Below are 57,671 nucleotides of genomic sequence, written 5' to 3' on the forward strand. Positions count from 1 at the left end.
GTCGGCGCATTCGATGCATGGGCGGCGACGTTCGGCGAGCTGGTCACGCAGATGGAGATCTCGCCGACCGGCAGCACGTTCCGCATGAAGACCCGCTTCGCCCGCTTCCAGAACGGGCAGGAGCTGCTGCGGATGTGGTCGGTGTTTGCCGACGTGAAGACCGCCGAAGACCTCGACCTGCCCGTGCCCTCACTCGTACAGCGCGACGACGGCAGCCGCGCGCCCTCCACCGTCCCGGTGCAGCCAACCGTCGAGCTGGAGCAGTACGTCGCCTCCCTCGCCGAACGCGCCGAGAAGGTCGCCAGCCGCCAGGTGCGGCCCGACGAGGACAACATGCTCCTGATCGCCACCGACGGGCGCAAGGCCGCGCTCGACATCCGCATGGTCATCTCCCGCGACCCGTCCGGGCCGAGCAAGGTCGATGTCGCCGCCGACGCGATCCACCGCATCTGGGAGCGCACCCGCGGCAATGAGTACCTCGACACCGTGACGGGGCAACCCTCCGCGGTGCGCGGGGCGCTCCAGCTCGTGTTCAGCGACATCGGCACCCCGAACCTGGGCAGGTGGAACGCCTACGACGAGCTGCGGCAGCAGCTTGTGCAGCGCGGCGTCCCCGCCGAGCAGGTCCGGTACATGCACGAGGCGAAGACCGACGTGGAGAAGGCGCGCCTGTTCGCCGCCGCCCGCGCAGGCCACGTCGCGGTGCTCATCGGCTCGACGGAGAAGATGGGCGTCGGCACCAACGTCCAGGCGCGCGCCATCGCCCTGCACCACCTGGACTGCCCGTGGCGGCCCTCCGACATCGCCCAGCGCGACGGGCGCATCATGCGGCAGGGCAACCAGAACGAGGAAGTGGCGATCGTCCGCTACGTCACCGAGCGATCCTTCGACTCCTACATGTGGCAGACCGTCGAGCGGAAGGCCGCGTCGTTCGCGCAGCTCCTGCGCGGCAAGATCAACGCCCGAGAGATCGAGGAGATCGACACCTCCGCGCTGTCCGCAGCAGAGGCCAAGGCAATCGCCTCCGGCAATCCGCTCCTGCTGGAGCACTCCGTCATCCTGAACGAGGTGAACCGGCTGCGCCGCCTCCAGCGCGCGCACGAGCGCAACGAGGACATGCTCGTCCACACCGGAAACCGCGCCCGGTCAGCCGCCGAGCGCGCCGCCGCGGACATTCGCGGGCTGGAAGCCGCTGCCCCACGGATGATCGACACGAGCGGCGACAGGTTCCGCATCACACTCGGCACGCGCGACTACGACTCCCGCTCCGAAGCCGCCCACGCCCTCGCCGCATGGATGGGCGACTCCGGGCTGAAGTGGCTGCCGCGGTACGGGCACAAGGACTTCGGGATCATCGGCCGCATCTCAGGCTTCGACATCCACGTCGAGGCCCGCTCCGGGCTCGCCGCCCTCGATGTGACCCTCTCCCTGCCCGAGGTGCCCCGCTCGGGATTCACGATGTCGAAGGAGTCGTTCCTGGAGGCCGGGCTCGGGCTCGTGCAGCGCATCGAGAACCGTGTCAGCGGCATCCCCTCCCTTCTCGACCAGGCCCGCGAAGACCTGGAAGAAGCCGAGCAGACCGTCGCCGACACCCAGCAGCGCCTCGGCCAGCCCTTCCGCCACGCACAGACCCTCGCCGACGCCGAGGAAGACCTCGCCCGCGTCGAGTCCCAGCTCGCCGCGATGCAGGACGAACCGGCACCCGAGCCCGCCGCGCCAGAGTCCGAGCGCGTCGAGCTGACCATCGAAGCAGTGCGCGCCTACGAACCGAACCTCGGGTCGCGGGAGGGTGCGGGTCGTGAGCCCGCGACCCCGTTCGTCCCCGTGACGCCTCCGGCCGCGCCGCCGGGCAACGCCCAGCGGCTGTAGCTCAGCGGCACTCCCGGCCGAGCCCGTCGACGATCGTGGCCGGGTCGGTGATGATCTGCTCGCAGCGCAGGCAGCGCGTGCCGCGGAAGATCACCTCCGGCTCGCCGTGGATGCCGTGTTCGGGTTCGACCTCGTAGAGGTCCGCGTGTGCGGCGAACAGGCGCGGGTGGTTCTTGGCGATGGCGGCGTGGAATTGCGCGGGCGTGGTCGGCGGATTGAGCTGACGCTCGACGAACAGGTCGATCACCGTCGAGTACGCATCACGGGTGAGCCGCGTGGCGAGGAACACGTCAGGATTCACTGCCGAGATGCCGACGCTGGCGAGGTCGCCCAGCCCGTAGTCGTCCACATCCTCGGTGACCAGGAAGCGTGCGCCCGCGGCCGCAGCATCGGCAAGGATCTGCCGATCCGCGCCCTTCGTGCCTCCGAAATGTTCCGCACCCGTGCCGGTCGGCCCGAGCAAGACGTCGAATCGCTCCCGGACACTCGACGGCGGCAACGCCCTCGGGCGCATGTGCACCTGGGCCTCCCGCTCGGCAGCCCGGCTCCAGAAGGCGCGGAAGCCGCTCGGCACCCCGCCGACGACCAGCAGAGTCCGAGTGACGGGCTTAGCGATGATGTTCGCGTCCAGGAGAACGCGCGTCAGCTCACTGATCGCCGAAGAGGTCGTCGCGGAGTTCATCGCGCGTCAGCTCCACGAGGTCGCCCATCGTCTTGCGCCAGTACCGCGCGAACTCCTCGTAGGGGATGCGATTGCGATTGCCGACCTTGACCGCGCGAATCTCCCCCGCCTTGATCTTCCGCGAGATGGTGGGACGAGACACGCCCATCGCGTCGGCGACCTGCTCGGGGGTCATCATGCGGCGCTTCGCCGTCAGCGTCACCGTCTCCCCATCGGCTGCCGCCTGCTGCACATATGCGGCGACCTGCTCCAGCCAAGCCGGGCGCGCCCCGGCGCTGGAGCGCACATCCTCCGGGTTGATCGTCAAGCTCGTCATGGTCATGACCCCATCCTACCTCCATCTGCACACTCTGGACAATACAAGTGTTCATACGGCATCCCCTTCTTGAGCCTTACAGTTCATGCGTCGATGCCCGCGAACGCCTCGTCGAGCGCGTCAGCCGCGACCTCGACGATGAGGTCGGGACGCTTCGCGTAGTGCCCTTCCGTGATGTCGGTACTGCTGTGCCCGAGCAGGTCGCGTGCGACCTCGACGCCAGCCGTGTCCGATACCGCGGCCGCGACCGCCTTGCGGAGACTGCGGAAGGTGAGATGCTCGGCGTCGACCCCGATAGCCAGCAGTTCCGGCTCGAACTCGCGGCGGAACATCCGGAGCAACTCGCCGACGGCGCTGGGGTCGCGCGGACGGCCGCGCTCGGTCGTGAACAGCACGTCGTCTGGATTCCGTTCGGGGTCGGGAACGTGGCTCGCCACGAGTTCGCTCAGTACCTTCGCTGCGAACTTCGGCACGCGAACCCAACGCTTCTGCCGCTCCGCTTTGGGCGAGTCCTGGCGAAACAGGCCGCGGGACTTGGTGCGAACCATCGTCCCGCCGACCCAGACGAGCGCCTCCATCGTGAGGCTTCCATCCGGTTGTTCCACCGCCTCGAACCGCACGTCCTGGAACCGGATCGCAATCGGTTCTGCCGTCCTCTCGGAGGTGCCGAGCGTGATGAGGATGTAGTCGGCGAGCAGCTTGTAGTTGGGCCGTCGGCCCACCGGATACCGCTTCCGGTGCCGCTCGGGCCACACCTCGCGGATGAGGTGGAGGATGTACTTGACCTGCACCGCGTCGAGTTCGAAGTACACCGTGTCCGGCTCGTCCGCTCGCCTGGTCGCACGGATCGGGTTCGCCATGACGACCGCTCCGTACCGTGTGTTCTGGATCGACCCGGCAGCCGAGAAGTGCCCCTGCTGGATCGCCCAGTCGAACATGAGCGACATCACGTTCCGAACCTTGTTCGCGGTCGTTACCGACTTCTCCCGTGCTACGTCCATGAGCAGCCCATCAGCACGGTCGGCGGTGATGTCGGCAATGGGGATGGCACCGGCGCGCGGGACGACATGCGCGCGAACAACCGATGCGTAGCCATCGACGGTCTGCTCGCGGCGCTGGCGCAGCACCCGCGGATCATCGTCGTGATACGCCGTCTTCAGCCACGCCTTCGCCAGCTCAGCGACAGTCATGACCTGTGCTCGTCGCGCCAGCACTCGACCGACAGCGACATCAGCAGCTTCCTGCAACGCCGTCAGCGCCTCAGCCTCGGTCGCTCCGCTGCCGCTGGGACGACGCTCCTGCCCCTGGCCGTCATAGACCCGCGCTCGCGCGATGACCAGTCCGCTCGGCTCGACCGTGTAGGTCACCTTGCCGAGTTCGCCGAGTGCGCGCTTCGGCCGCGCCATCAGTCGCCCGCCCTATCCGTCGGGGCCACGATCCGCCCAGCGATGAACGCCTCGACATCCTCATCGCGGTAGCGAACGTTGTGCGACGAGAGTGCGACGAACGGCAACCCGAGACCTCGGCTGCGCGCACGCTCTGTGCGCCAGTCAGCGAGCGTCCTGATCGGGATGCCCGTGTACTCCGCAAGCTCCTGCGGAGTCCAGAGGCGGGGGCGGTCGTCGCTCATACCAATGAGGTAGGCGGCACCACCCGCAGACCTCCAGCGAACCCCGTAGGACGGCCAAGAATCGAGTAAACGGACGGGTTCTCGGACAGCCGCAGTAGCGACCAACTCCATGCTCAACATCGCACTTCCCTGTATTTGCAGGGGAGTATGATCCTGTGGAACACCCTCCGGTTCTCAGATCCTCAAGCCGAGCTGTACTTCGGGGTCTGAGACCCGGTACGACGAAAGCCCCGCATCCGATCGGATGCGGGGCTTTCGCGTGAGCTCATATCGCCGGCGACTCAGCCGTAGAAGTACTTCTCGAACACCCGCCTGGCACGCCGGGTCGCACCCAAGTAGTCCTCTTCGACCTGGGATGCCGAGTGGGGCGGATACTCAAGCAGACGCGCGAGGCCATCGAGCTTCTGTCGATCGCTGGGCAGCACATCGCTGGTCTGCGCTGAAAGCAGCGTGTTCGCCGAACGCAGCCGACTCGCGAGCACCCAGGCGTGTCGTAGGCGATCTGCAGCGCTCACGGGAAGGAGACCATGCCTCACGAGGGCGTCCAGTGCGCGCAGCGTCGATGTCGTGCGGAGATCGGGCACCGCGTACGCGTGCTGAAGCTGGAGCAGCTGCACGAGCCACTCGACGTCGCTGAGGGAACCAGGACCGAGCTTGAGATGGCGAGCCGGATCGATCCCCTGCGGGAGCCGTTCGTTCTCGACGCGCGCCTTGATGCGCTTGATCTCCCGTAACCCGTTCTCGTCGGCGCGCTCGGGATAGCGGACTGTATCGGCGAGCTCCGTGAAGGCACCGATGAGTTTCACACTCCCCGCCACACCCCGCGCGCGAAGGAGCGCCTGCGCCTCCCAGGACAGTGACCACCGCTGGTAGTAAGCCGCGTAAGAATCCAGCGACCGGACCATGGGGCCCGACCTCCCCTCGGGTCGAAGGTCGGCATCCAGATCGAGCGGGAGCCTCAGGTCTTCAGAGTGCTGACGAAGACCTGCAACGAGCGCGTTGGACAACTGCGCGGCACGCCCCTCGTCCACGCCGTTGGCGCGGTAGACGTAGAGCACGTCGGCGTCCGAGCCGAAGCCCAGTTCCGAACCGCCGAAGCGCCCCATCGCGATGACCGAGAAGTCAAGGGCGTCGTCCTCGGGAGGCACGACGTCCCGGCGCACTGCCCGAAGGGTTGCCTGGATCGTCACTTCGGTGATCGTGGTCAACGCCTCTGCGATCTCGTCGATCGACAGGATACCGAGTACACCGCCCATTGCGGTGCGCAGCACCTCCCGCCGACGCAACGCCCGCACCGCCCGCGCTGCATCCTCGATGGAGCTGTGTCGGGTCTGAATGGCCCGCGCTTCTTCTTGCAGTGCGACGCCTGATCGCGGTCTCAGCTGGTCTTCGCCGTCCAGCCAGGCTGCCGATTCGGGTATCCATTCGACGAGCTCTCCGACATACCGCGAACCGGAGAGCACACGCGTCAGGCGTTCAGCCGCGCCCGTGGAGTCCCGCAGCATCCGAAGGAACCAGGGAGTATCGCCGAGACGCTCGCTCAGGCGTCTGAACGAGATCAGGCCGTAGTCGGGATCCACGCCGTCGGCGAACCACCGGATCATCACAGGCATGAGGTGACGCTGGATTGTCGCTTTGCGACTGAGTCCTGTCGTGAGCGCACGGATGTGGCGAAGAGCGCCAGGCGGATCGCGGAAACCGATCGCCGCAAGCCGATCATGAGCCTGGTCCTCGGACAGGGCACGTTCTTCGGCGGGTAGTGCTGCCACGGCCGACAGCAACGGCCGGTAGAACAGTCGAACGTGAATATCGCGGACTTCCCGCTTGATCGATTCCCACTGCGAGACGAGATCTGCGCCGGTATCAGCGAGGCCGGACGAACGCGCCAAGACCCGCAACTCGTCGGGATCGGTCGGCATGAGGTGGGTGCGTGAGAGCCGACGCAACTGCAGACGGTGCTCGAGCAGTCGCAACAGGCGGTAGTCGCGCGCGAATGCCGCAGCATCCGTGCGCCCGATGTAGCCCTCGGTCACCAGCGCGTCGATCGCAGCGAGCGTGCCCCGTTGCCTGATCGCCTCATCACTGACGCCATGCACCAGCTGCAGCAACTGCACCGTGAACTCCACGTCGCGGATGCCGCCCGGACCAAGCTTGATCTGCTGGGACACCTCGTCGGGCGGGATGTGGTCTGTGACGCGCTCGCGCATCCGTTGCACACTGTCCACGAAGTTCTCGCGCGTCGCGCTTGCCCACACCCCCGGCCGGACTGCGTCGATATACGCGTCTCCGAGCGTTCTATTGCCCGCGATGGGCCGAGCCTTCAGAAGTGCCTGGAACTCCCAGCTCTTCGCCCAGCGCTCGTAATAGGCCACGTGCGATTCGAGCGTGCGCACGAGAGCTCCCTGTTTGCCCTCAGGTCGCAGGTTCGGATCGACCTCCCACAGTGGAGGCTCGATCTCGACACCAGAGATGCCCCGCATGGTCTGTACGGCCAGGCGCGTGCCGATGTCAACGGCACGCGCCTCGGAGACGAGAGTCTCGTCATCCGTTCCCGCGACGAAGATGACGTCGACGTCAGAGACATAGTTCAGTTCGCGAGCCCCGCACTTGCCCATCCCGATGATCGCGAACTGCGTCGCATCGACCTGCTCCCGAGAGAACTGGCCCGCGGGTCCCCCCGTCGAGATGCGGGTCCTTGCGACGCACAGGGATGCTTCGAGAGCCGCTCCCGCCGCATCAGCGAGTGCAGCCGACACCGCGTCCAGGACTGCCTCCGGAGCGACGTGCGAGAGGTCGAACAGCGCGATACGGGCCAGTTGCGTCCGGTACGCAATCCGCAGGCGCACCCAGGCAGCCTCGGACCCGTCGTCGGCAAACCCTCCCTCTACCCCGACTGCGCTCAGGAGAGCTTCGCGAAGCTCGGCTTCGGTCGGCAGATTGTCTGCCCCGCCCTCGAGCTGCACGATCTCTCGTGGATGCCTGCCGTAGAACTCCCCGAAACCGCGCGAAGCACCGAGGAGCAGCCACAGGTGGGCCCAGCGGCGGTCGTCGAGCGCCGCTACCCGGAGAGCGTCGGAGTCGCGGCGAACCACCCGGAGCAGAGCCTGCAGCGCCCCATCGGGGTCGGCGGCGCTTGCCGCCGGCGCCGCGACCTGAGCGCGGTCGATTCCGAGAGCCTCCGCTAGTTCGGTGAGCCCGGCATCGGCCTGAGCGAGTTCGCTGAAGCCCACGCGCGCAAGGTCGGTCAGACCCGTGGTCCGTTCGGTGGATGCCATCGACGGTACCGTGCGCGTCAGAGCATCTCGAGGTTGCTCTTCAGCTCGTACGGAGTGACCTGCGCACGGTACTGCTGCCAGTCCCGGCGCTTGTTCAGCAGGACGTAGTTGAAGACCTGCTCACCCAGGGTCTCCGCCACGAGCTCGGAGTCTTCCATGTACTCCAGCGCGTGGTCGAGGCTGGCCGGAAGCGGCGCGTAGCCCAGCGCTCGGCGCTCAGAGTCGGTGAGCGACCACACGTTGTCCTCAGCCTCGGCGGGAAGCTCGTATCCCTCTTCAATGCCCTTGAGACCGGCAGCCAGGAGCAGCGCGTACGCGAGGTACGGGTTGGCTGCCGAATCCAGAGCACGATACTCGACTCGCGAGGACTGACCCTTGTTGGGCTTGTACATCGGAACACGCACGAGCGCTGAGCGGTTGTTGTGGCCCCAGCAGATGAAGCTCGGCGCCTCGTCACCGCCCCAGAGACGCTTGTACGAGTTCACGAACTGGTTCGTCACAGCACTGATCTCATTTGCGTGGCGCAGGAGCCCCGCAATGAACTGCCGTCCAACCTTCGACAGCTGGTACTGGGCGCCCTCTTCGTAGAACGCGTTCACATCGCCCTCGAACAGAGACATGTGCGTGTGCATGCCGCTGCCAGGCTGACCGCTGAGGGGCTTGGGCATGAACGTTGCGTAGACGCCCTGCTCGATCGCGACCTCTTTGATGACCGTGCGGAAGGTCATGATGTTGTCCGCCGTCGCCAATGCGTCTGCGTAACGCAGGTCGATCTCGTTCTGCCCGGGACCGCCCTCGTGGTGGCTGTACTCGACCGAGATCCCCAGGTCTTCCAGCATCCTCACCGACCGACGACGGAAGTCGTGCGCCGTGCCGCCGGGAACGTTGTCGAAGTATCCTGCGGAATCGACCGGCTCTGGGCCGTCGGCTCCGTACGTCGATGACTTGAGGAGGTAGAACTCGATTTCGGGATGCGTGTAGAACGTGAATCCCGCGTCCGCAGCCTTGGCCAGGGTCCGCTTGAGCACATGACGCGGGTCGGCGACGGCGGGCTGACCATCCGGAGTCGTGATGTCACAGAACATGCGCGCGGTCGGGTCGATCTCACCGCGCCACGGCAGGATCTGGAACGTCGTCGGGTCCGGGTGCGCCAGAAGGTCGGACTCGTAGGAGCGGGTAAGCCCTTCGATCGCGGATCCGTCGAAACCCAGGCCTTCCGTGAACGCGCCCTCAACCTCGGCTGGCGCGACGGCCACCGACTTGAGCGTGCCGATTACGTCGGTAAACCACAGGCGCACGAACTTGACGCCGCGCTCCTCGATCGTGCGAAGAACAAAGTCCCGCTGCTTGTCCATGGAGGTCCTCTCGGTACGAACGTCAGTGGGCGGCGCTGCCGCCGGAACCCCAGGAGTCTTCACGGGCTTCGTCGTCAGCCCATGCGCGCGAGCGCTCCTTCATGATCTCGGGCGCTCGAGCCGCCTCTTCTGCGGTTTCGAACGGGCCGGCACGGTCGACCGCGGGCGACTCAAAGCCCTTCTCCACCTGACCAGTGGTCAGGTTGTACCAGTACTTCTCGGCGTCAGCGGACACGTCTGCTCCCTCGGTGGGTTCCGTTGACTCGATCCTACTGATCACAGGCGCGCGGATGGGTAGGCTGATCGCATGGCATCTGACCTGACCCGAGCAGTGGGCATCGACATCGGCGGCACGGGAATCAAGGGAGGTGTTGTTGACCTCGAAGCGGGTGAGCTCGTCACCGATCGCATCAAGGTGCCGACTCCCCCGGGAGCGGAGCCGCCCGCAGTTCTGGATGCGGTAAAGCAGGTTCTCGAAACGCTCGAGGTCGCGGACACCGATATCCCGCTCGGGGTTGCATTCCCCGCGATCGTCAAAAATGGAAAGACCCTGTCGGCCGCAAACGTCTCGGACAAGTGGATCGGCTTCGAGGCTGAGAAATTCTTCGAGGACGGCCTGGGCCGCGACATCCATTTCGCCAACGATGCGGATGTCGCCGGCGTCGCCGAGGTCCGCTACGGCGCCGCGAAGGGCGTCCAAGGCCTCGTTCTGCTCACAACCCTCGGCACCGGCATCGGCTCGGCCATGATCTACAACGGTGTGCTCATTCCCAACTCCGAACTCGGCCACCTCGCCCGGCCCGGCAAGGACAAGGATGCCGAGTACTACGCCGCGTACTCAGCGATGGAGCGCGAGGAACTGTCCTGGGAGAAGTGGGCCAAGCGGCTCCAGTGGTACTACAGCCACCTGGAGTTCCTCTTCTCCCCCGACCTGTTCGTCGTTGGCGGCGGGGTCTCGAAGCACCCGGAAGAGTTCCTGCCCCTGTTGAAGCTGAACACCCCGATCGTGCCGGCGGTGCACCGCAACAACTCGGGGATCATCGGCGCAGCAGCGCTCTCGCTGGGCGCGATGCCTCAGTTGGCCCAGACCACCGCAGCGGACTGAGCCGCTCGGCTCAGCAACGCGTCCGCGGGGCCGGCGATCAGATCGTTGACAGCGAAAGGCAAACATCTCAGATGATATCTGTTCGCCTGATCGTCGCCGCTGTGACATTTTCGGCGGCGACATTGCTCGCGGGTTGTGTCGCAACAAGCGTTGAGGTCGACAGCCCATCAACCGAATCATCGGCGGCAACAGATCCACACGGCCGGCACACCATCACCAGCCGCGACCGCAACGAATCCTGACGAAGGTGATGCACCGCTCGACCGGATCTCGTTGGGCCAGCAATGTGCCGAGATCATCTCTGCACAAGAGTGGTCGCAGCTATCGGACTTCCAGCCGGATCTTGCCACTGCGGCCTCCCGCCCCGATGGGCTGATTTTCGTCACACTGCCCGCGGCCGCGCCTGCGCTCTCGGGTGGCGAAGAGATCTCTGTCGAGACGGATGCCTACTGCTACCTGGAACCCGACACCTTCGATGCGTACGTGTCTCGCCTCGGCTATGTCGCAGTTGGCAGCAACATGAACATCCGCGTTGATGAGTACGACCTTCTCTTCAACGCAGACGAACCAATAGACAGCCTGCTCGATTAGCGGTGTGAGCTAATACGTGGAGTGGCCGACAGGGCGAATGGGCCGGCCTGTACGCCGGGTTCTGTTCGGGAGCGTGAACTCCGTCGACGGTCATCTCTCTCGGCGACGCGTTACCGCGCCGCTCTAGCGGCCTACCCGGGGACTCGGCGAGCCGCGTCGTCATCCCCTGTCTGGCCTTGCTCCGGACGAGGTTTACCGTGCGAGTCGTGTCACCACGACTCCGGTGGTCTCTTACACCACCCTTTCACCCTTACCGGAACGAGCCCGGCGGTCTGCTTTCTGTGGCACTGTCTCGCGGATTGCTCCGGGTGGGTGTTACCCACCGCCCTGCCCTGTGGAGCCCGGACGTTCCTCGGCGCGGCACTGCCGCGACGCGACCGTCCGGCCGACCCATTCGCACGGCCGAGTCTACGCGGCGTCGCTCGTGGTCGACCCGCCACTGAAGCGACCGGGTGGACTACAGACCTGACTCTTCCGTGCGGACGAGGATGCAGCCGCACTCAGGACAGGTCACGACGGCCTCCGGCGCGGCGGCGCGCAGGGCACTGAGGTCGCTGCCGGCGAGAACCATGTGGCAGCCCCCACAGGTCTGTCGAGTCAGCAGGGCCGCGCCGGCACTGCGCTGGGAGAGCTTGTCGTACAGGCCGAGAAGATCGGCGGCGACCGTGGATGCAACGGCCTCGCGGTCCCGGGTCGCAGCTGCCTCGTCGGCCTGGGCTGCGGACACCGCAGCCTTCGCCGCCGCGCTGAGCGTCGCGCCCTCATCGTTGATCTCGCGCAGTCTCGTTTCCAGCCCGGCAACGATCTCTTCGGCAGCCTCCGCGCGCTCCATGGCGTCGAGATCAGCGTCTTCGAGATCACTCTTTCGCCGGGCCAGCGCTTCAAGCTCGTGCTCGAGGTTCTGCGCTTCCTTGGCATTGGCTGAGTCGGCCAGCCGCGCCGCGTCGCGGGCGATGCGTGCCTCGACGACCTTCAGGTCGTCATCGAGTCGACGCTGCTCGGCACGGACGTCGTCAACATCACCGCGGGCACGAACGAGCTCCTGATTGAGCTCAGCCCGCGCCTGCATCAGCTCTGAGATCCGAGCTGCCTGCTCAGGTGAGCGCGCGGCGGCAGCAGCAGCGCGGATGCGGGCGTCGAGGGCAGCGACCTCGAGAAGACGGCGCTGATCGTCGGGACTCGCATTCATGTGGGCCCTGCCGGGATCGAACCGACGACATCCACGGTGTAAACGTGGCGCTCTACCAGCTGAGCTAAAGGCCCTCGAGGCGAGTCTACGGGGCGGATGCGGCATCCACCGTTTCTGCTGAGACAGCTGTGGCTCATCGACCGCTCCCACCGGATGCGGGAATCGCTAGGCTGGGTCGTGGTCTGCCATACAGATACGCGCACGACCAGACCCTGCGGTGCTTACCCTGCAGCGCTCGGCCGCCCGTTCGTGGCACACCCTGCCCGTCGAAGAAAGGTTTCACGTGACCGTCAACGATCAGGATCCGTACTCGCAGGGGCCGCTGGACAGCGACCCCGACGAGACCACGGAGTGGCAGGAGTCCCTGCAGCAACTCGTCTCGGCCAAGGGCCAGGGGCGAGGCAGAGAGATCATGCTCAGCCTGTTGCAGACCTCGCACGAGCTTCAGCTCAACGTGCCGCAGGTGCCGACCACGGATTACATCAACACCATCTCGCCGGATGCTGAACCCGATTTCCCCGGCGACGAGGAGTTGGAGCGCCGCTACCGACGCTGGATTCGCTGGAATGCGGCGATCACGGTCCACCGCGCCCAGCGCCCCGGCATCAGCGTCGGTGGTCACATCTCGACCTACGCTTCCTCTGCATCGCTCTACGAGGTGGGCTTCAACCACTTCTTCCGCGGCCCGGACCACCCCTCCGGCGGCGACCAGATCTTCATCCAGGGGCACGCCTCCCCCGGAACCTACGCTCGTTCGTTCCTGGAAGGACGCCTGACCGAGGCCCAGCTCGACGGCTTCCGGCAGGAGAAGTCGGCGGCGCCCAACGGCCTCCCGTCGTACCCACACCCACGTCTGATGCCTGACTACTGGCAGTTCCCGACCGTCTCGATGGGGCTCGGCCCGATTAACGCGATCTACCAGGCGATGACCAACAAGTACCTGACAAACCGTGGCATCAAGGATGTCGGCGACAGCCACGTCTGGGCATTCCTCGGTGACGGCGAGATGGACGAGGTCGAAAGCCGCGGCCAGCTTCAGGTCGCCGCGAACGAGGGCCTGGACAACCTCACGTTTGTCGTCAACGCGAACCTCCAGCGTCTCGACGGGCCGGTGCGCGGCAACGGGAAGATCATCCAGGAGCTGGAGAGCTTCTTCCGGGGTGCGGGCTGGAACGTCATCAAGGTCGTGTGGGGAACCGGCTGGGACGAGCTGCTCGCCAAAGACACCGACGGCGCACTCGTGCACCTCATGAACACCACCCCGGACGGTGACTTCCAGACCTACCGTGCTGAAGATGGGGCGTTCATCCGTGAGCACTTCTTCGGCCGCGACGAACGCACCGCAGCCCTCGTGAAGGACTGGAGCGACGAGGAGATCTGGGGCAAGCTGCGCCGCGGTGGTCTCGACTACCGCAAGGTCTACGCCGCCTACAAGGCAGCAGTCGAGCACAAGGGCCAGCCCACCGTGATCATCGCCAAGACGATCAAGGGCTACGGTCTCGGCCATCACTTCGAGGGACGCAACGCGACCCACCAGATGAAGAAGATGACGCTCGAAGACCTCAAGCACTTCCGCGACTCGATGCGTATCCCGATCTCGGATGCCCAGCTCGAGGAGAACCCGTACCTGCCGCCGTACTACAACCCCGGCCCGCAGGACGAGACGATCCAGTACATGATGGAGCGACGCCGCGCGCTCGGCGGCTTCCTTCCCCAGCGACGGACCTCGCACACCTCGATCACGCTGCCGGGCGACGATGTCTACGCGCTTCCGAAGAAGGGCTCGGGAACGCAGGAAGTCGCCACGACGATGGCGTTCGTGAGGCTCCTGAAGGATCTGCTGCGCGCCAAGGGCTTCGGCAACCGCATCGTGCCGATCATTCCGGACGAGGCACGGACGTTCGGTATCGACGCGTTCTTCCCGACCCAGAAGATCTACAACCCGCACGGCCAGAACTACACGTCGGTCGACCGCGATCTGCTTCTTGCCTACAAGGAGAGCCCGCAGGGTCAGATCATGCACGTCGGCATCAACGAGGCCGGCGCGCTGGCGGCGTTCACCGCCACGGGGACGTCCTACGCAACGCACGGCGAGCCGCTGATTCCCGTCTACGTCTTCTACTCGATGTTCGGGTTCCAGCGCACTGGCGACGCGCAGTGGGCTGCCGGTGACCAGATGACACGGGGTTTCGTGATCGGTGCGACTGCGGGACGGACCACCCTGACGGGTGAAGGTCTGCAGCACGCCGACGGCCACTCCCACCTTCTGGCCTCAACGAACCCGGCAACGGTGTCGTACGATCCGGCGTACGGGTACGAGATCGCGCACATCGTGCAGTCGGGCCTGGAGCGGATGTACGGCGGGCACCACCCCGATCCCGACGTCATGTACTACCTCACGGTCTACAACGAGCCACTCGTGCAGCCCGCGGAGCCCGAGGGCGTGGATGTCGAAGGCATCGTGCGCGGCATCCATCGCATCTCCACCGCCGAGGGCGACGGCCCGCGTGCGCAGCTGCTCGCCTCGGGGGTCGGTGTGCCGTGGGCACTCGAAGCCCAGCAGTTGCTGCGCGACGATTGGGGCGTTCAGGCCGACGTGTGGTCGGTGACGTCGTGGACGGAGCTGCGCCGCGACGGCCTTGCCGCCGACGAGCACAACTTCTTGCACCCCGAGAATGAGCCTCGCCGCGCCTACATCAGCGAGAAGCTGCAGGATGCCGAGGGCCCCGTGGTCGCCGTCAGTGACTTCATGCACGCCGTACAGGATCAGATCCGTCCGTGGGTTCCGGGGCGCTTCGCAACGCTCGGCGCCGATGGCTTCGGGTTCTCGGACACGCGTCCGGCAGCACGACGCTTCTTCAAGATCGACGGCCCCTCGATCGTGGTTCGCACGCTGCAGGCACTGGCTGAAGACGGCGTCGTCGACCGGGCCCTTGCCGGCCAGGCGATCCGCAAGTACGACCTGCACAACGTCAAGGCTGGCACCAGCGGAAACGCAGGCGGGGAGAGCTGACGACCCGGCCATGACAGCGCATCCCACCGACAAGGCCGAGACTCTGGCGTGGCTACGCCGCATCTCGGGGGATCTCGCCACCGCGACGATCCAGCGGCTCGAGCAGAGCCTGCCCTGGTACTCCGAGATGCCGCCTGCGCGTCGGTCCGCGGTGGGCCTGGTGGCCCAGGCCGGTATCACGTCATTTATCCAGTGGTACGACGATCCGCAGTCGACGCCGTGGATCGCCGCAGACATCTTCGCCGCTGCGCCCCGAGAACTCTTGCGCAGTGTGAGCCTGCAGCAGACGCTTCAGCTCATCCGTGTGTCAGTGACGGTGACCGAAGAGCGGATCGCGAGCAAGAGCGAGAGCCTGCGTGAGGCGATCCTCCTCTACTCGAGGGAGGTCGCCTTCGCGGCGGCCGACGTGTATGCCCGAGCCGCCGAGGCGCGCGGGCTGTGGGATGCACGGCTGGAAGCTCTCGTCGTGGATTCGATCCTCACGGGCGAAACCGACGAGGAGCTGCCGAGCCGGATTGCGGCGCTCGGATGGCACGGCCACGGAGAAGTCGCTGTTCTGGTGGGCACGACACCGCCACAGTTCGACGTCGACCAGCTGCGCCGAACCGCGCGCAAGCTCGGCGTGGATGTGCTCATCGGGGTGCAGGGATCCCGATTGGTTCTGGTGATCGGGAGGTCAGAGCCGTCACCGCGCTCAGAAGACGCCGAGCAGGACTTGCCCTTCCCCGAGATCGCTCGGCGCCTCGAGCCCGGCTTCGGGCCGGGATACCTCGTGCTCGGCCCCGCGGTGCCGGCGCTGGTCGATGCCAGCATGAGCGCCCGCGCAGCACTGGCGGGATTTGCCGTTGCCCGCGCATGGCGGCATGCGCCGCGGCCGGTCGAGGCCGATGACCTGCTTCCGGAGCGCGCGCTGGCCGGTGATCCGTTGGCCAAGCAGACGTTGATCGAACGCATCTACCGTCCCCTGCACGCGCATTCGACGGATCTTGTCACGACCCTGTGGAGCTACCTCGACAACGGTCGGTCGCTCGAGGCCACCGCGCGCGAACTCTTCGTGCACCCGAACACGGTTCGGTATCGCCTCAAGCGCGTCTCGGAAGTCATCGGCTGGGATGCCACGGGTCCCCGCGAGGCCCTCATCCTCCAGACCGCGCTTATTCTGGGGTCGATGGGCACCGAGTCCGTGCGGCGCCGACCTACCGCGCTGCACCGCCGCGTATCAGCGTGATCGTGTAGACGCGCGACAAACGAATGCGCGGTTTCTCGATCAGAATCTCCAGAATGACCTCTCGACACGCTGGCAGGATGGGATGGTGATGATCGCCGTCTTCCCCGGTCAAGGCTCCCAAACACCAGGATTCCTCCGACCCTGGCTCGAACTCGATGGAGTCCGTGCGCGGCTCGAGCAGTTCTCTCAGTGGGCAGAGGTCGACCTCATCGGAGCGGGAACCGAGGCGGATGCCGACACCATCCGCGACACGCGCATCGCACAGCCGCTCATTGTTGCGGCCTCGGTGTTGTCGTGGGAGCTCTTCACACAGCGCGTCTCTACGCCTGTCGACGGGGTCGCCGGGCATTCCGTGGGCGAGTTCGCCGCCCTTGCAGCGGCGGGCGTCATTGATGCGGAGACTGCCCTACGACTTGTCGGGATCCGCGGCCGGGCGATGGCCGATGCCGCATCGCTCGCAGACACCGGAATGAGCGCCGTCATCGGCGGCGACCAGGCAATCGTCGAGGGGAGCCTCGCCGAGCTCGAGCTCACACCGGCGAACTTCAACGGGGGCGGACAGATCGTGGCGGCAGGTGCGGCAGCGGCGCTCGCCGCGCTGAGCGCCGAGCCGCCGGCGGGGACCCGTGTGATTCCGCTCTCGGTTGCGGGCGCCTTCCACACGCACTACATGGCGCCGGCGGTCGAGACACTGCGGTCAGCTGTAGCAGCCGTGACCCCGTCCGATCCGGGCCTGCAGCTGTGGACGAATCGAGACGGTTCGCTAGTAAGCAGCGGCGCGGAGGCGCTCTCGCTCGTCGTCGATCAGGTTGCCTCCCCGGTTCGGTGGGACGCGTGTATGCAGTCTTTCGCAGCCGCGGGCGTCACGGGACTCATCGAGTTCGCTCCCGGCGGCACGCTTGTCGGCCTCGCGAAGCGTGCTCTGCGCGGAGTACCCTCAGTCGCGGTCAAGACTCCCGAAGACCTCACATCAGCGGCCGAGCTTCTGGCCACCGCATCCGCTCAAGGAGAAGCCGAATGACCGCGTCCCTTCGTCAGCCCCAGGGCGCTGCGCACACACGGATCTATGCCTATGGCGCCGCCCGGGGCGAACGAGTCGTTCCGAACGATGATCTCGTCGGTCCGATCGACTCAAGCGACGAGTGGATCCGCCAGCGGACGGGAATCGTGACCCGCGTGCGTGCGGTGGAAACGACCACCGCGATCGACCTCGCCGCGGATGCCGCCGCCGAAGCCGTCTCGAAGTCAGGCGTCTCTCCGGACAAGATCGACGCCGTGATCGTGGCGACGATCTCCAACCCCCGGCAGACCCCGTCAGTTTCGGCGATCGTTGCGGAGCGCATCGGAGCAAAGGATGCCGCAGCGTACGACCTCAACGCCGCGTGTGCGGGGTTCGCGTACGGCGTGGGGCAAGCCGATGCTCTCATCCGCGGGGGCGGCGCACACTACGCCGTCGTGATCGGAGCTGAGAAGCTCAGTGACATCGTCGACCCGACCGACCGCTCGATCTCTTTCCTCCTCGGCGACGGTGCTGGTGCTGCCGTTGTCGGCCCCTCGGAGACACCGGGGATCGGCCCGACGGTGTGGGGCTCGGATGGCTCGAAGGCCGACGCCGTCGGGATGAACCACACGCTGACGGAGTTCCGCGACGGTAAAGCACCGTGGCCTACGCTGCGCCAGGAAGGCCCGACGGTCTTCCGCTGGGCGGTATGGGAGATGGTCAAGGTCGCCCGTGAGGCCCTCGCGGCTGCCGGAGTCGAGGCATCCGACCTCGCTGCCTTCGTTCCGCACCAGGCGAACATGCGGATCATCGACGAGTTCGCCAAGCAGCTCGGGCTTCCCGAGTCCGTCGTGATAGGACGCGACATCGAGACGACCGGAAACACCTCCGCCGCCTCCATCCCGCTCGCGACGCACCGGCTTCTCGAGGAACACCCCGAATTGAGCGGCGGCCTGGCCCTGCAGATCGGTTTCGGAGCGGGCCTGGTCTACGGCGCGCAGGTCGTCGTCCTTCCGTGAGTCACGAACCTCGAACTCTAGACTTGCAGGACGGTCTCACCTGAGGCCCACACCGACCACAACCCATCCATATCAACCCAGAGGGAGATACCCATGGCACTCACAAACGACGACGTCCTCGCAGGACTCGCCGAGCTCATCACCGACGAGACCGGCATCTCTGCCGACGAGGTCGCCATGGAGAAGTCGTTCACCGACGACCTCGACATCGACTCGATCTCGATGATGACAATCGTCGTCAACGCCGAGGAGAAGTTCGGCGTGACCATTCCCGACGACGAGGTCAAGAACCTCAAGACCGTCGGCGACGCCGTTACCTACATCACGTCGAACCAGGCGTGACCCGATCTCCGGTGGGGGCGCCGCCCCCACCGGACCATCCCTGAGGACTACATGAGCAGTTCACGTATCGTCGTCACCGGTATCGGCGCCACGACCCCCATCGGGGGAACGGCGCCCGAGTCCTGGTCGGCACTGCTGGCCGGTGAATCTGGCGCCCGCTCCCTCGAGCACGACTGGGTTGCGAAGTACGAGCTTCCCGTGACGTTCGCGGCCTCGGCACGCGTCCCGGCAGACACCGTGCTCGCCCGGCCCGAATCCAAGCGCCTCGACCCGTCGTCTCAGTACGCACTGGTCGCTGCCCGCGAAGCGTGGGCCGACGCCGGCAGCCCGGACGTCGACCCCGAGCGCCTCGGCGTCGACTTCGCCACCGGAATCGGCGGACTGTGGACTCTCCTCGACGGGTGGGACACCCTTCGCGAGAAGGGCCCCCGTCGAGTCATGCCGATGTCGGTTCCCATGCTCATGCCCAATGCTCCTGCCGCGGCTATCTCGATGCATCTGGAAGCGCGGGCATACGCACGCACCGTGGCCTCGGCCTGTGCATCCAGCACCGAGTCGATCGTCAATGCGGTCGAGCACATCCGCCTCGGCCTCGCAGATGTCGTGATCGCGGGCGGCACCGAGTCGGTCATCCACCCGATCACCCTCGCTGCCTTCTCCTCGATGCAGGCCCTGTCACGCCGCAACGACGACCCGGCTCACGCGTCACGCCCCTACAGCATCGACCGTGACGGTTTCGTCATGGGTGAGGGCGCCGCCGCCCTGGTGCTCGAGACCGAAGAACACGCGCGTGCCCGCGGTGCCCGGATTTACGCCGTCGTGGCCGGCGGCTCCGTCACGGCTGACTCGTACCACATCACGGCGCCCGAGCCCGAGGGCCTCGGCGCTTCCCGCGCAGTTCTGCAGGCTCTCGCGCAGGCGGACGCATCTGTCGATGACGTGACGCACATCAACGCACACGCCACTTCGACACCGACCGGAGACATCGCCGAATACAAGGCGCTGCTGTCGGTCTTCGGTGACCGCGTTCACGAGATCCCCGTGTCGGCAACCAAGGGCTCCACGGGACACCTGCTCGGCGGCACCGGCGCTCTGGAGGCCGTCTTCACTGTCTTGGCGCTGCACAACCGCATCGCTCCCCCGACGATCAACATCACGGAGCAGGATCCCGAGATCCCGCTGCGGGTGGGCGCAGCCGTCGAACTCGGTGAGGGCGATCACGTCGCAATCAGCAACTCGTTCGGATTCGGCGGACACAACGCCGTCGCCGCGTTCCGCAACATCTAAGCAACCCTGCCGGGCTGGCCCCGTGTGGGAGACTCGACCCGTGGGTTCTGTTCGCGCGATGGTGCTGGCTCCGGTCATGGCGCTGACCCTCCTTGGGCTGAGCGCCTGCACTTTCGGACCTCCGACGGCTGCGCCTGAGGCCGCTGCATCCCCCTCAGCCTCGCCCTCTGCAACCATCCAGGGGCGTGTGGCGACCCCAACCCCCGCCACCACGGCAACCACACGTCCGACGCCGTCGCCTTCCACACCAACAGGTCCCGGAAGCGGCGGTGGTGGTGGTTCCCATCGCCCGACGCCGCAGCCGACACCGAATCCCGCGCCGACGCCCACCCCGACCCCGACAATTCCGCCGGCGTGCCCCACCAGCGACACTCCCCCGACGGATCCCGTCCTCGCGTTCGGCTCGATCGCCAAGTACTCCCCCGTGCCGCTCGCACAGGGGCGCGACTGCACCGGATTTCGGGCCTACCTGTCCACAGGGCTCCCCCAGTACGACTCGCAGTCCTATGAGTTTTTCGGACACCTTGTCGGCAGTGACGGCAGCATCAACGCGATCGCCTTGATGTCACAGGGAAACTCGGTCATCCCGGGCCTCCAGGTACCCCTCCTCACCATCGAAGAGTCAGGGCTCATCTTCAACCGCCTCGACCAGAACACCGGTCCCGCGTTCGGCGGAATCGATGGCCTTGCCGACATCACGGTTCCCACGAGCATCAGCTACCAGCCCTGGCAGATCCACGTCGAACAGCAGAACAACGGCCAATCACCGCAGACGGTCGACATGAGAGTTGTTACCGGGGCCATCGGCGCCGTCGGCGCGGTCTACGAGCTCACCGTCTCGGTCGACACCGGGATCTACCAGTCCGGCGTCAGCGAACCGACCACACTGACCATCCGGGCACGCGATACAACAGGCATCATTCAGTGGGGATACGGACCCAACGGGTTCTTCCCGCTGTGGATGTTCGACGGGACGCCACTACCGGCATCCAGTGGCCCCATCGCTACAACCGATCAGCGCACGGCCATCATGAACACCTATGGCGGAGACATCGGAAGCTACCTCGCCGAAACCAACGACCCGATGACCGGGCAGGGCTCGCACTACTACTCGATGCCGCTCGTCGAGGTCGAGTCGTGGTCGATACAGATCGGATCGACATACGCCGGCGGCGGCACGGGCGGCGTGCTGTTCTTCGACAATCTCACCGAAACGTACAACGATTCCGCGAAGTACATCGTGAGCAATGGGTATGCCTGGACCGAGTTCTCGGTCCAACTGCCCGATACCGAACAGGGCATGCTGATCGCGGTGACAGGCCAGCAGGACGTCGGAAATCTCTACTACGCCATGCTCGGCGGTGCCGGATCTTCCCAATCAGCCAATGGAACCCTCAACCCGACCGCCAACTGGCCGCAGGGCGCGATCCACATCACGCCCGACCCAGCAAGCGCATGGACCTCGCCGCACAGCTGCTATGTCTATGAGCTCTCGTATGCCGTGACGTTGGATGCCTCAGCATCGCGCCCCGGCGCCGACCTCGTGTTCCGCGCTACCGCGCAGGATCAGGAACTGAACGCTCTCGGACGCGCGGTCTACGAGGGTCTCTTCTCCTACTCCGGCACACTCGACGGAAAGGCGGTCAGCGGGTACGCCTGGGGCGAGATCCAAGGCCGCCCGCCGGCCGGAAGTCCGACACCGCCGAACTGCTGAAGCCAGAGGCAGAACGGGTTCCTCTGCACCATCGCTCAGAGGAACCCGTTCTCATCGTCACGTGCTGCCACGCTCTCCCAGCGCCGGGAATCGTCACATCCGACATCCGGTACGCACGCGCGCGGCACGCGAAGTCTCTACCCCACCTTGTGAAGCCACACGACGGCGGCGTCGTCACTGGCGTGGCGGAACGGCTCGAGTTCGTCATCCCATGCCGAACCGAGCGCGACCTGCAGTTCGCGTTGCATGTCATGGACATCGCGCGCCGCGAGCTCCATCGCATAGCGAATCCGGTCTTCCCCCACGACGACGTTACCTGCGGCATCCGTCTGCGCATGATGGATGCCGAGGTCCGGCGTGTGCATCCACCGAGCGCCGTCTGAGGCAGCCGACGGGTCCTCGGTGACCTCGAAACGCAGGTGTTCCCAACCGTGCATGGCGGAGGTGATCGCGGCCCCCGTGCCGATGGGTCCCGACCAGAAGTACTCAGCACGCCGCGCGCCGGGCAACACGGGTTGGTCCATCCAGTCGAAGTTCACCGCACGACCGAGCGCGCGGCCCACCGCCCACTCCAAGTGGGGGCACAACGCCCGCGGCGCGGAGTGAATCATCACCACACCGCGCGTCATTGATGTAGCCATATCGATCTCCGTTCTGAGGTGCGTCTTCCCCAACGTCCTCAGGAGATCTGTGGCTGTTCTGTTATGGGGCCCATTATCGCCCGGGTCGAGCCGAATCACAAGCCTGTCATTCTGCGGTGACCGTGGCGCGAACTGGGGCTTTGCCGAGGACCGCCCGTCTGAAAGGCTGGGTCAGGGGGGCCACACGCGACTCTCGCAGCGCGCCTCATCTGGCGCGCTGCCCAAACCTAAGGAGACGTCCATGGAGGCAGCCGGACTTGTCGGTATTCTGATCATCATCGGGGTCGCTGTGGTCGCAGCGATCATCGTCGCGCTCATCGGCCTCCTGCTGGCGAGGGCCTGGATCAAGGTCGCCCGCGCCGACGAAGCTCTCGTGATTTCGGGCCGCAAGCAGCGCGTCCAGACCACAGTGATGGATGCCGACGGCACGAGCCGATCGGAGATGACCGAGTCCCCGGTCACCGTGATCGTCAACGGCAAGTCGCTCGTGAATCCCCTCACGCAGCGCCACGAGATCATTTCGCTGCGCTCTCGCCAGGTGTCGCTGAGTGCCGAGGCCCAGTCGCTCGACAACGTCACGCTCAACGTCGATGGTGTCGCGATCGTCAAGATCGGATCCGACCCGCTGTTCGTTCGCCGCGCCGCCGAGCGTTTCGCGTCACAGGACAAGGCGATCGAGCAGTTCACCACGGAGCAGCTCGAGGGAGCGCTCCGTGGCATCGTTGCGACGCTGTCGGTCGTCGAACTCATGCGGGAACGCAAGAAATTCTCGGATCAGATCGCCGTCGATGTCTCCCATGAACTGGCCGAACAAGGTCTCATCCTCGACTCGTTCCAGATCAAGGGAATCACTGACGCGATGGGGTACATCCAGTCCCTCGGAGCGCCGGAGATCCAGGCCAAGCGCCAGGCCGCCGAGATCGCGCAAACCAACGCCGACCGCGCGATCAATCAAAAGAACATCGCGAACCAGGAAGCGAATCTGATCGAGCAGACGGCACTGGACACCAATACCGCCAATGCGAACGCCGGTATCGGTCGCGCTCGTGCTGAGGCCGAACAGGCTGAGCAGCTCGCGAGAGCTCAGGCTGAACAGGCGGTCTTGCAGCAGCAGGCCGAGAACCGGCAGGCCCAACTGGATGCCGACGTCAAGCGCGTCGCCGACGCTCAGCGCTACGAGGCCGAGACCCGGGCGCAGGCCGAGCTCTACACCCGCGAACGTGCCGCAGAGGCTGCGGCCATCGAGAAGATCAAAGAGGCAGAGGCTCGCACGCGGATCGCCGAGCAGCAGGCAGAGGCAGACCGCGCCCGCGCCGCGGGAGAGGCTGCCGCTGCCGAGGCGCGCGCCGCCGGTGAGGCTAGTGCTCTGCGTGCGCTCGCGGACGCAGAAGCCACGGCGAGGCGCCTGCGTGCCGAGGCGGAGGCCGACGCGATCCGGGCCGAAGGTCAGGCGCGCGCCGAGTCGATTGAGGCGGAGGCAGAAGCCATCGCTTCCAACCAGGAGGCGATTCTGTCGCAACGTGTGCTCGATGTGCTCCCCTCGATCATGGCGGAGTTCGCGAAGGGTTACTCGGCGATCGGCAACGTATCGATCGTCGGCGGCGGCTCAGGCGAGGAGGGCGCATCCCGCGTCATCGGCGCCGACAGCGCGACAGCCATGAAGTCGGTCTTCGACAGCGTGCAGGCAGCGACCGGCATTGACCTCGCCGCCATCATTCAGGGTCAGACTGTCGGCCGCGCCTTCGGCACTGGCATGGCGGATGCAGCTGGCGGAGAAGCATCCGCGCCGGTTGTTGCCTCTCGGCGCACATCCAAGCCGAAGGCGGAGTAACGCTCGACGGCAACACCCCACAACGAACAGAACCCCGCCAGAAGGCGGGGTTCTGTTCGTAGGGCGGGTGAGACTTGTCCCTTTCGCCCCTCCACGGCTCGCTGCGCAATCCGCGGAGCCTCCGGCGAATGGGGCCCACCCACAGGGTGCGTTCTCGGCAACACCCCACAACGAACAGAACCCCGCCAGACGGCGGGGTTCTGTTCGTAGGGCGGGTGGGACTTGAACCCACGATCGTCGGGTTATGAGCCCGCTGCCTTGACCAGCTTGGCCACCGCCCCCTACCAGATCAGCGTACCGGGCGTGCGCTCACGACGAGGACTTCGGCCCGTCGGAGGACGAATCATCCGACGCGCTTCCGCGTGTGAACGGCAGCTCCAGGCTGTCGCTGATCACCTGCGGGTGGTTGCGCGCCAGGCTGATCACTCCGTACACAGCGAGGGCGCCGGCGACACCGAATCCGATGAAGGCCCACAGCGGCGCAGTCTCCGCCTCCTGCAGAACGACAAGTCCGATGACCACCGCGACGATCGGGTCAATCACGGTGAGGCCCGCGATAACGAGATCGGGTGGACCCAGACTGTATGCCGTCTGGACGAAGTACGCCCCAACCGCCACCGCAGCCAGCAGGGCAACGACGCACAACAGAGTGAGCCAGTCGAAGTTCTGGTCGCGAATCCGGCTCAGAACCACCTTCGCGAGAGTCGCTACGAACCCGTAGAGAACCCCCGAAGCGACGATATAGAACAGCGCGAGGCCGTGCTTGCGGAACACGAGCCAGAGAACCGCGAAGATGACGATGGTCACGGCCAACAGACCGAGGATGATGAGCAGCTGCGCTTGAGTGACGGGACGCTCGGTGGCAAAGAACGCGGCGATCGTCACGAAAATGAAGATCCCGCCCACTGCCGCGACGATCGATCGGATCGATTGGCGGGTCGGGCGATGGCCGCTGATGCGCGCGTTCAACAGGGTCGTGATGACCAGCGAGACGGCGCCGAGTGGCTGGACGACGATCAGCGGCGCTACGGAGAGTGCAGCCAGCTGACAAACGATGGCCAGGCCGAGCATGATGGTGCCCGCCAACCACGATGGCCGTCGTAGCAAGTTCAGCAGGTGGTTGCGGTCGAGTCCGTTCCCACCGGACCGACCGGTGACCTTCTCGACCTTCTGAACTCCCCGGTACTGATACTGGGCGCCGAAGGACATGAAGATGGCGCCGAGCAGTGCGAGAGGAATACCCGCGAGAATTGCGGGGTCACGGAACGCCTCGGTGATCTGGTCGGTCACACTTGCCGACACGGTCAGGAGGAGCACCTTTCGACCCTATCCCGGCGTCGGCCGGACGCCGTGTGTCTCAATAGGCTTGTCGCATGGCTGTTCTCCCGATCCGCATCATGGGCGATCCCGTCCTCCACGCTCCCGCCACTCCCGTCGCAGAGATCGACGACGACATCCGTCGCCTTGTCGCCGACATGTACGAGACGATGGATGCCGCGCCCGGCGTCGGGCTCGCCGCCCCGCAGGTGGGCGTGGGGCTTCGGATCTTCACCTACAGCTACACCGATGACGACGGTGCGCCGTGGCGTGGCGTGGTCATCAACCCGGAACTGTGGATTGCTCCCCTCGAGCCGGGCGAGCCAGATCCCGACGAGGAGTCCGAAGGCTGCCTGTCCTTCCCCGGTGAGCGGTTCCCACTGCGCCGGTCCGAGCGCGCCAGGGTGACCGGAATCGATCTCGAGGGTGAGCGGGTCGATATCGAGGTCGACGGCTGGCGCGCGCGCATCCTGCAGCACGAATTCGATCACCTCGACGGCGTGCTCTATGTGGATAGGCTCGGTGACCGCGATTGGCGCACCGCGCAGAAGATATCTCGCAAACAGGGCTGGGGTACGCCGGGCAATTCATGGATGCCAGGCGTCGACGACCTCGACGCCTGAACCATCGACGAGGAAGAGAAGTAATGGCTCCCCGGCTTGGACTCGAACCAAGAACCTATCGGTTAACAGCCGATTGCTCTGCCAATTGAGCTACCGAGGAATATGCCCGCCGCAGCAGGCAACCCCACTATCTTAGCAAAGCCGACGGGGTGTCAACGACGCGGGGCACCCCCGCGTCGCGCCGTCAGGAGACGACGAATCGGCGGTCGGCTTCTGTGCTCGGCGTCCAGATGAGATCGTTCGTGCCGTGGCCGAAGGCGACGACGTGTCCGCCTCGCAGCACGAGCACGTTGGCATCGAGTTCCTTCACAGCTTCGGGGTCATGCGTTGAAATCACGGCGGCCATGCCGGTGTGATCGCGCCGCCGCGTGATGGCCTCGCGTGCCGCTTTGCGGACTTCGACATCGAGATTCGCGAATGGTTCGTCAGCCACGAGAACTCGCGGATCGACGACGAGAGCTCGGGCCAGAGCCACGCGCTGACGCATCCCAGCTGACAGCTCGTACGGGAACTTACTGGCAGCGCCGAGGGGAAGCATGAGTTCATCGAGCAGCCCGGCGACCCGGATCGCGAGGGCCTTCTGATTGATCCGGCGCTCTCGCGAAGTGATCGGCTCTGCAATGACCTCTGAGACCGTCAGCCGGGACGGCAGGTGAGCTCCCGCAGATTGCGGCAGGTATCCGGCAAAGTAGGTCAGTTCACGGATGGCCCTGCCCGGCCGTCGCACCGAGATGCCGTCGACGAGCGCGTCTCCCCCGGTGACCGAAACCCCCTCGTGTGCACGACCGGCAAGTACTGAGAGCAGACTCGACTTCCCGGCACCGGTAGGCCCCATGAGCGCCAGGACCGAACCGCGCGCCACCGTGAAGGTGATCCCGTCGATGAGCTTGTCGGTCTCACCGCGACCGGAGTGACTGATCGAGAGGTCCGAGCACACGATCGCCGCTTCGGTGGCTCTGCGACGAGGAGACATACCCTCATCCTGCCGTGCCGTCGCGTCGGGATCCAGTCTGGACTCCGGCGCGATCAGCGTTCGACGTCACCTGTCCAGCGCTGCCGCTCGAGGTCGAGCTCGCGCAATTGCAGCCGAATCCGGCGCCCCTCCTCCGAGTCCGGGGGCACACGCTGGACCGCGCGAACCAATTCTGCCTTCTCCGTGTCAACGCGTCGCACGATGAGTCTGCGCATCAGATCGGATGCAGACGCCGCAGCATCCGTCTCACCGAGAGCCGGGAACGCCGACATCAGCAGCTCCGAGCCGAGAGCGCGGTAGGGCTCGCGGATGGTGTCAACAGCCTGCACTGCCCATCCTGCTCGCGTGTAGTCGGGCGCATCGACGACGGCGGCACGAACGGCATCGAGCGCCGGATGCTGGAACGCGGCTCCCAGGGCGCGTCGGACGGTGGCATCGTCGAGGCGGTGCCCGAACTGCAGAGCAGCCATGAGCGCGTCGCGCTCAATCACGACATCGCGCGTGCGAGGAAGCGACGCGATCGTCGGGACCAGCATCGGTGCGGATGCCGCGGCAGGTCCATCATCCGGATGCTGGCGCTCGGTTGCCGCACCGTCGCTCCCACGTCGCTGCGGCGCGCCACCCGCGTCGCGTGAGCGGAAAGCCCGAGTCACCGCAGCGCCCACCTCGTCGAGGTCGAGTCCGATCCGGCGCGCGAGCACACGAACGTATCCGGGGCGCAATGACGGGTCTCGGATGTCGGCGACCACCGGCGCCGCCGCCCGAAGCGCCGCAGCCCGCCCCTCGACAGTTCCGAGGTCGTACTGTGCGAGACGCTGGTCGATGACGAACTCGAACATCGGTGACTTGTTCGTCATGAGGGCGCGCACGGCATCATCGCCGCGGGCGAGACGTAGATCACACGGGTCCAAACCGTCCGGGGCCACAGCGACATAGGTCTGCGCAGAGAAGCGTTTCTCGTCGGCGAAGGCGCGGAGGGCTGCCTTCTGACCCGCGGCATCGGGGTCGAAGGTGAAGACCACCTCTCCCCCACTCGAATCGTCGCCCATGACGCGCCGGAGCACCGTGATGTGATCGCTACCGAACGCCGTGCCACAGGTCGCGATCGCCGTTGTGATTCCCGCCAGGTGGCACGCCATGACATCGGTGTAGCCTTCGACGACCACGACCCGGTGCTCCCGCGAGATGTCACGCTTGGCCAGATCAAGTCCGTAGAGCACCTGGGACTTCCGGTAGATCGACGTCTCCGGCGTGTTCAAGTACTTCGGGCCCTGGTCGTCTTCGAGCAGCCGTCGCGCCCCGAAGCCGACGACTTGGCTCGTCACATCACGGATCGGCCAGATGAGTCGGCCACGAAAACGGTCGTACGTACCGCGCTGACCTTGTGAGAGCAGTCCGGCAGCCAAGAGCTCCTCACGCGTGAACCCTTGCGCAGCGAGGGCGTCCGACAGGTTCGACCAGCCCTTGGGCGCGAAGCCCACGCCGAAGTGAGCAGCGGCAGCAGCGTCGAACCCTCGCTCGCCCAGAAACCGGCGTCCGATCTCGGCCTCGGGCGTCAGAAGTTGGGCACGAAAGTACTCAGCAGCGGCAGCGTTTGCTGCGTAGAGGCGACTGCGACCCGAGTTCTCCGGGGCAGCGCCGCCCTCTTCGAAGTGAAGCGTGTAACCGATGCGTCCGGCCAAGCGTTCGACGGCCTCGGTGAAACTCAGATGGTCCATTTTGCGCAGGAACGAATACACGTCGCCCGACTCGCCACACCCGAAGCAGTGATAGAAGCCGACCTGCGGCCGCACATGGAAGCTCGGACTGCGCTCGTCGTGGAAGGGGCACAGTCCCTTCAGCGAACCAACACCGGCGGATTTGAGCGCAACACGTTCGCCGATCACATCCGCGATGTTCGTACGCGCCTTCACCTCGTCGATGTCGGCCTGAGCGATACGTCCTGGCATCCGGGCGCCCTACCGTGCCCGCATCGGCGTGCCGGGTACCCAGATCCCGAGGGAGGCGACATCGACGTCACCGACAAGCCTGCCGTGCCACGAGATCGCGTGCTGATCGGTCAGGCTTGCGACCTGATCGACGATCGTGCGGCGTCGCTCTCGGTCGGTCACGGCGTGATCGAAGTCTTCGCGGTAAACGGCATCCAGCTCGTGCGGGTTCTCCCACAGCGCTGTGGCCAGGCGCTTGAGCAGGCGCCGCTGCTCTTTGTAGAGCGCCTTACGACCATCGATGCTCACCACCACAGCACCAATGATGCCCTTGAGCACCCCCATCTCGGCCTCGATGACGCGAGGCACCACGACGTGAGCATGGAAGCGGGTCAGATCCGGGCCTCCGGCTGCCGCGCGGGTCGCCGTGACGGCGGCACGGGCGAAACGCCCGATGAGGTCGCTGGTCAGGTTCTTCAGGCGTGCAAGGTCGGAGCGCGTGCCCGAAAAACTCGCGACCCACTCGGGCATCCGCATCAGGCGGTAGAGGGCGTCTTCGAGCTCGTCTCGCGCAAAGTCGTAGCCCACCCAGGTCTGAATCGCAGTGATGAGAGCGTCATGCTCGGCAGGATCGGCCAGGCGCGCCGGATCAAGGTAGCCGTTGACGATCGCGTCTTCGAAATCGTGGACGGAATAAGCGATGTCGTCGGAGAGGTCCATGACCTCGGCCTCGATACAGCGAACCCGCCCGGGTGCGCCCTCGCGCATCCAGGTGAAGACCGCCTCGTCCTCCTCGTACACCCCGTACTTGAGCCGGCCGCCCGGGTCGGGAAGCGGATGCTCGGAGGTCCAGGGGTACTTGCAGGTGGCATCCAGGCTTGCGCGCGTGAGGTTCAGGCCGTGGCTCCGGCCGTTGGCGTCGATGACCTTGGGTTCCAGGCGCGACAGGATCCGCAGGGTCTGCGCGTTTCCTTCGAATCCACCGATGTCTTCTGCCCAGTCATTCAGGGCACGCTCGCCGTTATGACCGAAGGGCGGATGCCCCAGGTCGTGGCTCAGGCACGCGGTGTCGACGACGTCGGGCGCCAGTTCGAGCGCCGTGGCGAGCTCACGTCCGACCTGTGCGACTTCGAGCGAGTGGGTCAACCGGTTACGAGCGAAATCGGCGGGGCTTGCGGGGCTCAGGACCTGGGTCTTGGCGGCAAGGCGGCGAAGCGCCGCCGAGTGCAGCACGCGCGCCCGGTCCCGTGCGAAACCGTCGCGCTGCGATCGGTGGTGCTCGCTATAGAATCGTTCGGCATCGGCATCCGCATACCCGCGATGCACCGGGACACCTCGCTCAGCCACCGCTGTGGTCCAGTTCAGCGTCGGCCAGCGCACACGAGTCGACGCCGTCAATGTCCTGAGACTCGAGCCAGCGGTCCGGCAGAGCAGGGCGCTTCGGGGTTCCCGCGCGCCCGCGCTGACCCTCGGCTGCGCTTCCCGGATAGGGAGCGTCGAGGTCCAGCTGCGCGAGCAGCTCGTCGATCTCGGCGATAGAGGATGCCGTCGCAAGTCTGGCTCGGAGATCGCCGCCCACCGGATAGCCCTTGAAGTACCAGGCGACATGCTTTCGGATGTCGCGGCATCCGCGGCCCTCGTCCTCGAAGAACTCCACCAGAAGCTCCGCATGCCGACGGAAGGCACGCGCGACGAAGCCCAGATTTGCGTCGACAAGCGGTCCGGCATCCACGTCGAACGCCCGCGCCAGCTCTCCGAACAGCCAGGGCCGCCCGAGGCACCCGCGACCCACGACAACGCCGTCGCATCCGGTCTCAGCCATCATCCGCGTCGCGTCCTCGGCTGCCCAGATGTCACCGTTGCCGAGCACCGGAATCGAGCTCACGTGCTCTTTGAGACGAGCGATCGCTTCCCAGTCAGCCTCCCCCGAATAGAACTGGGCGGCTGTGCGGGCGTGAAGTGCGACCGCTGAGACGCCGGCGTCCTCGGCGATTCTGCCCGCCTCGAGGTAGGTGAGATGGTCGTCGTCGATTCCCTTGCGCATCTTCACCGTCACGGGGATGGGTCCCGCTGCGGCAACGGCGCGCGTCACGATCTCACGGAACAGGCCGAGCTTCCACGGGAGGGCGGCACCACCTCCCTTGCGCGTGACTTTGGGGACGGGGCATCCGAAGTTCATGTCGATGTGATCTGCGCGGTCCTCCTCGACAAGAACCCGTACCGCAGCCTCCACCGTGGCAGGATCCACGCCGTACAGCTGAATCGACCGCGGCGTCTCGGACTCGTGATGAGTGATCAACCGCATCGTCGTCTCGTTGCGCTCCACGAGCGCACGCGACGTGATCATTTCGCTGACGTAGAGGCCCGCGCCGTACTCGCGACACAACCGCCGAAACGCCGTGTTGGTGATCCCGGCCATCGGTGCGAGCACGACCGGCGCATCGACCGTGATCGGACCGATTCGCAGCGGCGCGACGGACGTGGCGGACGGTGATGACGGCATCCACCCATTCTCCCAGACCTGCGCGTTGCCGCGCCGCGCTGTCCCTCGGGGGCGACGGTAGCCTGAACCCATGACCGACGTGCAGCAGGTTTCCCTCCGCGACATCCCCTTCACGACGGCCGACGGCGACACGGCGACGCTGGCCGACTACGGTGACGGTGTCGTGCTGGTGGTCAACGTCGCCTCGAAGTGCGGTCTGACGCCACAGTACGAGCAACTCGAGCAGCTACAGAAGACCTACGGCGCTCGCGGATTCACCGTCATCGGGTTCCCCTGCAACCAGTTCATGGGGCAGGAGCCGGGCAGCATGGACGAGATTCTCGACTACTGCGCGACCACCTGGGGCGTCTCGTTTCCGGTGGTAGAGAAGGTCAAGGTCAACGGCTCCCACGCCGCGCCGCTCTACAAGGCCCTCAAGAAGGCGAAGGATGCCGAGGGTAAGCGTGGTCCCGTGCTGTGGAACTTCGAGAAGTTCCTGCTCACGCCCGACGGCACTGTGCGCCGGTTCCGTCCGACGACAAAGCCTGACGACCCGGCGATCGTTTCGGTGATCGAAGAGTCGCTCCCCCGCTGATCTCGCGCAGTTTTCGCCCCCGGGTCAGTGATGGAAGCTGCCCGCCTCTTCCTCGCTCATCGGGACGGATACCGGGTGCTTGTCGAAGTGAGCGATCGCATCACGGTAGTCATCCATCAGGAGCGATGCCTCGTCGCGGCTGAATCCGGCGCGGACAAGGATGCGCTGCACGGCGAGGTCTTGCCGGTTGGCGGGCATGGTGTAGGCCGGGACCTGCCAGCCCCGTGTACGCAGCCGGTCGGCAAGATCAAACAGGGTGAATCCGTGCTCGACTCCCTCGACGAGTTTCCACGAGACAGCCGGAATGCCGTGCTCGGGACTGCCATCGTTGATGATCTCGAAGTGACCGAGCTTCGCGATCTCCGCCGCGAGGTACATCGCGGTGTCGTAGCAGGCCTGATGAACGCGCTGGTACCCCTCCCGACCGAGTCGCACGAAGTTGTAGTACTGGGCGATCACCTGTCCGCCGGGACGGGAGAAGTTGAGCGCGAAGGTCGGCATGTTGCCGCCGAGATAGTTCACTTCGAAGATCAGATCCTCGGGAAGTTCGGATGCGTCGCGCCACACAATCCACCCGACCCCCAGTGGTGCCAGACCGAACTTGTGACCTGACGCATTGATCGACTTCACACGGGGTAGGCGGAAGTCCCACACGATGTCGGGGGCGGTAAAGGGTGCGAGGAAGCCACCGCTCGCACCGTCGACGTGGATGGGGATGTCGAGTCCGGTACGTGCCTGGAGGTCATCGAGTGCCGCACTGACTGCTTGCACTGGCTCGTACTGGCCGGTGAAGGTAACACCCAACGTGGGTACCACGCCGATCGTGTTCTCGTCGGCCCGAGAAAGAACCTCATCCGGCGTCATGATCAGCCGGTCATGTTCCATGGGGATTTCGCGCAGCTCAATATCCCAGTAGCGGGCGAACTTGTGCCAGCACACCTGCACGGGCCCGCAGATGAGGTTCGGCTTGTCTGTCGACAGTCCAGCTGCCCGTCGCCGCTCGCGCCACTTCCACAGCAGTGCCATACCGCCGAGCATGGCCGCCTCGCTCGAGCCGGTCGTCGATGTGCCGAGGGTGTTCTCTGCCTCGGGAGAGTTCCAAAGGTCGGCGAGGATGTGAACACATCGTGCCTCAATCGCCGCGGTCTGCGGATACTCGTCCTTGTCGACCATGTTCTTGTCGAGTGTCTCGCGCATGAGGTCCCGAACTTCGGGCTCCAGCCAGGTCTGGCAGAACGTCGCAAGGTTCTGGCGCGAGTTGCCGTCGAGTATCAACTCGTCGGAAACGAGCCGATATGCGTGCCGCGCGAGCTGCTCGCTCTGGGGCATCTGGAACTTCGGCAGGCTCGCCGACAGCTCGGTCGAGGCAAAAACCTCGTCGAAGATTTCGTCACGGATGGTGTCGCGTTCGTGCAGCATGGCATCTCCTCGGGTTGCTACCGAGTCTTTCAGGACTCACGCGGGGCTCGCTACCGACGGGATGAACGGATCCGGCGTGGATCCCGGCCTTCGAGCTGCTACAGAGCGGGAGGCTCGGGAGTGTCGACCGCTCCGCCGAAGCGGCGGTCCCGGCCAAGGTAGAGGTCGATCGCTCGCCACAGGTCTGCCCGGGAGAAGTCCGGCCAGAGGGTGTCGAGGAACACGTACTCCGCGTATGCCGACTCCCAGAGGAGGAAGTTCGATGTGCGCTGTTCGCCGCTGGACCGAATGAAAAGATCCACGTCCGGCATCTCCGGCTGGTAGAGCCGACGCGCAATGAGCTTCTCGCTCACCGCAGAGGCACGCAGCCTGCCCGCGGCGACATCGTCGGCGATCGAGCGCACCGCATCGACGAGCTCTACCCGACCGCCGTAGTTGACGCACATCGTGAGGGTCAGGACATCGTTGCCTGCGGTCAGCTGCTCGGCAAATTGCAGTTCCTTGATGACGCTCGACCACAGCCGGGGCTTGCGACCGGCCCACCGCACCCTGACGCCCCATTCGTTCAGCTGGTCGCGACGGCGGTGCAGCACGTCGCGGTTGAACCCCATGAGGAAGCGGACTTCGTCGGGTGAGCGCGACCAGTTCTCGGTCGAGAAGGCATACACCGACAGATGTTTGACGCCGGCTTGGATGGCTCCTGCCACGACATCGAGGAGGGCAGCTTCGCCGGCCTTGTGGCCCTCGACACGCGTGAGGCCGCGTCGGTTGGCCCAGCGTCCATTTCCGTCCATGACGATGGCGACATGGTTCGGAACCGAACCTTTGGGGAACTCGGGTGGGTAGAGTCCTGTCCAATCGATCGGCCGGTAGGGCACGGCGTCACGGTGGGTGTAAGGCTTGGGGCTCATGGAGTGGGTTCCATCGTCTGAACAGGCGCCGTCTGCTGTGGGGGCGACTCAAAGGTATCGAGGTGTTCGAGCGAACGGATGCCGCGCTCGAGGTGCCACTGGGTGTACGCCGCGATCAGGCCGGATGCCGCCCCACCCGCCCCGGCGGATGCCCCGTCCACGACGTCCCACTCCCCCGTCATGAGCGCACGCAACACCCCGAGAGTCTCGGCATCCACCCGCGCCGACCCGACCGGCGAGCAGTCGGGACACACCATCCCGCCGAGCTGGGCGACGAAGGACCTGTGCTCGCCGACGCGCCCGCACCGGGCGCACGCATCAAGCCCGGGCGCCCATCCCGACAGAGCCATGACACGAAGCAGATACGAGTCGAGGATGCTGCGCGATGCGTGCTCGCCGCGGGCAAGCGCCCGCAGGCCGCCGAGCAGAAGAAGATACTGCGGCGTCGTCGCCTCGGACTCACTGAGCCGGTCCGCGGCCTCGACCATCGCGTGCGCTGCAGTGTACCGGTCGTAGTGCAGCGCGATGTCTGCGCCGTAGGCTCCGAGGCTGTCAGCCTGCTGCACGATGTCGAGCGAGCGCCCCTGATACAGCAGCACATCGGCGACCATGAAGGGCTCGAGACGAGCGCCGAACCGCGACGATGTGCGGCGCACGCCCTTGGCCACAGCGCGGACCTTGCCGTGGCGTCGGCTCAGCAGCGTGACGATCCGGTCCGCTTCACCCAATTTGTGGGTGCGCAGAACCACGACTTCGTCACGGTAGGTGGGCACCCCTCGATTATCCCGGCATCGAGCGACAATGGACGGGTGAACGAGCCACTCTTCGTGATCCCGCTCTGGGCAGATCTCTCTGCCGTGGCGCTGGGCGGGCTCCAGGGCGCGCTGTTCGCCTCGGGATTCCGCGGCCAGCGGCGCCTGGATCTCCTCGGCGTCGCGATCATCGGGATCGTCATGGGGATGGGTGGCGGTCTCATCCGTGACCTGCTGCTGAACGTCACCCCGTCGACGCTGCAGTCGAACTGGTACCTGATCACGGCAGTCGCAGCCGCGCTCCTGGGGATGCTGCTCGCGACGATCCTCGAGCGCGTTAGCTGGCTGATCGTCGGGCTCGACGCTCTCGTCATCGGCCTGTTCGGAGCCTTCGGCACAAGTAAGGCGCTGTATCTCGGCCTACCGGAAGTGCCCGCGATCTTCGTTGGCGTCGCCGCTGCGGTGGGTGGCGGCATCCTGCGCGATGTGCTCATGGGCCTGCCGGTCGCGATCATGCACGTCGGATCGCTCTACGCGGTAGCGGCGGGTGCGGGGTGCGTCGTCCTCACCGTCTCGTTCTCGCTGGGGGCGCCACTCACCGCCGCGGCGATCATGGCTGTCGCCGTGACCACAGTCATCCGCCTGCTCGCTGTCGTTTTCGATATCTCGCTTCCGGAACAGCGTGCCCTCTACCGCCGGAAGGTCGCCGTCGAGACCTCGGCGATCACCGTCGTCGGTGATGCCGGAAGTCCTGACAACGGCGACGCGGGGGCAACCGGCTGACCGGTAACCCCCGCGCACACTCGGCTGTCAGACCGCGGCGAGAGCTCCGGACTCCTCGCGGACGCGAATGGCGCGGTTCACGCCCGAGACGATCGCCTTCAGCGACGCCGTCGAGATGTCACCGTCGATCCCGACACCCCACAGCCGCTCACCCTCAACCTGAAGTTCGACGTAGGCAGCCGCTTGCGCATCGCCGCCAGCGCTGAGAGCGTGCTCGACGTAGTCGTAGACGGTGACATCAAACCCCTGCTCGCGCAGCACGGACAGGAACGCCGCGATTGGTCCGTTGCCGTTTCCGCGAGCCGAGATCTCGGCATCGCCGTCACGCAGCCGCACGTCGAGGACGACGTCACCGGTCATGTCGCTCTCGGTGCGCGTCGAGAGCAACTCGAACCGGCCCCAACGCTCATCGGCAACCGTACTCGGCAGGTACTCGTCGGTGAAGATCGACCAGATCTGGTCGCTCGTGACCTCGCCACCCTCGGCATCCGTCTTTGCCTGCACGACGCCCGAGAACTCGATCTGCAGCCGGCGCGGCAGGTCCAAGGCGTGGTCGGTCTTCAACAGGTAGGCAACGCCACCCTTGCCGGACTGGGAGTTCACGCGGATGACTGCCTCGTAGGAGCGGCCGAGATCCTTGGGATCGATCGGCAGATACGGCACAGCCCACACCAGCTCGTCGACAGAGACCCCCTGCGCCGCGGCGGCGGCATCCATCGACTCGAAGCCCTTCTTGATCGCATCCTGGTGCGACCCGCTGAAGGCAGTGAAAACCAGATCACCGGCCCAGGGACTGCGCTCGTGCACCGGGAGCTGGTTGCAATACTCGACGGTGCGCTTGACCTGGTCGATGTCGCTGAAGTCGATCTGAGGGTCGACTCCCTGCGTGAGCAGGTTGATCCCCAGCGCGACCAGGTCGACGTTGCCGGTGCGCTCGCCGTTGCCGAACAGACATCCCTCGATGCGGTCCGCGCCGGCCATATAGCCGAGCTCAGCAGCAGCGATCGCAGTGCCACGGTCGTTGTGCGGATGCAGCGAGATGATGACGTTCTCGCGGTGGTTCAGGTGGCGGCTCATCCACTCGATGGAGTCGGCGTAGACGTTCGGCGTTGCCATCTCGACCGTCGCCGGCAAATTGATGATGACCTTGCGCTCGGGCGACGGCTCGAAGATCTCGAGAACCTGGTTGCACACGTCCACCGCGAACTCGAGCTCGGTGCCCGTGTAGCTCTCGGGCGAGTACTCGTAGAAGACCTCGGTATCGGGAACCGTCGCCTCGAACTTGCGGCACAGGCGAGCACCCTCGAGGGCGATGTCGATGATCCCCTGCTTGTCGGTGCGGAACACGACATCACGCTGCAGGATGCTCGTCGAGTTGTAGAGGTGCACGATCGCGCGCTTCGCGCCGCGGATCGACTCGTACGTGCGCTCGATGAGGTGTTCACGGGCCTGCGTCAGGACCTGAATAGTGACGTCATCCGGGATCACATCGTCTTCGATCAGGTGACGCACGAAGTCGAAGTCGGTCTGGCTCGCGGACGGGAAACCGACCTCGATCTCTTTGTAGCCCATCTTCACCAGCAGATCGAACATGATCCGCTTGCGCTCCGGGCTCATCGGATCGATGAGCGCCTGATTCCCATCGCGCAGGTCGACCGCGCACCACCGCGGCGCCTGCGTGATCTTCGCGTCGGGCCACGTGCGGTCGGGAACCGACACGCGGATCTGCTCGTGATAGGGAACGTACTTGTGCGTCGGCATCCCCGACGGCTGCTGAGTGTTCTTCATGGTGTCGCTCTTCCTGCTTCTGGCTCGAGGTGAACGGGCCGACACGAAGCTCCGCGACGAGGTAGGCCCTAGATGGCCCCGCCGCGGCAGCTAAGAAGAAGCGAGAGTGCACGCACACGGCGATGTTATCAGCAATCTGCTCTACCGACTTCGAGACGTTTGCCGCGCGGTCGACACTACCTCAGTATGAGGACTTCGACTCGTCTCGGTACCGCCGCGCTCGCCGCGGCAGCGCTCTTGCTGATCACCGCCGGATGCGCCAGCGGGTCCGGTGCATCCGGCGGCTCGTTGGCGACTGCGCAGATCAGTCCTCCGGACGGCGAGGTGGTCGGCACGGGAACCGTTCTTGACGTCGCCGGAGACGTGACGCTCTGCCTCGGGCCGATCGCCGAGTCCTACCCGCCGCAGTGCGACGGGCTGCCGGTCAAGGACTGGAGCTGGGAAGGCGTCGACGGCTTCGAGGAGTCAGGGGACACGCGGTGGGGCACCTACGCCGTCTTCGGAACGTTCGACGGCGAGGTCTTCACCGCCACCCAACCGCCGATCATGCTTGCGCTCTACGATCCGATTCGCCCAGAGGACCCGACGGGAGGAGTCCCGGGCGAAAAACCGGCTGCCGAACTGGACGAGATCGCGAGCGAGCTACCGACAGCTCTCGGCGATCTTCTGCTCGCGACCTGGACGCAGGATGGCTACGTCTGGGCGCAGGTGATCTGGGATGACGGCAGCCTGCAGGATGCCGCGGACACCGAGTACGGCGACGGTGTCGTGATCATCCAGTCAGCCCTCCGCTCACTTGCGTGAGAACGGCGCACCGCACGTGAGGGTCAGAAGCCGAGGCGACCGAGCTGCTTCGGGTCTCGCTGCCAGTCCTTGGCGACCTTGACGTGCAGTGACAGGAAGACGCGGGATCCGAGGAGCGGCTCGATCTGTTCGCGCGCCGTCGCACCGACGCGTGCGAGCCGCGACCCCTTCTTGCCGATGATGATCGCCTTCTGACTGTCGCGCTCGACCACGATGTCGGCGTAGACATCGATCAGGTCCGAGTCCTCACGTGGTTCGACATCCTGCACGACCACGGCGATGGAGTGCGGCAACTCGTCACGGACGCCATCGAGCGCGGCCTCCCGAATGATCTCGGCGATCCGGTCATCGTCCGACTCGTCAGTAACGACGCCGTCCGGGTACAGGGCAGGCCCCTCAGGCAGCAGTTTCAAGATCTCATCAGCCAGAACCTCGAGCTGATCCGCTGTGACCGCCGAAAGCGGAATAACCGCCGCCCAGTCCTCACGCAGCGCGTCGACTTCCATGAGCCGCTCCGTGATCTGGTCGCGAGAGGCGGCATCCGTTTTGGTTACCAGGGCGATCTTCCTCGCCGACGCGTACCCGTCGAGAGACTCCGCGATCCGTCGATCGCCGGGGCCGACCTTCTCCGTCGCTGGTGCGCAAAACGCGATCACATCAACGTCTCCGAGAACCTCTTCGACGAGATCGTTCAGGCGCTGACCGAGGAGCGTGCGCGGGCGGTGGAGACCTGGGGTGTCGACGATCACGATCTGCCCGCCGGGGCGGTTCAGGATGCCGCGAATGGCTCGCCGGGTGGTCTGCGGCTTGTCGCTGGTGATCGCGATCTTCTCGCCAACGAGCGCATTCATGAGCGTGGACTTGCCGACATTCGGGCGCCCCACGAAGGTCACAAAGCCGGATCGGAAATCGCTGTCGCTCACGAGCGCACCTTCCGTTCAGATGACGGCTCGGATTCCGCAGCCAAGCCCTCGTCGTCGGCAGCTGCGTCGCCTTCCGCGTCGGTCGCGAGCGGAATGCGTTCGACGAACACGGTCGAGATGCCGCGACCCTTGCCGCGGGAAGCGCCGCCGGTGATGCGCAGACCTTCGAAATCCGTCACCGCTCCGGGCTGCGGCACCTTGCCGAGCTGTTTGCCCAGAAGTCCCCCGATCGAATCGACCTCGTCGTCCTCGAGATCGAGGTCGAAGAGCTCCCCGACCTCCGTCAGCCCCAATCGGGCACTCACGCGGTAGCGTCCTTCTGCGACTTCGGCGATCTCGGTGGCCCGCGGGTCGAACTCGTCAGCGATCTCGCCCACCAGCTCCTCGATCAGGTCCTCGAGGGTCACGAGGCCCGAGACCCCGCCGTACTCGTCCACCACCACGCACACGTGCACGGCCTCGCGCTTCATCTGCTGCAAGAGGGTCTCGGCTCGCATGGACTCGGGGACGAACACGGCAGGTCGCGCGAGCTGTGAGATCGCAGCAGCGCGCCATCCTGCCTCATCGCGATACGCGAACTGCACGAGGTCTTTGAGGTAGAGCATCCCGATGACGTCATCGGCTTCGTCGTCGACGACCGGAACGCGCGAGACTCCCTTGTCGAGGAACAGCTCCATCGCGTCCTTCGTCGTCGTGTCAGCGTCGACAGTCACCATCTCTGTGCGCGGAATCATGACCGCCCGCACGTACGTGTCGGTGAAATCGAACACGGAGTGGATGAGTTCGCGATCGTCCTCCTCGATGAGGTCCTGCGATGCCGCCTCGTCCACCATGCTCAGCAGTTGCTCTTCGGAGGCGAACGATGATCCACGGGCGACACCGGGTGTCACCCGGTCGCCCAGCGCGACGAGACCGTGAGCGAGCGGTCCCAGCACGATGCGCATCGCACGGATGACGGGTGCAGCGCCCCGGAGGAGCCCCTTGGCGTGGAGGCGCCCGACGCTGCGCGGGCTCGCGCCGACCACGACGAACGAGATGCCCGTCATGATGATCGCGGCAGCGAGCATCGCCCACCAGATGCTGTCGAACAGGATCGTCAGCGCGACAGTTACGAGCACCGCCGCGGTGGTCTCGGACAGGACGCGCATGAAGCCCGCGGCGTTCGCGTGCGCCGCAGGGTCATCGGCGATTCCGCGGATGAACGCGGCATTGCGACCGGACTGACTCATCTCCTCGAGGTCTGAGCGGGAGGTCACTCCGAGTGCTGCATCCACCGCCGCCATCAGACCACCGAAGGCGACCAGGAGGGCTGCCGCAGCCAGCAGGAGGGCCGCGGTCACGGCTTGAGACGACGGCGTTCTGCCGCGTGGAATCGGACGATGAGGTCTCGCTGCAGGGCGAACATCTCACGTTCTTCCGCCGGTTCGGCGTGATCGAAACCGAGCAGGTGCAGCAGACCGTGCGTGGTGAGCAGGATCAGTTCGTCCATCGTGGAATGACCGGCGGCCTGAGCCTGAGTCTCAGCGACCTGCGGACACAAGACGATGTCGCCCAGCAGCCCCTCGGGGGTCGGCGCATCTTCCGTTCCCGGGCGCAGTTCGTCCATCGGAAAGCTCAGCACATCCGTCGGGCCGGGCTCGTCCATCCACTGGACGTGCAACGACTCCATCGCGCCCTCGTCGACCAGGAGGATCGCAAGGTCGGCATCCGGGCTGACGAACAACTCAGCGAGGTTGTTCTCGGTGAGCCGAAGAAGGACCGTCTCGTCGACGTCGATTCCGGACTCGTTGGTGATTTCGATCGTCATCGGCGTCCTCGTTTGGGCATGTGATCGCGTGGTCCGGCGGGCCGGCTTGCCCCGCGGCGCTCGGCACGATTGCTGAGCTCGCTCGCCTCGTCGCGCTCTCGCTTCGCGGACAGGCGCCGCTCGTCGTACTCGGAGTAGGCGTCGACGATCCTGCCGACGAGCGAGTGGCGCACGACGTCGTCGCTCGTGAGATACGCGAAGTGGATGTCGTCGATCGTGCTCAGCACCTTCGTGACCAGGCGCAGACCCGATGCCCCCTGCGGGAGGTCGATCTGAGTGATGTCTCCTGTCACGACCATCTTCGTGTTGAAACCCAGGCGAGTCAGGAACATCTTCATTTGTTCCGGTGTGGTGTTCTGGGCCTCGTCGAGCACGACGAACGAGTCGTTCAGTGTGCGCCCGCGCATGTAGGCGAGTGGCGCGACCTCGATTGTTCCTGTCGCCATGAGCTTGGGAACGATCTCCGGGTCCATCATTTCGTTCAGCGCGTCGTACAGGGGACGCAGGTACGGGTCGATCTTGTCCGTCAGCGTTCCCGGCAGGAAACCGAGGCGCTCCCCCGCCTCGACGGCGGGCCGGGTCAGGATGATGCGGCTGACCTCTTTACGCTGCAGCGCCTGCACCGCCTTGGCCATCGCCAGATAGGTCTTGCCGGTACCCGCCGGTCCGATGCCAAACGTGATCGTGGTGTTCTCGATCGCATCCACGTACGACTTCTGCCCGAGTGTCTTCGGACGAATCACCCGACCGCGGCTGGAGAGAATCGCTTCGCCCAGGACCTCGGACGGACGTGGGTTGCCATCGCTTCGCAGGATACGGTTCGAGCTGGATACGTCAGCTGGCGCGAGATCGTGACCGGTGCGCGTCATCGTCAGGAGTTCCTCGACGAGCTCTCGGGCCGCGGCCACAGCTGCGGCGCTTCCCGCGAGAGTGATCTCGTTCCCGCGCACGTGCACGTCGACATCCGGGTGCTCCCGCTCGACCACGCGCAGCAGCCTGTCTTCGGGCCCGAGAAGCTGGACCATGGCTACACCGTCGGCGAACAACCGCTCCGTGACGCGATCTCCGGATTCCGCACTGTTGTCCGAATCAGCCACCGAGACTGCCTTCTGCAAGGTCGCCGCCGAGCACGTGGGCATGCACGTGGAAGACCGTCTGCCCCGCGCCGGGACCGGTGTTGAAGACCAGTCGGAAATCGCCGCTGCCATGCTCTGCGGCGACATCCCCCGCCACCGCCACCATCTCGGCGAGCAACGCAGGATCACCCGCCGCAAGCTCGGTGACATCGCGGTATTCGGCGGTCTTCGGAATGACCAAGAGGTGCAGCGGCGCCTGCGGAGCGATATCCCGGATGACGAACACGTTCTCGGTCTCGCTGAGGATCTCTGCGGGAATCTCGCCACGCAGGATGCGGGTGAAGACGGAGGGTTCGCTCATGCGCTCAGTCTACCGACGGCCTCTCCGGCGGGCCCAGCTACCACTTGCACGATCACCACCGGCCGAGCGTGCTGCTGAGCACAGCGATTGCCGCGGGTCCCGCTGTGGAAGTACGCAATACATGCTCGCCCAGGCGCACGAGCGTCGCGCCCGCAGCTTCGAGGGACGTCAGCTCGCCTGCGTCGATCCCGCCCTCGGGCCCGACGACGATAGCGATATCGCGGCAGTCGGTCGGGTCAGGCATCCATTCGCTGAGACGCAGCGCCGCTGTCGGCTCCAACACGAGCATCCGGGTCGCCGCGGCCCGCTCGCACAACTGTGCAGTCGTCAGCGGGCCGCCGACTTCTGGAAGCCACGCACGGTGCGCCTGCTTGCCTGCTTCCCGCGCGATCTGACGCCAGCGCGTGACACCCTTCTCACGCTTGGCCGCGTCCCACCGCGAAACGCTGCGGGCAGCTTGCCACGGCGTGATGACATCCACGCCGAGTTCGGTCGACGCTTGGACCGCGAGTTCGTCGCGGTCGCCTTTCGCAAGAGCCTGCACGAGCTCGATCCGCACGGATGGACGCGGTACCTCCTCCCGGTTCGTGACGCGAACCAGGACCTCGCGGGCTGCGACGAGCTCGCACGCGCCTTCGAGCCACACTCCTGCTCCGTCACCGAGCGTGACCGTTTCTCCGACGCGGACCCGACGAACCGTGGCGGCGTGGTGCGCCTCAGCGCCGGTGAGGGTCACGGTCTGGCCGGTATCGGCATCCAGCGGTTCGTCGACGACGAAGTGAAGCGGCACGATCAGCCGTTCCGGAACCGATCGCGCAGCTTCGAGAACAGACCCTGATGGAACTCCGCCAGGTGAGGCGCGGGAGCCTTCGTGCGCTTGGCGAACTCCTCGATGAGGCCCCGTTCCTTGGCGTCGAGCTTCGTGGGCGTGACCACGTGCACGCCAACGCGCAAGTCACCACGCTGATTGCCGCGCAACGGTGTGATGCCTCGACCCTTGATGGTCAGCACATCGCCCGACTGGACTCCTGGACGCACCTCGAGGTCCACCGGCCCGTCGAGGCCCTCGATCGTCGTGGCCGCGCCGAGAACGGCATCCGGCATCGACACTTCGAGCGTTGCGAGCAGGTCGTCACCTTCGCGGCTGAATACCGGATGCGTCGCGACGGAGACCTCGATGTACAGGTCGCCCCGCGTCCCACCGCCCGGTCCGACTTCGCCCGATCCGGGAAGCTGAAGCCGCAGGCCCGTGTCAACACCGGCCGGAATGTCGATCGACACGGTGCGACGAGCCCGAACGCGACCCTGCCCCTGACACGTCGCGCACGGGTACGGGATCGTCGTGCCGTACCCCTGACATGTGCCGCACGGCTGGGAGGTGACGACGTTGCCAAGCAGGCTTCGTACGGTGCGCTGGATGTGGCCCGTGCCGTGGCAGATATCGCAGCGAACCGGCGTTGTTCCGGGTTGCGTGCACGAACCATTGCAGGTCTCGCACATGACGGCGGTGTCGACGTCGATGTCGCGATGGACACCGAATACGACATCCTTCAGGTCGAGGTCGACGCGAACCAGCGCATCCTGGCCCCGCTCTTTGCGAGACCGCGGGCGCCCGCCGCGAGCAGCGCCCCCTCCCCCGAAGAAGCTCTCGAAGATGTCGCTGAAGCCACCGAAGTCGCCGGCTCCGCCGAAACCACCGTTCTGGCCGCCGCCCATGTCGTAGCGCTGGCGCTGCTGCGGGTCACTGAGCACGTCGTAGGCATGCGTGACGAGTTTGAACCGCTCGGCAGCGTCCTCCCCCGGGTTCACATCCGGGTGAAGCTCTCGGGCCAGGCGGCGATATGCCTTCTTGATCTCTTCGGGCGACGCGTCTCGCGACACGCCAAGGACCTCGTAGTGGTCAGCCACGGTCACCTTTCTGCATCCCGCGTGTTGTCGCGGGCAGTTCGTACGGGCTCATCGGCCCTTTTCGTCCTCGGCGAGCAGCCCCGTGAGGTAGCGCGCTACTGCACGTACCGCCGCGAGGTTGCTGGGATAGTCCATTCGAGTCGGGCCCATCAGCCCGACGCGTGCCCGCGCGCCCGTCGCATCGTAGTCACTTGCGATGACGGATGCCTCCGACAGCCCGAACGCCTCGTTCTCACGTCCGATGCTGGCTGCGAGCCCGTTGTCATCGGCGACCATCTCCCCCATCAGGCGAAGGATCGTCACCTGCTCTTCGATCGCCTCCAGAAGCGGGTAGATGCTTCCGCGGAAGTCGCTCTCGCGACGCGCGAGATTTGCCGCGCCAGCCATCACGAGCCGATCCTGACGGAACTCGTCAAGCTCCTCCTGCACGACTCGAAGGATCTCGGTGACCGCCGACTGGTGGGCGGTGCGCACGTCACTGTCTGCTTGCTCCTCGACGCGCTTCGCCCCCTGACGGACGCTGCGGCCGACAAGCAGTGTCGACACCTCGGCGCGAACGCGCGCGAGATCTGACTCGTCGAGGGCCACGGTCAGAAGCGCGAGGCGTTGTGACACACGTCCCGTATCGGTGACGACGATGACAAGCACCCGGGTGGGCTCAAGTGCCACGAGCTCAACGTGCGTGATGGTCGCCTTGGCAAACGAGGGATACTGCACGATGGCCACCTGGCCGGTGAGCTGTGTGAGTGCCCGCACCGTTCGCGCCAGAGCGTCATCCAGGTCTCCGGGCCCCTGCAGGAAGCTCGCGATGGCTGCGCGCTGGGCCGGTGAAAGGGGCCGGATCTCGGCGAGGTGGTCGACGAAGACGCGGTAGCCCTTGTCGGTCGGGACGCGCCCCGACGAGGTATGGGGTGCCGCGATGAGTTCTTCGTCTTCGAGAAGCGCCATGTCGTTGCGGATCGTGGCCGCTGATACGCCGAACGCGTGACGCTCGACGATGGCCTTGCTTCCGACGGGCTCGCGGGTATCGACGTAGTCCTGCACGATAGCCCGCAGGACCTGAAGCCCACGCTCGCTGACCATGTCGCCTCCTTCCGCATCCGGCGTCGGCCGTTACAGCGGCTCGACGTGGCACTGGCACTCACATCCTCAGAGTGCCAATTCTAGCGGATGCCTCTCCCCCACGCCCTGGATCACGCGGTCAGCGCGCGGACTACCGCGTCAGCCAGCAGTCGCCCGGCACGAGTGAGCACAAGGGTCCCCCGCACCGCCTCGCGACCGTCGACGAGTCCATCCGCGACGAGACCGGCAACGGCTTGTCGGCTCTGCCATGCCAGCTGCGAAACCGGCAGACCCTCCACCGTACGCACCCGCAGCATCACGCGCTCGAGCAGTCGCGCCTCCTCATCGGGGACCTCCAAGCCCGCCCCCGGTGAATCGCCGGCAGCGAGCCGCTGCGCGTAGGCAGCAGGATGCCTGACATTCCAGAACCGCACGCCTCCGACGTGGCTGTGGGCGCCAGGACCGAAACCCCACCAGTCGTGGCCGTGCCAGTACGCAAGGTTGTGCCGCGAACGGTCGGCGGGGGTCCTCGCCCAGTTGGACACCTCGTACCAGTCGTAGCCGGCCTCCTCGAACGCTGTGTCAGCGTGCTCGTACATGGCAGCCTGCAGATCGTCGTCGGGTGTGGCGAGTTCTCCGCGTCGGATGCGGCGCTCCAGCGCAGTGCCCTCTTCGACGATCAGCGCATATGCCGAGATGTGGTCAGTCTCCAGCGCAAGGGCGGCCTCGACGCTGCGTCGCCAGTGATCGAGGGTCTCGTCTGGCGCGCCGTAGATGAGGTCGACACTTACTGCCAGACCACTGTCTCGTGCGGCGCGCACCGCCGTCGCAACGTTTTCGGGTCGGTGCGTCCGGTCGAGCGTCCGAAGCACCTCCGGCACCGCTGACTGCATCCCGATCGACAACCTCGTGACTCCCGCACCGGCCAGTTCCTCGGTGACCTCAGGTGTGACAGTGTCGGGGTTCGCCTCCACGGTGACCTCGGCATCCGGCTCGAGCCCGAAGCGATCCCGCAGGCTTACCAGAATGACTGCGAGGTCGCGGGCAGGAAGCAGCGTCGGCGTTCCCCCGCCGAAGAACACCGTGCTCAGTGGCCTCGGATGGGCAGAAAGGACGCCCGACGCGAGGTCGATCTCTCGAAGCAGCGTCCCCGCATAGTCCTCGCGGCGCGCGCCACGCAACTCCTCGGCCGTGTAGGTGTTGAAGTCGCAGTAGCCGCAGCGGACGCGGCAGAACGGAATATGGACGTATGCAGACAGCGGGGCGGTGGGGTCGATGACCGCCCCGGGAAGCGATCCGTCGCGCGGAACGGGATCGCCGAGGGGAAGCGCTGCGCCCATCAGGGAGCGAACAGCGGCGATACCGCCGTCAGGTAGGCCCGGAAGAGCCGTCGCCGCCGCCCGCGGACGAAGCGCGGTACCAGCCGGTACAGCGTCGATACGGGACGGTCAAATGCGCGCACGGTGAACCAGACCTCGTCGTTATCGCGCCACTCGACCAGGAACAGCTCCTCGCCGCTGACGACAGAGCCGCCCACGGTGCCGAGCGCATAAGCCGTGCGCCGGGGTTCTTCGACGGCCAGAATGACGCGCAGTTCGGCATCCGCGCGGTAGCCGCTGAGCCGGCCGGTGACATGCACTGTAGCGCCGGCGCTGACATACGGAGTGCCCTCGGCGTCGAAACGCTGCTCGGCGTCGCGTCGCGACGGCGCTATCGGCGCGCCATCCGAGTCGTACGCGACGCCGGCGTAGCCGGACCCGGATGCCGGACGGATGTCGGCCAACGACAACCCGGCCCCGCGCAGCGGCGCCCATGACAAGAGCGACTCGGTCGCCGACTCGAATCGTGCCTGACCGCTACCGATCCGCCAGGACTCCTCGGCGGGGACGCTCTTCTCCGGCGGGTACTGCATGAGGTCGGTAGCCTGTGTGGCCCCGACTGCTGCATAGTCGACGGTCTCGTCCCGGAAGGTTCCGCGGCGCATGGCGATCAGACTACTTGTCTTTACCCTCGACGTCCCCCGAGAGCGCTGCGATGAACGCCTCCTGGGGGACCTCGACGCGACCGACCATCTTCATGCGCTTCTTGCCCTCTTTCTGCTTTTCGAGCAGCTTGCGCTTGCGGGTGATGTCACCGCCATAGCACTTGGCCAGCACGTCCTTACGGATCGCGCGGATGTTCTCGCGGGCGATGATCCGCGCCCCGATGGCGGCCTGGATGGGCACTTCGAACTGCTGGCGCGGGATGAGCTTGCGGAGGCGCTCAGTCATCATCGTGCCGTACCCATACGCCTTGTCGCGGTGGACGATGGAGCTGAAGGCATCCACCTTCTCACCCTGCAAGAGGATGTCGACCTTCACGAGATCGGCGGTCTGCGACCCAGCCGGCTCGTAGTCCAGGCTCGCGTAACCCTGCGTCTTGGACTTGAGCTGATCGAAGAAGTCGAAGACGATCTCACCGAGCGGCATGTTGTAGCGCAGCTCTACGCGGTCCTCGCTCAGGTAGTCCATACCGAGCAGCGACCCGCGTCGGGACTGGCACAGCTCCATGACCGTACCCACATAATCCTTGGGCAACAGGATGCCGACCTTCACCACTGGTTCCGACACCTCGGCAACCCGACCGTCGGGGTATTCACTGGGGTTGGTGACGGTGACAGTCTCTCCGGTGTCGGTTGTGACCGTGTAGGTCACCGACGGCGCGGTGGTGATCAGGTCGAGGTCGAACTCGCGCGAGAGTCGCTCAGTGATGATTTCCAGGTGCAGGAGCCCGAGGAACCCGCAGCGGAAGCCGAAGCCCAGCGCAACCGAGGTCTCGGGTTCGTACTGCAGTGAGGCATCCGAGAGCTTGAGCTTGTCGAGCGCTTCGCGCAGATCGGCGTAATCGCTGCCGTCGATCGGGTAGATGCCCGAGAAGACCATGGGCTTGGGGTCGGTGTAGCCCGGAAGGGCATCGGATGCCGGCTTGCGCTGGTTCGTGATCGTGTCGCCGACCTTCGACTGGCGCACGTCCTTCACGCCGGTGATCAGATACCCCACTTCGCCGACGCCGAGGCCCTTGGTCGGGGTCGGTTCGGGACTGGAGACTCCGATCTCCAGAAGATCGTGCGTTGCCCGGGTCGACATCATCTGGATGCGCTCGCGCGGTTCGAGCTTGCCGTCCACCATCCGCACGTAGGTCACGACGCCGCGGTAGGCGTCGTAGACGGAGTCGAAAATCATTGCGCGGGCCGGCGCGTCAGCGTCACCGGTGGGGGCTGGGATCTCAGCGACGATTCTGTCGAGAAGCTCCTCCACGCCCTGCCCGGTCTTGCCACTGACTCGCAGCACATCGGCCGGATCGCCGCCGATGAGGCTCGCGAGTTCAGCCGCGTACTTCTCGGGGTCCGCGGCGGGTAGATCGATCTTGTTGAGCACCGGGATGATGTGCAGGTCGTTCTCGAGCGCCAGGTAGAGATTCGCAAGCGTCTGCGCTTCGATCCCCTGCGCGGCATCCACGAGCAGGACCGCGCCTTCGCACGCCGCGAGCGAGCGCGACACCTCGTAGGTGAAGTCCACGTGACCAGGAGTGTCGATCATGTTGAGGGCGAAGGTGCCGGCATCCGTCTGCCAGGGCATCCGCACCGCCTGGCTCTTGATGGTGATTCCGCGCTCGCGCTCGATGTCCATGCGGTCGAGGTACTGCGCACGCATGTCGCGATCAGAGACGACGCCCGTGATCTGCAGCATGCGGTCGGCCAGGGTGGACTTGCCGTGGTCGATGTGCGCGATGATGCAGAAGTTGCGGATCTGCGCGGGCGGCGTAGCTGCCGGCTGCAGCGGCGTAGAGGCACGGGGGGACATATCCGCACGATTCTACCGGCGTGCGCACTGTCGCATCCCCCTTGCCTCACGGCGACGGCGGGCTACTCTACCGACATGGCGGTCGCGGTGGTTCTCGTTCACGGCATCCGCACCTCCCGCACGATGTGGCGGGCGCAAGAGCAGTACCTGATCGAGCGCGGTAACCCCGTGACAGCCGTCGACCTCCCCGGGCACGGGTCGCGGATGAACGAGACGTTCTTGCTCGACGGTGCGTTCGCAACGATCGATGAGGCCGTGCGCCGTGCCGCGGAGGAACACGGCACCGTCCTGCTGGTCGCCCACTCGATGGGCGGACTGCTCTCGATCGAGTACGCCGGGCAAGAGGATGCCCCTCCGATCGCCGGCCTGATTGCCGCATCATGCACGGCCATTCCGCGCGGTGCCGCACTGCAGACCTATCGACTTCTCGCCCGCGGGTTCGACTCGCTCCCGAACCGCGGAGCGTGGCTCAGTGAACGGGTGCTGGATGCCACGCTGCCACCAGAGACACGGGCGGACTTCGGCGCTGGGGGCTATGCGCTCGACGCGCAAGACACGGCACTTCGCAGTTTGTCGGTGCTGGACCTGCTGTCGGCCCTCGGCCGGATCGAGGTCCCACTGTGGTTCGTGAACGGCCAGTTCGACCAGCTGCGGGTCAACGAGCGGCTGTTCACGCGGGTCGCACCGGATGCCGAACTGATCGTTGTGCCGCGGACGAGTCACTTGGTTACGGCCATGCGTCCTCGAGTGTTCAACGCGGTCCTGAACCTCGCGCTCACGACCCTCGAACAGACCTGGTAGACTCGCTGATTGGCTTGTGTGTGGGTTTTACCCTCACGATCGCTGGTGGACGCCCCTCTCTCGTCGCCGGCAGTCCATCCATCACTCGAACGAAAGAACGTCTCCACGTGGCGAACATCAAGTCGCAGATCAAGCGCAACAAGACCAACGAGAAGGCTCACGAGCGCAACAAGGCAGTCAAGAGCGCTCTGAAGACCGAGGTGCGTCGCACCCGCGAGGCCATCGCCGCCGGCGACAAGGCCGCCGCCGAGAAGGCTCTGGCCACGGCGACCAAGAAGCTCGACAAGGCAGTCAGCAAGGGCGTCATCCACGCCAACCAGGCTGCAAACCGCAAGTCGGCGATCTCGAAGCAGGTCGCGGCTCTCTAAGCCTCACGCTTCATGCAAAGCCCGCCCTTCGGGGCGGGCTTTGTCGTTCTGGACGTCAGCTCCCGAACTCGCTGCGCGTCGCGACCACGGTGACGAGTCGCTCGAGAGCGAAGATCGGGTCACGCGAGGCACCCTTGACCTCGGCATCCGCTCGCGCCGCAGCTTGGATGGCTCGGCCCAGAGATTCCTCGTTCCAGCCGGTGAGATCCCGGCGGGCACGGTCAACCTGCCAGTCCTTCACCCCGATCCGGGCCGCGATCGCGGCAGAGGACTCGCGCAGGCCGGCAACACGCGCCATCGTCCGCAGCTTCGACGCGATCGCCGCGACAAGCGGCACCGGGTCAGCTCCGCTGGCCAAAGCGTGCCGCAGCGTAATGAGCGCCTCGCCGTAGCGTCCCGCGATGGCGGTGTCTGCCACGGCAAAGGCTGTCGTTTCGACGCGTCCGCCGTAATAGCGCCGCACGATCTCGTCGGTCACATCACCATCGACATCCGCGATGAGTTGCTGGCATGCCGCGGCGAGCTCGGTGAGGTCGTCGGAGAACGCCGAGACGAGCGCACGGAGGGCGGCAGGCGCGATCCGCTTGTTCGCGGAAGAGAACTCGGCAGCGGCGAAGTCGTAGCGGTCGCTATCGCGCTTGACCGCGGGGCAGGCGATCTCGACAGCATCAGCCTTTCCGCTCCGGATCGCGTCGAGCAGCTTCTTGCCTCGCACGCTCGCGCCCGTGTGGCGCAAAACGACGGTTGCGCCTTCCTGGGGCGACTCGAGGTAGGCCACGGCTTCGGTGAGGAACGAGTCGGATGCCTTCTCGACTCCGAAGACGCGCACGAGCCGAGGCTCACCGAACAGCGACGGCGACGTGACGGTGAGCAGCGTTCCCGCCACGTAGTCGTCGGCACGCAGATCAGTCACCTCGACGGCGGGGTCCTCTGCGCGGACGTAGTCACGCAGACCCGCAATCGCACGCTCTGCGCAGACGTCTTCGGGACCCGAGACCAGCACGATGGGAGCAGGACGCGGATCACGCCACGGTACCTGCCGGATCGCCGACTTCGAGGAACTCGAGCGACGGGGTGCAGCCATGCCGAAAGCCTAGCCGCCACCCACGACAGACGCCGCCCGCTCCCGCCATAGAGCGAGGGTGTCGCCCTCTCCGACGACCGCCACGATCCCGTCCTGGTCGGCGCGCCCGACGGCACTGCCCTGCAGCATTGCGATCGTCGTCGTGGTGGGGTGACCGTAGGTGTTGTCGGCTCCCACCCCGATGAGCGCGACGCGCGGCGCGATCTGCTCGTAGAGACCAGGATCCTGATCAGCGCTGCCGTGGTGGGACACCTTGACGACCTCAACGACGCCGCTGACACTCGCGCGCAGCATCCGCTGCGGATCCGCCGAAAGATCGCCCAGGAAGAGCGATCGTGGGACGCCACCGCCTTCGATACTCACGGTCACCGACGAGTCATTACCCGCAGCGAACAGCGCCGTGGCACGCGGCCAGAGCACGCTCCAGTGGGCGCCACCGAGCGTTCCCGTCATCCCCTCCTGAGCCGACACCACCTGCGCTCCAGCGGCCGCGAGCTCTTCCAGGAGCCGTTCGTCGGCGCTTCCGTCGGTCGGACCGTGCAGCACGGTTTCGGCGCGCCCGATCACCGCCTCGGTGCCGCCGACGTGGTCTTTGTCGAAGTGCGTCAGGACGAGCAAGTCGAGGCGTGTGACGCCGACCCGGTCGAGGCATGCGCTCACCAGCGCGGGGTCGTGACCCGTGTCGATGAGCGCCGTCGCGCCCTCGCTGCGCACGAGCACCGCGTCTCCCTGGCCCACATCACACATCAGAATCGACCACTCGCCGGGGATGCCCCACCGCTGCGTGATCGTGGTGACAACGGTCGTGGAGGTCCAGACGGTGACGAGAGCTGCGAGCAGCAGCGCCGAGCCACGACGGATGCGGGCGGACCGGGGGCTCTGTGCGGGTAGGCCGAGCGCGAGGGCGACGAGTCCGCCCACCACAGCGAGTGAGAGAGCGCCCACGAGTCCGCTCACCCAAGGAACGCGTGCGAAGGGCAACCCGCTCGCGACATCCGCGATCCCGGCGATCCAGGCTGCCGGGAGCCACGCGAGTGCTGCCAGGCCGCTCTGCAGCACCGGGAACGGCGCGGCCAGGCACGCGGCAAGCCCCAGCACCGTCGCTGCGGGGGCGGCGGGCGCGGCGAGAAGGTTCGCCGGCACACCCCAGAGGGGCACCGTTGGGTCGATCAGCACCAGCAGCGGTCCGCACGCCAGCTGGGCGGCAAGCGGCACGGAGAGGGCAAGCGCCAGCGGCGCCGGCATCGCACGCGTCAGCCCCGATGCAAGCGGTCGGGCCAGCGTCAGAAGCGCCGCCGTGGCAGCCACGGAAAGCGCGAACCCCAGTGAGCCCGCCAACCAGGGGTCGAAGAGCAGGAGCAGGACCACGGCCGCGCTCAGCAGCGCGACCCCCGCGCCAGCGCGACCGAGCAGGACCGCGAGCATGGCGATTCCTGCCATCATCGCGGCGCGGACGACGCTGGGCTCGGGCGTGACGAGGATGACGAAGCCGACAAGCGCACCGAGACCGGAAACGACGCGGACCCGGCGCCCAGCCCCGAGTCCAGCCGCAACGACGAATGCGATCCCCACGACGAGCGCACAGTTTGCGCCCGACACTGCGGTGAGGTGGGATAGCGAGGATGCCTTCATGTCGGCATCCGTCTGGGAGCTGACCGCTGAGGTATCACCCACCGCGAGTCCAGGAACGAGCTCTCCCCCGCCGCCGGGCAGACCCGCGGCGGCTCGGACCAGCGACTGCCGGAGGTCGGCTGCGATGCGCAGGATGCCGGTGGGTGGTTCGACGACCTCTATCTCGTGCGCCAGGATCTGAACAACGGCACGATCTCCCGGATACGCCGGCCTGCTCGTTCCATTCATCCGTGCACGTGCGCCCACATCCAGCCCGCTGCTGACCTGCTCGCCCGACACGCGTACTGCCGCGTCAGTCCAGCCGGAGATCGCACCTCCATCAGCCCCGATGAGTCGGATCGACGCATCGAACGCGCGCTGGCCGCCCGCGCGCGGCTCGACCTTGCCGCTGACGATCGCCTCGACCTCGACGACACGCGAGCCGCTTCCGAAGGCTTCGAGCGCGGCATCCCGCCCCGGCTGCGCCAACGCAACATGGATGCCGACCCCAGCTGCCGCCGCCAGCGCCACAACGACAACAGACAAGACGCCTGCCGTCGCAAGGGAGCGCCGATACACGCCGCCAGCCTCCGACGCCGCGGTCGAGGAGCGCGGTCGCGAGATCGCACCGAGCACAACTCCCCCACCGACGCCGGCCGCCGCCAGGGCCATGACCGCCATCGGCGCGAGCGCAGGAGCGTTCACCAGCACGAAAGCCGTCGCCCATGCCACCACCGCGGCCGGCACGAGCCGCGCGGCACGCCATCGCCGCCCTCCGCTCAGCACAGGGCGGCCCGCTCACACCGTGACGAGATCACGAAGGGACTCGAGCATCTTGGGTCCGATCCCGGAGACCGACAACAGATCATCGACGCTCGCGAACCGCCCGTTCGCCTCCCGCCACTCGATGATCCGTCCGGCAATGGCTGGCCCCACGCCCGGGAGCGTGTCGAGCGCTCCTTCATCCGCGCTGTTCAGGTTCACCCGGCCGTCGGCCGTGACACCGGCAGGTCCAGCTGCCGGTGCCTCCCCCACGCGCGGCACGATCACCTGCTCCCCATCCGATACGGGGCGCGCAAGATTGACCCCGGCAGCCTCGGCATCCTCGGCGAGTCCTCCTGCCGCAGCCACCGCATCGACGACCCTCGCATCGGCGTGCAGAACGTACAGCCCTGGAGCGTTCACAGCTCCCGAGACGTGGACATAGAGCGAGGTGGACGCCGTGGCCACCGTCACCGGCGCTGGGGCCAATGACTGAGCGGATCCGGCACCCCGAACGATCCCCACGATCACCGCGATCGCAAGAGCGCCATGGGCCAGAATGACGACAGCACCGACGCCCCAGCGACGTCGCTCCTCGCGCGCAAGCCCACCCACATCGCGACGCTATGGCGATGACTCAGTCACCGAGCGACGGGGGGACCGAAGCGGTGCAGAAGCTCTCGCAGACCTCCCGTGGGGAGGAAGGCGTCAGCTCGTGCTGAAGCTGACGACCTTCGGAGCGCGAACGATGGCCCGTGTGATGTCGCGTCCGGCGAGCGAGCGGAGCACCCGTTCGTCGGCGCGAGCGAGAGCCTCCAGGTCGGCGCCGTCGATCTTGGCAGAGACCTCGAGCGTCGCACGTACCTTGCCGTCGATCTGCACGACCGCCGTGACCGTGTCTTCGACCAGCAGCGTCGGATCGGCCTGACGCCACCCGACGAGCCCGACGAACGGCTCGTAGCCGAGCGCTTCCCACATCTCCTCTGCCGTGTGCGGGGCGAACAGGTCGAGGATCATCGCCACAGCCTCGGCTGCTTCCCGCACCGCCGGGTCTGCGGGGCCCGCACCGGTGTCGATGGTTCTGCGGATCGCGTTGACCAGCTCCATCAGCCGCGCAACGACGACATTGAACTTCGTCTGCTCGACGAGGCCCGGAGCCTCCGCCCAGAGGCGGTGGGTGATTCGGCGCAACGCGACATCACCCTCCGCCCAGACGACATCCGGCTCGCTCGTGACCTCTTGCGCGATGCGCCACGCGCGAGAGAGGAACTTCTGCGCACCCGTCGTGGAGACATCGGCCCAGTCTTTGTCGTCCTCGACGGGGCCCGCGAAGGCAAGAGCCACGCGCAGCGCATCGGCACCGTGCGTCGCGAGCTCCTCGTGGAAGAGCACGAGGTTGCCCTTGCTCTTGGACATCTTGGAGCCGCCGAGAATCACCATGCCCTGATTGATCAGGCTCGAGAACGGCTCGGTGAAGTCGACGAGTCCCATGTCGAACAGGACCTTGGTGATGAAGCGCGCGTACAGCAGGTGCAGGATGGCGTGCTCCACACCCCCGATGTAGAAGTCCACCGGCGCCCAGCGCTGCGCCTCTGCGGGGTCGAAAGCAACCGAGTCGTTGCCCGGTGACAGGAAGCGCAGGAAGTACCACGAGCTGTCGACGAACGTGTCCATCGTGTCGGGGTCGCGAAGGGCTGGATCACCGGTCTCAGGGTCGGTGGTAGCCATCCACTCGGAAGCGCCCCCGAGCGGGGACGTACCCTTGGGCGCCAGGTCGAGGCCGTGAGCGTCGGGGAGCCTGACGGGCAGCTCGTCCTCGGGGACCGGGACGATACGACCGTCCTCGGTGTGCACCATCGGGATCGGCGTACCCCAGAAGCGCTGGCGAGAGATGAGCCAGTCGCGGAGGCGATACGACTTCGAGGCGCGCCCCGTGCCCGCAGTCTCAAGAATCTCGGTGATCCGCGCGATGGCGTTCCGCTTGCTCAGGCCATCCAGCGACCCGGAGTTGATCAGACGTCCTTCACCGGTGAGCGCCACCCCCGTCTTTGCGGGATCGATGGACTCGATGTCATCGGCATCCTCCGAGAGCGGACCGTCCTCCCCGATGACCGGGATGGCACCCGTGGCGGGTGCGGTCGTGTCCACAACAACGCGGATGGGCAGACCGAACTCGCGCGCAAAGTCGAGGTCACGCTGATCATGTGCGGGCACTGCCATGACCGCGCCGTGGCCGTAGTCGGCGAGCACGTAGTCGGCTGCCCAGATCGGCAGGCGCTCTCCGTTGATCGGATTGACGGCGTAGCGGTCGAGGAACACCCCGGTCTTCGGGCGATCGGTGTTCTGGCGCTCGATCTCGGTCTGTTTCTGCACCGTCTCGAGGTAGTCCTGGAACGCGCTCTGGACTTCTGGCGTCGAGCCGGATGCCAGCTCAGCAGCCAGATCACTGTCGGGAGCGACCACCATGAACGTTGCTCCGTACAGCGTGTCGGGGCGGGTGGAGAAGACGGTGACCTTCTCGTCGCGGCCCTCGATCTCGAAGTCGATGTCGGCTCCGACCGAGCGACCGATCCAGTTGCGCTGCATCTGGAGGACCTTGTGGGGCCAGAAGCCTTCGAGCTGGTTCAGGTCGTCGAGCAGCCGATCGGCGTAGTCGGTGATGCGGAAGTACCACTGCGTGAGCTTCTTCTTGATGACCTCGGCGCCACAGCGCTCGCAGTGGCCGTCGACGACCTGCTCGTTGGCCAGCACCGTCTGGTCGACCGGGCACCAGTTGACCGGGCTCTCCTTGCGATACGCCAGGCCGCGCTCGAACAGTCGCTGGAAAAGCCATTGGTTCCACTGGTAGTACTCGGGGTCGCTGGTGTGCAGCACCCGGTTCCAGTCGAACGAGACCCCGTAAGAACGGAAGCCCGCCTTCTGCTGGTCGATGTTGGCGTAGGTCCACTCGCGTGGGTCGGCCCCGCGCTTGATCGCGGCGTTCTCGGCCGGCAGGCCGAACGAGTCCCAGCCGATCGGGTTGAGCACGTTGTAGCCGCGGTGCCGCCAGCTACGGGCGACGATGTCCGAGTACAGATAGTTCTCGGCGTGCCCCATGTGCAGGTCGCCCGACGGATACGGGAACATCGCGAGCACGTACTTGCGTGGACGCGTGTCATCGGTCCCGCCCGCGCGGAACGGATCGGCGGCCGCCCAGCGCTCCTGCCACTTGGCCTGGACCGCTTGCGGGTCATACCCGCCTTCGGGACCGTGGGCGGCAACGGTGTCGGTAGGGGCCATCTGACTCACGTAACGGGTACCAATCGGGATGCAGGGAAGACGCGCGAAAGCGCACCATCCAGGCTACCGGATGCCTGGAATCACGCGCCCGGGGCCGCTGTCGCCCAGCTCGGCGGGACTGATGCGCCGAGAGCGGCGAGTGGTCCGCGCGCTTTCACGACGACCTCCGCGACTTCCGACGATGCCTGCGAGAGCCAGGTGATACCGCCGCCAGCGCCGACATAGGCGTGATCCTGCTCGATGACGATCGAGCGTATGACCATCGCCAGATCCAGGTCTCCCTGGGGCGAGATCCAACCGAAGCATCCGGCGAAGAGACCCCGCG

The 57,671-nt window shown here is 66.1% G+C and carries 51 protein-coding genes, 3 tRNA genes and 1 other RNA gene (2 of these 55 only partly in view); 17 read left to right on the forward strand and 38 right to left on the reverse strand.

What is annotated here, in order from left to right:
- Nucleotides 1–1,869, forward strand: partial view of an SNF2-related protein gene (locus AB0O89_RS05810; protein WP_363495058.1) — the end only. 3,066 nt of this gene lie to the left of the window's left edge; the window shows 1,869 of its 4,935 coding nt (coding positions 3,067–4,935); the start codon falls outside the window, past its left edge; the stop codon is at nt 1,867–1,869.
- Nucleotide 1,870: 1 nt separating this feature from the next.
- On the opposite strand, the gene AB0O89_RS05815 is transcribed toward AB0O89_RS05810, so the two are convergent.
- From AB0O89_RS05815 to AB0O89_RS05845, 7 genes are all read right to left on the reverse strand, one after another.
- On the reverse strand, nt 1,871–2,551 hold the full coding sequence (locus AB0O89_RS05815; RefSeq protein ID WP_363495060.1) for a hypothetical protein: 681 nt from the start codon (nt 2,549–2,551) through the stop codon (nt 1,871–1,873).
- Complete coding sequence (locus AB0O89_RS05820) at nt 2,517–2,873, reverse strand: helix-turn-helix domain-containing protein (protein WP_138172280.1); 357 nt, start codon at nt 2,871–2,873, stop codon at nt 2,517–2,519. Before AB0O89_RS05820 ends, AB0O89_RS05815 begins: the two co-directional genes overlap by 35 nt.
- Before the next feature lie 77 nt (nt 2,874–2,950).
- Nucleotides 2,951–4,273 carry a tyrosine-type recombinase/integrase gene (locus AB0O89_RS05825; protein ID WP_102209677.1) on the reverse strand — a complete coding sequence of 441 codons (1,323 nt, stop codon included), beginning with the start codon at nt 4,271–4,273 and terminating at the stop codon, nt 2,951–2,953.
- Nucleotides 4,273–4,497 (reverse strand): DNA-binding protein, encoded by a 225-nt coding sequence (locus AB0O89_RS05830; RefSeq protein ID WP_102209750.1) that lies wholly within the window; start codon nt 4,495–4,497, stop codon nt 4,273–4,275. The genes AB0O89_RS05825 and AB0O89_RS05830 overlap by 1 nt, the downstream gene beginning before the upstream one ends.
- A 281-nt stretch (nt 4,498–4,778) precedes the next feature.
- A complete protein-coding gene (locus tag AB0O89_RS05835; protein ID WP_363495063.1) occupies nt 4,779–7,772 on the reverse strand; it encodes a bifunctional [glutamine synthetase] adenylyltransferase/[glutamine synthetase]-adenylyl-L-tyrosine phosphorylase in 2,994 nt (997 codons plus the stop codon).
- A gap of 17 nt (nt 7,773–7,789) precedes the next feature.
- On the reverse strand, nt 7,790–9,127 hold the full coding sequence (gene glnA, locus AB0O89_RS05840; protein WP_341578941.1) for a type I glutamate--ammonia ligase: 1,338 nt from the start codon (nt 9,125–9,127) through the stop codon (nt 7,790–7,792).
- Nucleotides 9,128–9,149: 22 nt separating this feature from the next.
- The gene (locus tag AB0O89_RS05845; protein ID WP_228178877.1) at nt 9,150–9,362 is read right to left on the reverse strand and encodes an SPOR domain-containing protein; all 213 of its coding nucleotides are present in this window, start codon (nt 9,360–9,362) and stop codon (nt 9,150–9,152) included.
- Nucleotides 9,363–9,434: 72 nt separating this feature from the next.
- Between AB0O89_RS05845 and ppgK the strand changes: the two genes are divergently transcribed.
- Both ppgK and AB0O89_RS05855 read left to right on the forward strand, forming a co-directional pair.
- On the forward strand, nt 9,435–10,232 hold the full coding sequence (gene ppgK / locus AB0O89_RS05850) for a polyphosphate--glucose phosphotransferase (protein WP_300593656.1): 798 nt from the start codon (nt 9,435–9,437) through the stop codon (nt 10,230–10,232).
- Between the two features lie 273 nt (nt 10,233–10,505).
- Nucleotides 10,506–10,823 carry a hypothetical protein gene (locus AB0O89_RS05855; RefSeq protein WP_363495066.1) on the forward strand — a complete coding sequence of 106 codons (318 nt, stop codon included), beginning with the start codon at nt 10,506–10,508 and terminating at the stop codon, nt 10,821–10,823.
- A gap of 34 nt (nt 10,824–10,857) precedes the next feature.
- On the opposite strand, the gene rnpB is transcribed toward AB0O89_RS05855, so the two are convergent.
- The 3 genes from rnpB to AB0O89_RS05870 form a co-directional block, all read right to left on the reverse strand.
- An RNA gene (rnpB, locus tag AB0O89_RS05860) (RNase P RNA component class A) lies at nt 10,858–11,216 on the reverse strand.
- 64 nt (nt 11,217–11,280) lie between these two features.
- Nucleotides 11,281–12,012 carry a C4-type zinc ribbon domain-containing protein gene (locus AB0O89_RS05865; protein WP_363495068.1) on the reverse strand — a complete coding sequence of 244 codons (732 nt, stop codon included), beginning with the start codon at nt 12,010–12,012 and terminating at the stop codon, nt 11,281–11,283.
- A 1-nt stretch (nt 12,013) separates the two neighbouring features.
- A tRNA-Val gene (locus AB0O89_RS05870) sits at nt 12,014–12,086 on the reverse strand.
- 209 nt (nt 12,087–12,295) lie between these two features.
- Between AB0O89_RS05870 and aceE the strand changes: the two genes are divergently transcribed.
- From aceE to AB0O89_RS05905, 7 genes are all read left to right on the forward strand, one after another.
- Nucleotides 12,296–15,025 carry a pyruvate dehydrogenase (acetyl-transferring), homodimeric type gene (gene aceE / locus AB0O89_RS05875; RefSeq protein WP_292709429.1) on the forward strand — a complete coding sequence of 910 codons (2,730 nt, stop codon included), beginning with the start codon at nt 12,296–12,298 and terminating at the stop codon, nt 15,023–15,025.
- 10 nt (nt 15,026–15,035) lie between these two features.
- Complete coding sequence (locus AB0O89_RS05880) at nt 15,036–16,253, forward strand: PucR family transcriptional regulator (RefSeq protein WP_300590517.1); 1,218 nt, start codon at nt 15,036–15,038, stop codon at nt 16,251–16,253.
- 85 nt (nt 16,254–16,338) lie between these two features.
- On the forward strand, nt 16,339–17,274 hold the full coding sequence (locus tag AB0O89_RS05885; protein ID WP_300590518.1) for an ACP S-malonyltransferase: 936 nt from the start codon (nt 16,339–16,341) through the stop codon (nt 17,272–17,274).
- Complete coding sequence (locus AB0O89_RS05890) at nt 17,271–18,272, forward strand: beta-ketoacyl-ACP synthase III (RefSeq protein ID WP_300590516.1); 1,002 nt, start codon at nt 17,271–17,273, stop codon at nt 18,270–18,272. Before AB0O89_RS05885 ends, AB0O89_RS05890 begins: the two co-directional genes overlap by 4 nt.
- Before the next feature lie 93 nt (nt 18,273–18,365).
- A complete protein-coding gene (locus AB0O89_RS05895; RefSeq protein ID WP_195691493.1) occupies nt 18,366–18,614 on the forward strand; it encodes an acyl carrier protein in 249 nt (82 codons plus the stop codon).
- A 51-nt stretch (nt 18,615–18,665) separates the two neighbouring features.
- The gene (locus tag AB0O89_RS05900; RefSeq protein WP_363495072.1) at nt 18,666–19,901 is read left to right on the forward strand and encodes a beta-ketoacyl-[acyl-carrier-protein] synthase family protein; all 1,236 of its coding nucleotides are present in this window, start codon (nt 18,666–18,668) and stop codon (nt 19,899–19,901) included.
- A gap of 40 nt (nt 19,902–19,941) precedes the next feature.
- Nucleotides 19,942–21,615 (forward strand): lipocalin family protein, encoded by a 1,674-nt coding sequence (locus AB0O89_RS05905; RefSeq protein WP_363495074.1) that lies wholly within the window; start codon nt 19,942–19,944, stop codon nt 21,613–21,615.
- Nucleotides 21,616–21,752: 137 nt separating this feature from the next.
- Here AB0O89_RS05905 and AB0O89_RS05910 read toward each other — a convergent pair whose 3' ends face one another.
- Nucleotides 21,753–22,256 (reverse strand): DUF3145 domain-containing protein, encoded by a 504-nt coding sequence (locus AB0O89_RS05910; protein ID WP_300590513.1) that lies wholly within the window; start codon nt 22,254–22,256, stop codon nt 21,753–21,755.
- 241 nt (nt 22,257–22,497) lie between these two features.
- Here AB0O89_RS05910 and AB0O89_RS05915 point away from each other — a divergent pair, with 241 nt between their 5' ends.
- Nucleotides 22,498–24,087, forward strand: a complete 1,590-nt coding sequence (locus tag AB0O89_RS05915) for an SPFH domain-containing protein (protein WP_363495076.1) — start codon at nt 22,498–22,500, stop codon at nt 24,085–24,087.
- 207 nt (nt 24,088–24,294) lie between these two features.
- Here the strand turns inward: AB0O89_RS05915 and AB0O89_RS05920 are convergent.
- Nucleotides 24,295–24,368 (reverse strand) — tRNA-Ile (locus tag AB0O89_RS05920).
- Between the two features lie 28 nt (nt 24,369–24,396).
- Complete coding sequence (locus AB0O89_RS05925; protein ID WP_363495078.1) at nt 24,397–25,404, reverse strand: DMT family transporter; 1,008 nt, start codon at nt 25,402–25,404, stop codon at nt 24,397–24,399.
- 56 nt (nt 25,405–25,460) lie between these two features.
- On the opposite strand from AB0O89_RS05925, the gene def reads away from it, so the two are divergent.
- Nucleotides 25,461–26,027, forward strand: a complete 567-nt coding sequence (gene def / locus AB0O89_RS05930) for a peptide deformylase (protein ID WP_300590510.1) — start codon at nt 25,461–25,463, stop codon at nt 26,025–26,027.
- A gap of 24 nt (nt 26,028–26,051) precedes the next feature.
- On the opposite strand, the gene AB0O89_RS05935 is transcribed toward def, so the two are convergent.
- From AB0O89_RS05935 to dusB, 5 genes are all read right to left on the reverse strand, one after another.
- Nucleotides 26,052–26,127: transfer RNA gene (locus tag AB0O89_RS05935), tRNA-Asn, on the reverse strand.
- Nucleotides 26,128–26,211: 84 nt separating this feature from the next.
- Nucleotides 26,212–27,000, reverse strand: a complete 789-nt coding sequence (locus tag AB0O89_RS05940) for an ATP-binding cassette domain-containing protein (protein WP_363495080.1) — start codon at nt 26,998–27,000, stop codon at nt 26,212–26,214.
- Nucleotides 27,001–27,053: 53 nt separating this feature from the next.
- The gene (dnaG, locus tag AB0O89_RS05945) at nt 27,054–28,949 is read right to left on the reverse strand and encodes a DNA primase (protein WP_363495082.1); all 1,896 of its coding nucleotides are present in this window, start codon (nt 28,947–28,949) and stop codon (nt 27,054–27,056) included.
- 9 nt (nt 28,950–28,958) lie between these two features.
- Nucleotides 28,959–30,254 (reverse strand): deoxyguanosinetriphosphate triphosphohydrolase, encoded by a 1,296-nt coding sequence (locus AB0O89_RS05950; protein ID WP_363495084.1) that lies wholly within the window; start codon nt 30,252–30,254, stop codon nt 28,959–28,961.
- A gap of 13 nt (nt 30,255–30,267) precedes the next feature.
- Nucleotides 30,268–31,431: a tRNA dihydrouridine synthase DusB gene (dusB, locus tag AB0O89_RS05955; RefSeq protein ID WP_363495086.1), complete on the reverse strand. Its 1,164-nt coding sequence runs from the start codon at nt 31,429–31,431 to the stop codon at nt 30,268–30,270.
- 70 nt (nt 31,432–31,501) lie between these two features.
- On the opposite strand from dusB, the gene AB0O89_RS05960 reads away from it, so the two are divergent.
- Entirely contained in the window at nt 31,502–32,005 is a 504-nt protein-coding gene (locus tag AB0O89_RS05960) for a glutathione peroxidase (protein WP_363495088.1), read from the forward strand.
- A gap of 24 nt (nt 32,006–32,029) precedes the next feature.
- Here AB0O89_RS05960 and AB0O89_RS05965 read toward each other — a convergent pair whose 3' ends face one another.
- The 3 genes from AB0O89_RS05965 to recO form a co-directional block, all read right to left on the reverse strand.
- Nucleotides 32,030–33,424, reverse strand: coding sequence for a glutamate decarboxylase (locus AB0O89_RS05965; protein ID WP_300594512.1), 1,395 nt, complete (start codon nt 33,422–33,424; stop codon nt 32,030–32,032).
- Between the two features lie 98 nt (nt 33,425–33,522).
- Nucleotides 33,523–34,335: an isoprenyl transferase gene (locus tag AB0O89_RS05970; RefSeq protein ID WP_363495090.1), complete on the reverse strand. Its 813-nt coding sequence runs from the start codon at nt 34,333–34,335 to the stop codon at nt 33,523–33,525.
- Nucleotides 34,332–35,108 (reverse strand): DNA repair protein RecO, encoded by a 777-nt coding sequence (gene recO, locus AB0O89_RS05975; protein ID WP_331792316.1) that lies wholly within the window; start codon nt 35,106–35,108, stop codon nt 34,332–34,334. Before recO ends, AB0O89_RS05970 begins: the two co-directional genes overlap by 4 nt.
- A gap of 36 nt (nt 35,109–35,144) precedes the next feature.
- Here recO and AB0O89_RS05980 point away from each other — a divergent pair, with 36 nt between their 5' ends.
- Nucleotides 35,145–35,870 (forward strand): TRIC cation channel family protein, encoded by a 726-nt coding sequence (locus tag AB0O89_RS05980; RefSeq protein WP_341578921.1) that lies wholly within the window; start codon nt 35,145–35,147, stop codon nt 35,868–35,870.
- A gap of 27 nt (nt 35,871–35,897) precedes the next feature.
- Here the strand turns inward: AB0O89_RS05980 and leuA are convergent, their stop codons facing one another.
- A complete protein-coding gene (leuA, locus tag AB0O89_RS05985) occupies nt 35,898–37,658 on the reverse strand; it encodes a 2-isopropylmalate synthase (protein ID WP_363495093.1) in 1,761 nt (586 codons plus the stop codon).
- A gap of 186 nt (nt 37,659–37,844) precedes the next feature.
- Between leuA and AB0O89_RS05990 the strand changes: the two genes are divergently transcribed.
- The gene (locus AB0O89_RS05990; RefSeq protein WP_363495095.1) at nt 37,845–38,462 is read left to right on the forward strand and encodes a hypothetical protein; all 618 of its coding nucleotides are present in this window, start codon (nt 37,845–37,847) and stop codon (nt 38,460–38,462) included.
- Between the two features lie 23 nt (nt 38,463–38,485).
- Here AB0O89_RS05990 and era read toward each other — a convergent pair whose 3' ends face one another.
- The 11 genes from era to lepA form a co-directional block, all read right to left on the reverse strand.
- On the reverse strand, nt 38,486–39,385 hold the full coding sequence (gene era / locus AB0O89_RS05995) for a GTPase Era (protein WP_363495097.1): 900 nt from the start codon (nt 39,383–39,385) through the stop codon (nt 38,486–38,488).
- Complete coding sequence (locus tag AB0O89_RS06000) at nt 39,382–40,725, reverse strand: hemolysin family protein (protein ID WP_363495099.1); 1,344 nt, start codon at nt 40,723–40,725, stop codon at nt 39,382–39,384. Before AB0O89_RS06000 ends, era begins: the two co-directional genes overlap by 4 nt.
- Entirely contained in the window at nt 40,722–41,192 is a 471-nt protein-coding gene (ybeY, locus tag AB0O89_RS06005; RefSeq protein ID WP_331792321.1) for an rRNA maturation RNase YbeY, read from the reverse strand. The genes AB0O89_RS06000 and ybeY overlap by 4 nt, the downstream gene beginning before the upstream one ends.
- Nucleotides 41,189–42,217: a PhoH family protein gene (locus tag AB0O89_RS06010; protein ID WP_363495342.1), complete on the reverse strand. Its 1,029-nt coding sequence runs from the start codon at nt 42,215–42,217 to the stop codon at nt 41,189–41,191. The genes ybeY and AB0O89_RS06010 overlap by 4 nt, the downstream gene beginning before the upstream one ends.
- A gap of 64 nt (nt 42,218–42,281) precedes the next feature.
- The gene (locus tag AB0O89_RS06015) at nt 42,282–42,629 is read right to left on the reverse strand and encodes an HIT domain-containing protein (RefSeq protein WP_228178928.1); all 348 of its coding nucleotides are present in this window, start codon (nt 42,627–42,629) and stop codon (nt 42,282–42,284) included.
- Nucleotides 42,630–42,681: 52 nt separating this feature from the next.
- Nucleotides 42,682–43,419: a 16S rRNA (uracil(1498)-N(3))-methyltransferase gene (locus tag AB0O89_RS06020; RefSeq protein ID WP_228178929.1), complete on the reverse strand. Its 738-nt coding sequence runs from the start codon at nt 43,417–43,419 to the stop codon at nt 42,682–42,684.
- Nucleotides 43,420–43,421: 2 nt separating this feature from the next.
- The gene (gene dnaJ / locus AB0O89_RS06025) at nt 43,422–44,537 is read right to left on the reverse strand and encodes a molecular chaperone DnaJ (protein ID WP_363495102.1); all 1,116 of its coding nucleotides are present in this window, start codon (nt 44,535–44,537) and stop codon (nt 43,422–43,424) included.
- A 48-nt stretch (nt 44,538–44,585) separates the two neighbouring features.
- Nucleotides 44,586–45,620: a heat-inducible transcriptional repressor HrcA gene (gene hrcA, locus AB0O89_RS06030; protein WP_363495104.1), complete on the reverse strand. Its 1,035-nt coding sequence runs from the start codon at nt 45,618–45,620 to the stop codon at nt 44,586–44,588.
- 110 nt (nt 45,621–45,730) lie between these two features.
- Nucleotides 45,731–46,939 (reverse strand): radical SAM family heme chaperone HemW, encoded by a 1,209-nt coding sequence (gene hemW, locus AB0O89_RS06035; protein WP_300594401.1) that lies wholly within the window; start codon nt 46,937–46,939, stop codon nt 45,731–45,733.
- Entirely contained in the window at nt 46,939–47,583 is a 645-nt protein-coding gene (locus tag AB0O89_RS06040) for a DUF1990 family protein (RefSeq protein ID WP_300594398.1), read from the reverse strand. Before AB0O89_RS06040 ends, hemW begins: the two co-directional genes overlap by 1 nt.
- A 10-nt stretch (nt 47,584–47,593) precedes the next feature.
- A complete protein-coding gene (lepA, locus tag AB0O89_RS06045) occupies nt 47,594–49,441 on the reverse strand; it encodes a translation elongation factor 4 (RefSeq protein ID WP_363495106.1) in 1,848 nt (615 codons plus the stop codon).
- A gap of 75 nt (nt 49,442–49,516) precedes the next feature.
- Between lepA and AB0O89_RS06050 the strand changes: the two genes are divergently transcribed.
- Together AB0O89_RS06050 and rpsT are read left to right on the forward strand one after the other, a co-directional pair.
- Nucleotides 49,517–50,242, forward strand: coding sequence for an alpha/beta hydrolase (locus tag AB0O89_RS06050; RefSeq protein WP_363495108.1), 726 nt, complete (start codon nt 49,517–49,519; stop codon nt 50,240–50,242).
- Between the two features lie 107 nt (nt 50,243–50,349).
- On the forward strand, nt 50,350–50,610 hold the full coding sequence (gene rpsT / locus AB0O89_RS06055) for a 30S ribosomal protein S20 (protein WP_363495110.1): 261 nt from the start codon (nt 50,350–50,352) through the stop codon (nt 50,608–50,610).
- Nucleotides 50,611–50,665: 55 nt separating this feature from the next.
- Here the strand turns inward: rpsT and holA are convergent, their stop codons facing one another.
- The 5 genes from holA to AB0O89_RS06080 all read right to left on the reverse strand — a co-directional run.
- A complete protein-coding gene (holA, locus tag AB0O89_RS06060; RefSeq protein ID WP_292729430.1) occupies nt 50,666–51,694 on the reverse strand; it encodes a DNA polymerase III subunit delta in 1,029 nt (342 codons plus the stop codon).
- A 9-nt stretch (nt 51,695–51,703) separates the two neighbouring features.
- The gene (locus AB0O89_RS06065; protein WP_363495113.1) at nt 51,704–54,052 is read right to left on the reverse strand and encodes a ComEC/Rec2 family competence protein; all 2,349 of its coding nucleotides are present in this window, start codon (nt 54,050–54,052) and stop codon (nt 51,704–51,706) included.
- 51 nt (nt 54,053–54,103) lie between these two features.
- Nucleotides 54,104–54,682 carry a helix-hairpin-helix domain-containing protein gene (locus AB0O89_RS06070; protein WP_363495115.1) on the reverse strand — a complete coding sequence of 193 codons (579 nt, stop codon included), beginning with the start codon at nt 54,680–54,682 and terminating at the stop codon, nt 54,104–54,106.
- A gap of 93 nt (nt 54,683–54,775) precedes the next feature.
- Nucleotides 54,776–57,346 carry a leucine--tRNA ligase gene (leuS, locus tag AB0O89_RS06075; protein ID WP_363495117.1) on the reverse strand — a complete coding sequence of 857 codons (2,571 nt, stop codon included), beginning with the start codon at nt 57,344–57,346 and terminating at the stop codon, nt 54,776–54,778.
- A gap of 80 nt (nt 57,347–57,426) precedes the next feature.
- Nucleotides 57,427–57,671: the end of an anthranilate synthase component I family protein gene (locus AB0O89_RS06080; RefSeq protein WP_363495119.1), read on the reverse strand. 1,078 nt of this gene lie beyond the right edge of the window; the window shows 245 of its 1,323 coding nt (coding positions 1,079–1,323); its start codon lies off the right edge, out of view; it ends in the stop codon at nt 57,427–57,429.

Origin of the sequence: Microbacterium sp. NPDC076895 (assembly GCF_040687115.1) — a bacterium.
Classification (GTDB): Bacteria; Actinomycetota; Actinomycetes; order Actinomycetales; family Microbacteriaceae; genus Microbacterium.

Bases quoted from the DNA above. Each gene is read 5' to 3' on its own strand.
- AB0O89_RS05815 (WP_363495060.1), bottom strand. From the start codon at position 2,551: ATGAACTCCGCGACGACCTCTTCGGCGATCAGTGAGCTGACGCGCGTT.
- AB0O89_RS05820 (WP_138172280.1), bottom strand. From the start codon at position 2,873: ATGACCATGACGAGCTTGACGATCAACCCGGAGGATGTGCGCTCCAGC.
- AB0O89_RS05825 (WP_102209677.1), bottom strand. From the start codon at position 4,273: ATGGCGCGGCCGAAGCGCGCACTCGGCGAACTCGGCAAGGTGACCTAC.
- AB0O89_RS05830 (WP_102209750.1), bottom strand. From the start codon at position 4,497: ATGAGCGACGACCGCCCCCGCCTCTGGACTCCGCAGGAGCTTGCGGAG.
- AB0O89_RS05835 (WP_363495063.1), bottom strand. From the start codon at position 7,772: ATGGCATCCACCGAACGGACCACGGGTCTGACCGACCTTGCGCGCGTG.
- glnA (WP_341578941.1), bottom strand. From the start codon at position 9,127: ATGGACAAGCAGCGGGACTTTGTTCTTCGCACGATCGAGGAGCGCGGC.
- ppgK (WP_300593656.1), top strand. From the start codon at position 9,435: ATGGCATCTGACCTGACCCGAGCAGTGGGCATCGACATCGGCGGCACG.
- AB0O89_RS05865 (WP_363495068.1), bottom strand. From the start codon at position 12,012: ATGAATGCGAGTCCCGACGATCAGCGCCGTCTTCTCGAGGTCGCTGCC.
- AB0O89_RS05880 (WP_300590517.1), top strand. From the start codon at position 15,036: ATGACAGCGCATCCCACCGACAAGGCCGAGACTCTGGCGTGGCTACGC.
- AB0O89_RS05890 (WP_300590516.1), top strand. From the start codon at position 17,271: ATGACCGCGTCCCTTCGTCAGCCCCAGGGCGCTGCGCACACACGGATC.
- AB0O89_RS05895 (WP_195691493.1), top strand. From the start codon at position 18,366: ATGGCACTCACAAACGACGACGTCCTCGCAGGACTCGCCGAGCTCATC.
- AB0O89_RS05900 (WP_363495072.1), top strand. From the start codon at position 18,666: ATGAGCAGTTCACGTATCGTCGTCACCGGTATCGGCGCCACGACCCCC.
- AB0O89_RS05910 (WP_300590513.1), bottom strand. From the start codon at position 22,256: ATGGCTACATCAATGACGCGCGGTGTGGTGATGATTCACTCCGCGCCG.
- AB0O89_RS05915 (WP_363495076.1), top strand. From the start codon at position 22,498: ATGGAGGCAGCCGGACTTGTCGGTATTCTGATCATCATCGGGGTCGCT.
- def (WP_300590510.1), top strand. From the start codon at position 25,461: ATGGCTGTTCTCCCGATCCGCATCATGGGCGATCCCGTCCTCCACGCT.
- AB0O89_RS05940 (WP_363495080.1), bottom strand. From the start codon at position 27,000: ATGTCTCCTCGTCGCAGAGCCACCGAAGCGGCGATCGTGTGCTCGGAC.
- dnaG (WP_363495082.1), bottom strand. From the start codon at position 28,949: ATGCCAGGACGTATCGCTCAGGCCGACATCGACGAGGTGAAGGCGCGT.
- dusB (WP_363495086.1), bottom strand. From the start codon at position 31,431: ATGCCGTCATCACCGTCCGCCACGTCCGTCGCGCCGCTGCGAATCGGT.
- AB0O89_RS05960 (WP_363495088.1), top strand. From the start codon at position 31,502: ATGACCGACGTGCAGCAGGTTTCCCTCCGCGACATCCCCTTCACGACG.
- AB0O89_RS05965 (WP_300594512.1), bottom strand. From the start codon at position 33,424: ATGCTGCACGAACGCGACACCATCCGTGACGAAATCTTCGACGAGGTT.
- AB0O89_RS05970 (WP_363495090.1), bottom strand. From the start codon at position 34,335: ATGAGCCCCAAGCCTTACACCCACCGTGACGCCGTGCCCTACCGGCCG.
- leuA (WP_363495093.1), bottom strand. From the start codon at position 37,658: ATGAAGAACACTCAGCAGCCGTCGGGGATGCCGACGCACAAGTACGTT.
- AB0O89_RS05990 (WP_363495095.1), top strand. From the start codon at position 37,845: ATGAGGACTTCGACTCGTCTCGGTACCGCCGCGCTCGCCGCGGCAGCG.
- ybeY (WP_331792321.1), bottom strand. From the start codon at position 41,192: ATGACGATCGAAATCACCAACGAGTCCGGAATCGACGTCGACGAGACG.
- AB0O89_RS06010 (WP_363495342.1), bottom strand. From the start codon at position 42,217: ATGGTCCAGCTTCTCGGGCCCGAAGACAGGCTGCTGCGCGTGGTCGAG.
- AB0O89_RS06015 (WP_228178928.1), bottom strand. From the start codon at position 42,629: ATGAGCGAACCCTCCGTCTTCACCCGCATCCTGCGTGGCGAGATTCCC.
- hrcA (WP_363495104.1), bottom strand. From the start codon at position 45,620: ATGGTCAGCGAGCGTGGGCTTCAGGTCCTGCGGGCTATCGTGCAGGAC.
- hemW (WP_300594401.1), bottom strand. From the start codon at position 46,939: ATGGGCGCAGCGCTTCCCCTCGGCGATCCCGTTCCGCGCGACGGATCG.
- AB0O89_RS06040 (WP_300594398.1), bottom strand. From the start codon at position 47,583: ATGCGCCGCGGAACCTTCCGGGACGAGACCGTCGACTATGCAGCAGTC.
- lepA (WP_363495106.1), bottom strand. From the start codon at position 49,441: ATGTCCCCCCGTGCCTCTACGCCGCTGCAGCCGGCAGCTACGCCGCCC.
- AB0O89_RS06050 (WP_363495108.1), top strand. From the start codon at position 49,517: ATGGCGGTCGCGGTGGTTCTCGTTCACGGCATCCGCACCTCCCGCACG.
- holA (WP_292729430.1), bottom strand. From the start codon at position 51,694: ATGGCTGCACCCCGTCGCTCGAGTTCCTCGAAGTCGGCGATCCGGCAG.
- leuS (WP_363495117.1), bottom strand. From the start codon at position 57,346: ATGGCCCCTACCGACACCGTTGCCGCCCACGGTCCCGAAGGCGGGTAT.